This window comes from Streptomyces sp. NPDC127117, assembly GCF_042677325.1.
Lineage (GTDB): Bacteria > Actinomycetota > Actinomycetes > Streptomycetales > Streptomycetaceae > Streptomyces.
In genome coordinates this window covers 31486-87728 of the sequence record NZ_JBHXTM010000023.1, presented here as the reverse complement: position 1 = coordinate 87728, position 56243 = coordinate 31486, and the positions used below count along the sequence as shown (strand labels likewise).

Here is a 56243-nt window from a genome sequence, read left to right as displayed (position 1 = left end):
GCAGCGTGACTCCTGGCACGCGGTTCCAGCGGTGGCCGACGGGCACAACGTCGATCTTGCGCGGCGTCAGCCGGCCGTCGGCATTCGCCACCGGAGACTTCGGGCTCGCGTCCCAGCCGTCGAACCGGGCGAGCACGCCGGCCCTGCTCCTGTCGGCGTCGGCGAAGTCGATGGTGCCGAGCCAGTCCTCGGCGGCCGTGAGCGCCGTGTACACGTGCAGGCTTCCGTCAATCTCGCGGTGAGCGAGGAACCCCTTGCCCTCGGCGAGTGCGAACAGCATTCCGTTGCCGACGAGAGCGGCCTCGGACCGATCCCCCGGTCCAGGGCCTGACCGACGGATCCGTAGGGTGGGCCCACCCAGTGGCCGGCGCAGGTTGCTCGCTCAGGCCTGATGGCCGGCTGTGTCCGGGTCGGGGCCGATGCGGCCGCCGTTGTCGAGGGCGGTGATGTCGCGCAACTCCTGCGGGCTGAGGTCGAAGTCGAAGACCCTGAAGTTCTCCTCTATCCGGGTGGGAGCCATGGACCTGGGAATCACCACGTTGCCGAGTTGGAGATGCCAGCGGATGACGACCTGGGCCGGGGTCTTCCCGTGCGTCTCGGCGATACGCGCCAGCGTACGTTCGGCGAGCAGTGCGCCGCCCTGGGCAAGCGGGCTCCATGCCCCCGTGGTGATGGACCGCTCCGCGCAGATCCCGCGCATCCGGCCTTGCGGGAAGTACGGGTGAAGCTCGATCTGGTTGAGGGCCGGCACGATGTCGGTGTTCGCCAGCAGGCGGTCCAGAGCAGCAGCGCCGAAGTTGGATACGCCGATCGCCCTGGCGCGTCCCTCGGTGTGGATCCTTTCCAGAGCCTTGTACGACTCGACGTACAGATCCTGTTCCGGTACGGGCCAGTGGATCAGGTAGAGGTCGACGTAGTCCGTACCCAGGCGATGGAGGCTTGCGTCGAAAGCACGCAGCACGGCCTCGTAGCCCTGGTCCGCGTTCCACAGTTTGGTGGTGAGGAAGACTTCCTGACGGCGGATCCCGGCATCACGGACCGCACGGCCGACGCCCACCTCATTGTTGTAGACGCGTGCGGTGTCGATGTGCCGGTAGCCGGTGACCAGGGCGTGGGAGACGGCCGTGTAGGCCTGTTCGTCCGTCAGCGGCCAGACACCGAGGCCGATCTGCGGAACGGCCACGCCGTTGTTGAGGGTGAGGCACCGCATGTGTGAACCTTCCGGGTGCATGTGCAGGGCCACAGCCTGTTTGGACACGCGCGCAGGCCGTCGAGAATCTTGAGGACGCGACCGCAGCGTCGACGGTACGGCCCCCGGATCCTGAACCAGTAGCCGCGGTCCGGCGCAGCCCGCTGCACCGCTCGTGAGGAGCCGGGTGGGTGGTGGTGAGGGTACGTGCGGGTACCGGATGCCGACGAGCCCCGAAGGCTTGGGGCACTCCCCCGCTCACCAGGTCACGGGCAGGCTGCGGGGGGCCCTGGTCTTCAGCCCGGCCTTCCATACCGGCGGTGCCGCGGCCCGCAGCCCTGGGAAGCGGTGCAGGAGTCCGGTCAGGGCCTCCTGGAGTTGAACGCGTGCGACCTGCGCCCCGACACAGTGATGGGCGCCGTGCCCGAACCCCAGATGGGGGTTGCGGTCACGGTCGAGGTCGAGCAGGTCAGGGGTGTCGAAGACGGTCTCGTCGTGGTTGGCCGACGAGTTCACCGCCATCACGGCTTCGCCCTCGGCGATCGTGACACCGCTGAGCCGAACCTCCTCGGTGGCGACACGAAGGTTGGCCTGGACATTCGTCTGGGCATAACGCAGCAGTTCCTCGACGGCCTTGGGGACCATCTCGGGTTCGTCCCGGAGCCGCTGGTAGAGCCGGGGTTCGTCCAGCAGGAGGTGCACCATGCCGGCGAGCCGGTCGGCGGTGGTGCCGTAGCCTCCGGCGAGCAGCACCAGGCAGAAGGAGATCAGTTCGTCCTGGCTGAGCCGGTCGCCCTCGTCGCGCGCGGCGATCAGGGTGCTCAGGACATCATTGCCCGGATGGCGGCGCTTGGTGGCGACGAGCTCGGTGAGGTATCCGGTCATCTCACCGACGGCGGTGGTGACCTCGGTGTCGGCGATGGCGGTGAGGTTGCGCAGCGTGTCGCACCAGGCGTCGAGCAGGTCGCCGTCCCGTCGCGGCACACCGAGGAGATCGCAGATGACTGCCAGCGGCAGCGGCCGGGCGAACAGCGCGACCAAGTCGGCCGGGCGGTCGTGTGCGGCGAGTTCGTCGAGGAGTCCCGCCACGAGCTGGGCCACGTTCGCCCGCATGGCCTCGGCACGACGGGCGGTGAAGGCCGGGGCGACCAGCTTGCGCAGCCGGGTGTGTTCCGGGGGATCCGCGGCAAGGATGGAGTCCGGCAGGGTGGGAACCCGCGCCATGCGCGGTCCCGCTCCCCGGGTGGCGCGCGTGCGGCTGAAGCGCGGATCGGCCAGCACGGTGCGCACGTCTGCGTACCGGGTCACCAGCCATGCCGGGTCGCCGCTGGGCAGTACGATCCGGGCACACGGCGCGTCGCGACGCAGGGCGGCCAGTTCCGGCAGGGGTCCGAGCCCGTCGTGGTGCGGGAGGGGAAAGTCCGCGATGGGGACCGGGCAACCGGATTCTTCGTCTGTCACGACTGCTCCGAGAGGTTTTTCGGCGGTGCGGCCGTCAGGAGTTGACGGCCACGTGGGGCAACGAGCGTTGCGTACCTGCGTCAGCCGCGTTCGTAGACGGAGACGTGATAGGTGCTGTCACGGGTGAACGGCAGGCCGGCCCACGAGCCCTGGCGCCGGCGAAGCCGTAGTCCGGCCCGCTCCGCCATGAGGTCCAGTTCGCCCGGCGACGCGTAGTGGAAGCGCACCCGCAGGTGGCGGGTCCGGTCCGCCTCGTGGATGAGGTAGTGGGACTGGTACGTCTGGGTGGACGGGTCGATCCCGCGATGGCAGAGGATCAGATGTTCGTCGGTCTCGGAGACGACCTCGGGCACGCCCGACGCCGCTGCGACAGCGAGGGCTTCGGGCACGTGCGCGTCGAGGACGAATACGCCGGTCGGCGCGAGGTGGGCGGCTACGGCGGTCAGGCAGCGCTGCAGGTCTTCGCGGGACTTGAGCTCGAAGAATGTGCCTCCGACGGCGTGGATGAGGGGGAACGTGCCATCGACAGGTACCTCGGCGAAATCGCCGGGAGTGATTCGAATCCTCTCGCCGCCGGGTTTCGACCGGAGCCGTGCCGCCATCGCGTCCGACGCTTCGACGCCATGGACGTCGAAGCCGCGTGCGGCGAGCGGCAGGGCGACTCTGCCGGTGCCTATGCCGAGTTCGAGCACGGGGCCGTCGCCGGCGAGGCCCGCGAGGGCTTCGACGGTTGCGCCGGTGATGCCCGGTTTGGCGAACCACCGGTCGTAGTCGGCGGCGTGGATATCGGCGTACCCGGAGCCGCCCGCTGCGGTGGCGGTGTGGTTGCCCCCGCTGTCCGAGGTGTCTTCGAGCTCGGCTCCCATTGTGGGTTTCGGATGGTCGTAGGACGTGGACATGCCGGTCTCCTCGGCCTGCGGACGGTCCGGTCGTCGCGGAGCGGACCGGGCCGGGCGGACATGGGCGTCGGGCGGATCCTGCGGGTACCCGCAGGCTCATCCGAAGGGGTGCGGGCCGGGGGTGGCGGACAGGCCGCGTTCACCGTCCGGGCCGGTGGGCAGGGCACGGGCGCCCGGGGCCACGACCCGCATCACTGTCGATCCCAAGGTGCGTGCCGGTCCGCAGGTGGTGTCCACGAGGACGAGGTCCCGGCCGGTGTGGGCGGACAGCGCGGCGGTGCCGGACCGCTGGGGTCCGGCCGGAGGCGGTGTCGGCCGGGAACGGCGCTCCGGGGGCCGTGACGTCCACAGCCGGAGGCTGTCCTGCCGGTGAAAGGTCCACAGTGCGTGCTTGACGGCCGAGTCCGGCGCCGTGGAGCCCTGCCAGTGCGCCCATGTTCCTTCTGCCACCGGTGTGTCCATGCTCCAGCGCACCATGAGTGCCTCGTAGGCAGCCTTCTCGATCAGCGGGTCGATGTTGCCGTCGTCCGGGCCACAGCGCGCTCCGAAGGTCTGGCAGGTCCGGTCCGGGGCGTGGAGCGACACCGCGACGCAGCGGGAGCCGGTGGGCGCCGGGACGTCGAGCGCGGTGGCGATCACTTCCGTTCCTTTCAGAAGCTCCGTAAGCGGATCGGGCAGACCGGCCGCCGGAATCACCTCGGGGGCGGAGGACAGTCCGTACCAGCTCCTGCGGACGAGATCGCGTTCCAGGATCTCCCAGGCGGCGTGCTGGGTGGCCGCATCCGGATCCGGATGCGCGGCAACACCGGTGGAGCCGACTACGGGGCCTGGGTCGCAGCCTGTCGGCGCCCGGTGGTGCAGGAAGACCGCCCCGGCGGGTACATGGATGTCGGCTCCGGAGTGCAGGGAACGTCCGAGTACCCAGAGTCGGCGGGTGTCACGTGAATCGTGAAGGGCGGCCGGGGCGCCTTCCGGCAAGAGCTCGGCGGGATCCACGGCGGGTATCCCCTTGCGGCGCAGTTCGCTGTGGGTTGCCACGACCGCGGCGTCCGACTCTGCCGCACGGCCCGCGAGGATGTTGCCCACGCGTTCGAGGAGTTCGCCGCGCGCGCTCGCCACGACGCGATCCGTGTTGTGCCCGGCAGCACTGCCCACGACGACAGGGCGGTCTCCGGCGGCACAGACGGCATCGAACTGCGGCGAACGGGCCGCGACGCGCGCGAAGACGACCTGCGGCCAGGGCGCGTAGGGAGCGAAGACCTGAGGTGCCCAGGGAGACACACTCATCGGACACGCGCCTGTCCCACCTCGGCGGCATCCTCCAGGACCGTTCTCCCGTGGTCGGTGAGCATTTCACGGTGTTCCGTCATGGTGCGCACCGCGTCGGCTGCGGAGAGGGCCAGTTGATCGTGGCGTGCCTGCACGGCCGCAGCCGCGCCGCTGTCGGCCGTGTCCCCCGCGAGCAGATGCCGGTACAGCAGAACGCTTCGGGCCAGGACGACCATCTGCTGGAACAGCCCGGTGAGCGGCCGGGGGTCGAGCCTGAGGGGTGTGGAGACCATCGGGCCGTCGTCTTCCACAGGTCGCAGGAAGGGGCGTGCCGCCACGGACGCGGCATTGCACCGGGTGTGCGCGCCCTCGTGTACGAGCGCTTCGGCGAACCGGACGGCCCCCGGTAACCCGTCCGAGTCCGGTGTGAGACGGCTGCGCCGGATGAAGACGGCACCGTGGACGGTGAAGTCGGTGAAGCCGTCGATAGCAGGCCCGTCCAGAAGAGCTACCTGGAAGAGGATCTGCCTCAACTCATCGTGAACGGCAGGCCAGTTGGCGGCCAGGAGGGCGATCGTCCCGTGGATGTCCGCTTCATCGTGTTCACGCCATCCGACCACGGCGGAGCCGTGCGTTGTGCCGGGTTCTCCGCCCGGGTCCGGAATGGACTTCAGTGCGCGGACGACGCTGCGCTCCAGATGAGGTCCGGGTGACGCGAGTCGGGCGGACCATGGCAGTCCGGACGCAGGTGATGCCGTGATGTCCGACCGGGCCCGGTCGACCATACCGCTGAGGCGGGCGAGGCGCTCCGGGGCGGGCGGGCCGGTCCGCAGGACGTACTGTGCGATGTGTGCCGCTTCGATGACCGCGGGGTGCGTGGCTTCCTCCGGGGAGACCGTCAGTCCGGCCCGTTCCAGGGCCGACCTGGTCATGCGCGCCAGGGCGGAGCATTCCTCGGCGCTCTGGTGTGCGTCGGGTTCCACTCGCACCGTGAGTACCTCCATGAAGCCGGATGGGGACGGGCGACGGGCCGGATCGACCCGTCGCCCGGAATGACGCCGCGTCAGCTGGGTACGTCGATCATCAGCGCCAGGTCGGGAAGTTCCTCTTCGGGAATCTGCTCGATCTCCTCGTGCATATCGATCTCCCTTCGGTGACCGGCTCCTCCGACATTGACGGGGAGTCACGGCGCTGCCACGGTACGCACGGTTACGAAGTGATCACAAGATGCGCCGTGGCTGCCCCCGCGGGTTCGCGGCGGCGCATGCCGGCCAGGTTCCACATGGTCGTACCTGAATCTTCGCCGCTCGCCGTGGCCCCCGGCTACGACGACCGCTCGACCCTCCCGACCTGCTGATTCCTGCCCGGCCGAGAGGAGCGGACACTCGTGCGAGACCCGCTGCTCGTCCGATCGGGCCGGGGCGCCGCCCAACATCCCTGCCTACGTGGCAACCCTCCGCGTCTCGGTCACTTTTCTGTCCGGAAGCTGCTGGGAAGACCTGCCGTGCGGAGTGCCGGACCGGGGCACCGAGGTGCCCGCCGTACGCGTGGACACCCCGCGAAGCACGCCCCCTCGACTCCGCCTTCCCGGCCATCGGGGGCGGCCGCAGCGCTCCCCCGCCGAGGACACATCGCAATGCGCCCGCACGCCTTCCGCCCCGTCCGCGCCCTCGGCATCTGCCGGAACGAGGCAACGCAACGGAAATCCGGCCTCGGGAAAGGCCGAAATGCCACTCTTGGAAAGTGCACCACCGCCCACGATGATGATGCGTCATCTGCCGCGTACGGCAGAGCCATGTGAGCCGCCCGTTCCCGCGCGTGGTTCATCTCCGACCAGCAGTCCCTCTGCCCCATGCCACTCGCAGGGCCCGGCGACCGGGCCACTGCCGCAGCACTCGCGTGACACTGCCACATCGCCGCGGCCCATCACGAGGAGACGCCCGTGGATCCGACGGACACAACGCCTCACCGGTCCCCTGCCACCGTCAGCCACTCGCTGCCCGCGAACGAACCCGCACGGGCGTAGGCCGGCATGCGCATCGCGTACATGCACGGCGGCAGCATCCCCTCCTGCTTCGCCAACGGTGTTCATGTCATGCGCATGTGCGACGCGTTCACCGCGGCCGGACATGAAGTCACCCTCTACTCCATGCCCGGCTCGGACGAGGACCCGTACGCCTATTACGGCGTCCGCCACCGCTTCCCGATCCGCCTCGTCCCCTGCCCCGGCTCCGACTACACGCCGACCGGCTACTGGCAGCGTGCGGAGGCGGTCCGGGCACTGGTGACGAACGGCCCTGTACCGGACCTCATCTACGGACGCGACCCCTACGCCCTGGCCACCCTCTCCGATCTGGCACCCCTCGTGTACGAGGTCCACCAGCTGCGCGAAGACCTGTCCCCGGCCGGGACCGAGGAGACGCTCCTCGGCATGCCCGGACTGACCCGCGTGGTCGCGATCACCCACGCCCTCGCACGCGATATGCAGCGGAAGTACGAGAAACTGGGCACCCTGCCCATCGTTGTCGCGCCCGACTGCGCGGATCCGCCCTCTCCAGCCGGGACAAGAGGGACCACGCGGCTGCCGGGTCGCTCGAACGTACCGCGCGTCGGCTATGTCGGGCACCTCTACGACGGGCGCGGCATCGGCCTCGTCCTGGAGCTCGCGGACCGGTTTCCCGGCCTGGACTTCCATCTGGTCGGCGGCACCGACGAGGACCGCGCCCGCTGGGAACAAGCCTGCCGGTCCCCTCACGTGTACTTCCACGGGCACCAGCCGCCGTCCGCGCTCCCGGACTACTACGCCCTCTTCGACGTCGTCCTCGCCCCCTACGAACAGAAGGTGTACACCTGGGGCCGGCTCGGCGAGACCGGTCGCTGGGCCTCTCCCATGAAGGTGTTCGAGTACATGTCCCACGGCTGCCCCATGATCGCTTCCGATCTGCCGGTTCTGCACGAAGTCCTTCAGGACCGGGTCAACTGCCTGCTGCGGCCCCCCGAGGACCCGGCCGCCTGGGCGGAAGCTCTGGGCGAACTGATCACCGACGACGTACTGCGCCGAGAGCTCGGCGCCGAGGCCCGGCGGCAGGTCCTTGAGCTCTACACCTGGCGCCGCCGAGCCGATGTCGTCCTCGCCGGCCTCGACCGGCCGGAGTCCGGGAGAACCAGGCCGCTTTCATGAGGGCGCCGGCAGGAGAGGACGCCGTGCAGGGGACCGGCTCCACGAACGGAACGCCGGCACGTCCCGAGAGCGGCGCGGACCGCACCGGCGGCCCCGGGAACCGCACCTCCGGAAGCCGCCGGCCCCGTGTGCGGAGCAGCGCCGAAGAGCCCTCCGCCGGGGTGGTCGTGGACGGATATCCCGGCCGACCGAGTGTCCGGGCCGGAGAGACTCTGCGGTTGCACGTCTCGACCCGTGCGGAATGGTTCCGGGCCGACTTCTACCGCTGCGGCGCCCACCCACGTCTCATGGGCAGTTCTGAAGGTCCGGGCCGGTACGCGAGCCCGGGCAGCCACGACGAGGACTGGAACTGGCCCTGCCACAACGTCACGATCCCCGAGGAGTGGCCCTCGGGCGTCTACATCGCGGTGCTCAGCCCCGGTACCGCACAACCGGCCGTCCCGCCTCCGGCCGATGCCGAAGCCCTGGATGCCCGGCACTCCCGGATGCTCTTCGTGGTGACGCCCCGCAAACCCGCCCGGACCACCCGCATCCTGTACAAGGTGCCTGTCTTCACCTACCACGCCTACAACAGAAGCGGTGGAGCGAGTCTGTACGGGGCCCTCCCGCACGACGAGGCGCACCGCACCGTCACTCTGCGGCGCCCCGGCGGCGGGGTCGGCGGCCCGGTGAAAGGCAGGCCCGACACCCATGACCCGCGAACGCCCCGCCAGACCTTTGCGCATTGGGACGCGCCCTTCATCTCGTGGCTGGAGACCTCGGGCTTCACAGCCGACTACTGCACCGACCTCGACCTCGACGAAACCCCCCATCTCGCCGACGGCTACCGGCTGCTGCTGTCCGCGGGACACGACGAGTACTGGAGCTCGCGCACCCGTCGGCACGTCACCGCCTTCCGTGACCAGGGTGGCAACATCGCAGTTTTCGGGGCCAACACCTGCTGGTGGCGGGTCACGCCGAACGACGACGGCACCGCCATCAGCTGCGCCAAGTATCCTCCGGGAGTCCCCCAGGGAGCCGACGCCGACCGGATGCGAGGCGCCCCCGACCACTGGTGGGAGACCGAACCCGAGAACCTGCTCATCGGCGTCAGCTATCGCAACGGCGGCGGCCACTGGGACGGTCCGCGCGAACAACTGGGCTTCACCGTTCAGCACACAGGGCACCCGGTCTTCACCGGCACCGGATTGTGTGAAGGCGACATCCTCGGAGCGGAACACTCCCTCGTGGGCTACGAATGCGACGGCGCCGCATACCGGCGCGACATCCACGGGCTGGCGGTCCCTACCGGAAGCGACGGCACACCCGACGGCTTCACCATCCTGGGCGTCGCGGATCTTCCCACCGCCCCGGACTCCGGGTGGAATACCACCGCTCGCGAGAACACCGACCCGAGGAGGGCCGCGACCTTCGGGCTCTACACCCGGGGCGGGACGGTCTTCAACGCGGCCACCACCGACTGGCCACGGCTTCTGCGCCTGGATCCCCGTATACACGCCATCACCCGCAATGTGATCAACCTGCTCACCTGACGGCCGGACACCGCCGCACCGGACCGCGCCCGCAGCGCTCGGCCGGGTACCGAAGGCGGAGCACCGCACGCGCGCTCCGGGTGCGGTGCTCCGGGCAGGACCGAAGTGCGCCGGTGGTACCGGCGCAGCGGTCGTTGCGGGCAGGTCCACTGTCCCGCGCCACTTCACGGGGCGAACTGCCCGGAGGGGAGTACCCATGCCAGTACGGCCAGACCTCCACGGTCGGAACGGCCCCGCAGGAATCGCGCGGCAGAGCCGCCGCTACGTGAAATCCCGTCCCCGGGACCGTGCGACCGGGGAGGAAGGGTGAATCATTCCGCATCTGAAGGTGCAGGCCGCGTGGTCGTCGTCGGGCAGGGCTATGTGGGGCTGTCGCTGGCGGTCCGGGCCGCGGAATCCGGGTACGAGGTCGTCGGATACGACGTGGACAAGGAGCGGGTCGACCGCCTCGTGGCCGGAGACTCGTACATCGAAGACGTCTCCTCCGCGCGGCTGGCCGCGTTGCTGGCCTCCGAGGCCTTCCGGGCCAGCCGGGATCCGACCGACTGCGAGGGCTTCGACATCGCGCTCATCACCGTGCCGACGCCCCTGTGCGACGGGCTGCCCGACCTGTCGCACATCGTCGAATCGGCCCGGATGCTGAGTGGGTTCCTCCAGGTGGGAGCCACCGTCGTACTGGAGTCGACCACCTACCCCGGGACGACCGAGGACCTTGTCGCGCCTCTCCTGGAAGCGGCTTCCGGCCTGGTCGCGGGCCGGGACTTCCATCTCGGGTACAGCCCGGAGCGCATAGATCCCGGCAACACCCGCTGGCGCCTGGAAAACACTCCCAAGGTGGTCTCCGGCGTGAACACGGCCTCACTGGAGTCCATCGGGAACTTCTACGGGTCCATCGTGGACACGACGGTGCCGGTCAGCAGCTGCCGGACCGCCGAGATGGCCAAGCTGCTGGAGAACACCTTCCGCCACGTGAACATAGCCCTGGTCAACGAACTCGCCACGTTCGCCCACGATCTCGGCGTCGACGTGTGGGAGGCGATCGACGCAGCCGCTACGAAACCCCACGGCTTCCTGCGCTTCCTTCCCGGACCGGGCGTCGGAGGACACTGTCTGCCGATCGATCCGTCCTATCTGTCCTGGTGGGCCGAGCGCACGGTCGGTCGTACCCTCCGCTTCGTCGAACTCGCCAATGACGTCAACAGCCACATGCCCGACTACGTGGTGGGGCGGCTCGCAGAAGCGCTCAAGCGGCGCGGAAGAACGGTCGGGGGCTCCCGTGTGCTGCTGCTGGGACTCGCATACAAGGCAAACACCAGCGACGCCCGCGAAACCCCCGCTGCGCGCATCGCCGAACTCCTCCTCGCCATGGGGGCGGACATCGCGGCGGCAGACCCGCATGTCGCCCGGTCCGTGCCCCCGGCTTCCGGGGTACTGGACGGAGTCCCCAGGGTGAGGGCCGACGCCGACGAGCTGTCGGCCGCCGACGCGGTGATCCTGCTCGCCGATCACGACGCGTTCGACTACGACCTCATTGCGAGATGCTCCGCCTACGTACTGGACTGCCGCCGACGGCTCGGCGGCGACAACATCGACGTCCTCTGACTCTGATCAGGAGTGGTCAGCTTGAAGATCGTGATCACCGGAGGTGCCGGCTTCATCGGCAGCAATCTCGCACACAGCCTCACGCGGCGCAGCGAGGTGTCCGAAGTGCGGGTCGTCGACGACCTGTCCACCGGTTTCAAGGACAACCTCGCCGGACTCGATGTGCACTTCACCGAGGGCAGCGTCCTCGACGGCCCACTCCTCGACCGGGTTTTCCGGGGTATGGACACGATTGTGCATCTCGCCGCACTTCCTTCCGTACCCCGGTCGGTGGCGAATCCCCTCGCCAGCCACCATGCCAACGCCACGGGCACGCTCACTGTCCTGGAGGCCGCCCGGCGCGCGGACGCGGCGCAGGTGATCGCGGCTTCCTCGTCCTCCGTCTACGGCGCCAATCCCGGTATCCCCAAGCACGAGGACCTGCGTCCTGTCCCCCTCAGCCCCTACGCGGTGAGCAAACTGGCCTCCGAGGCGTATCTGGCCGCCTTCCACCACTGCTACGGCCTGCCGGTCCTGCCGTTCCGCTTCTTCAACGTCTACGGGCCCCGTCAGCCCGCCGGACACGCCTACGCGGCAGTGGTGCCCGCCTGGATCAGCGCGCTGACCACCGGTGACCCGGTCGTCGTGCACGGCGACGGCCGCCAGAGCCGCGACTTCACCTATGTGGAGACCGTCTGCCGGATACTCACCCAGGCAGCGCTGCGCAAGGTCGTCTCCTCCGACCCGGTGAACCTCGCCTACGGCACACGCACTTCGCTCAGAGAACTGGTCACGGAGCTGGAAGCAGTCCTCGGAACTCTCCTGAATCCGCAGTACGTACCCCCACGCCCGGGGGACGTGCGGCACTCCCACGCGGAGAACTCCCGGTTGCTCCGCCTCTTCCCCGAGATCGAACCCGTCCCCCTGCGCGACGGCCTGGAACGGACCGTCGAGTGGTTCCGGAGCCGCTCCCGGTAGCCCCCTCACAGCGAGCCAGGCCCACCGTCCACCGCGCACAACATCGGAAACATCCGTGACATCAACCCGCTCGGCACCGCAGCAGCCGTCGGCCGACGGCGAACGGCCTCACCACTGCCGCAGTGAGCGTCGAGGTATGGGACGGGGCTCCACCGCCTCAGGATCCCTGGCCGGGGCGCGCGGGCTGAGACCGATCTTGAGTCCACCGGCGGGCAGTTGGTGGACTGGGGTCCATGCGCACAGGGCGGATCGGCGACGTCATCGTGATGCCGGACCGGGCGCGGACCGCTCTGCCGTCTCACCTCGTACGTCACCATCGAACGATCCTCTTCCGTCGGCTGCGGTCCTGCCCCTGTCGAGCCGGCCTCAGGTCAGAACACGGCCGCACTTGCGGAACAGCCCTCGGGCGGACCGGGAGCAGCTGTGCGCGGTGGGGAAGGGTCGCCACTCTGAGCCCGCCCCGGCGACGGCCCCGGCCTGACGAGCAGGGTCAGGAAGTCCCAGGTGCCGCGCCCCCGGCTGTTCAGGAAGGCGGCGAGGCGCGGCGTTGTTCTTCCTAGCAGGCGATCTGCCGGGAGAGGGGCGCGGGCGCAGCGCTACACGCCGGCCGGGTTTTCGCGGTCGCGGTCCATGTGCTGTTGGAGGAGTGTTTCGTCCAGGGCGGCCGCTGCGTTGTGGGGCGTGCTGCGGGGCGCGTCGGCGCATCTGGGAACGCCCGGTCTTCGCCGGGTCGGCTGCGGGGCGTGTCGGGCTGGTTCGCCGCTGGCGCCAGGAGCTCCTGCCGCCTTTGGTCCTGGGGGCGGGCGGGACCAGAAGCGGCAGGTGTCCTGTCAGACGGTGGTGGCCACCCAGCCGACGGTTTCGGTCACGTGGTGGCCGTCGCTGCGGACGTTGGCGTTGACGTTGACCTCGTTGAAGCGGATGAGGAATCCGCTGGGGGTGACGTCGTGGAGGCGGATACCAGGTGTCTCCGTGCCGTTGAACGTCTGGGTCTGGGCCAGCACGATCACCTGGGATCCGCTGGGGAACGGGGTGGGGAAGTTGACGCGGGTGAAGGTCGAGGTGTTCCCTCCGCGTGTCTCGATGGGCTGGTTCGACGACAGGTCGAGCTTTCCGGTCTGGACCATGGACATGTGTGACTCCTTGCGTCCTTGCGGCTTCGGATTGCCAACGTCATGTACGGCGGCCGCAGGGGTCCTTCCCGGTGGGGTATTCACCCATTCGCCCATCACTCCATCGGATGGTCGCCAATCAGTCAATGCGAGTGCAATTGACCCAAACACGTACTGACGCCTGCAGGCCCGCCTCGACGGCCCGCCGTTCTCACGGCGATTCCAGATGCCGTCCCGCGAAGTCACGCCGGGGCGGAGGCTCTCAAGTGGTGACGGGCCATGGCCCTGGCGCGGGCGGCGCCGCTGCGCAGCCAGGCGTGGGTGGGGTGGGCTCGACAGACACGAGGAGAACACGCCCGCCGGCGAGGACCTGGCCCGCAGGGCATGGCCGCTGACCACCTGGCAGGGCCGGCAGCACTTCGCCACCATGCCTCCCGCGTACCACCCGGGCCGGTGAACCGGCGTGCAGCGCCGAGGGACGCCTCGCCCACCACTGCGCGTTCGTCACCGTGCGCACCCCGGCGATCGATACCCTCACCACCGGCGTGCGGACGCTGATGCTCCGGAGGACCATCAGCCCGCACCTCGCTGATCGTCCCGCCACAAGGACTTGACGGTCAGCTGCTGCCGAGAGTCGGCCGGCCGCTCACTCAAGCGGCACGCGGATCAGTGCGGGAGACAGCGAGTTCCACCGGTGGCCTCCTCGGCACGCCCGGCTGATGAACTGGGACCTCGACGCGGTCGACGAACTGGACGGTGTCACCGTCCCGCGGCGCCGCTTCTTTCGCGTGTGGGCGTCGATCGCGCCGGCCGACGGGCTCACCCCCGCGCGGACCGGGCGGCTCGCCCGCGGGCTCGCCGTCACCCCGGACGAGGTGACCGCCGCGTACGCGCCGGCCTTCGGATGGGTGTGGTGCAACTTCACGCCGTGCCCACCGGGTACCTGGAGCCACCGTCGCTCGTTCAGGAGGCGTTGGGGCCACGTCGACCGTACGGCTGGGTGCTGGTGAAGGCCGGCGGCCGCGGTCCCGGCCGGGGCGGCGTCGTGCACGCCGTCGACTGCGACGTGGCGCCGGTCGGTGCGCCGGTGCTGCCTCTGACCCGGGCGCTGAACGCGGCCGAGCAGCCCGGTATCCGGCTGTGCTCGCTGTGCGACGCGGCCGCCGAGCTGGATCCCGTCCTCAAGTTCTTCGACCGCGACTTCGGCGAGCCGTAACCGCTAAGGCCGGAAGCGTCAACATCACTATCGGCGGTCGGCGTCGTGCCGCCGGGCCCCCTGTTGTGCGTCATCAGTCATGCAGGCTGTCCCCAGGAGTGGCCTGCGGACAGCGGCCGGCTGTCTTTTCGCGCGGCAGCCCTGCGCGGGGTTCTGAAAGAATCCGGGGCATGCTCATCAACCAGGCCCCGGCGGCCGGCCTCGACGACAACACACCCTGGGACGCCCTGTACGAGCAGGCCGCCGACCAATGCAACGACTTCGTCTCGCAGGTGCGCACCGTAACCGCGCACGACCCCGAGGACTCGGTGGATTTAGTCTGTGCGGCCGCGGAGACCACCGGGGCCTCTGTCCAGGCCCTGTCGGGCCCCTGGTCCCTCTACACCCCGCAGGATGCCGCGACGGTCGCCTCGGCGCTCTTCGTGCAGCTCCAGTACAGCGCCGACGCCCTCCAGGAACTCGCGTGCGCGGTCGGCCGGATCGTCGAGCGCGGCGAGGCCGAACTGCCCGCCCAGGCCGGCGCCGGGCAGCCGACGAACCTCAGCGACGCCTTGGAGACCCTGCGGTCGGTGTCCGACACGATCCACGGCCTGGCCGCCCAGCACGCCTCCACCACCGTGCGAGCCCTGCACGCCGCCCCCAGCTCCGCTCCAATGCCCGCCGACGCCCACCAGACCGTGGAGGCCGTGGCTGCCCTGCTCACCCAGCAGCACGACGGAGCAGTTACGCTGAACACCCGTCACGAGGACGGCGCGTACCAGGACGACCCCGACGACAACTACGGGTGCGGCTGCGACGTCACGATCGTCAGCGGCGACGAAGAGTACAACTTCCACCGCGGTGACTCGGAATGGTCGGTCACCAGAGAGTCGGACGGCCGGAAGCGGTCCGACGGCGCCACGGTCTACAACGCCTGGGAGACCCTGGGCACGACTTCGAGGACCGCCCACCCCCAGCAGCTCACCGACGACATTCTGCGCGTCATGGCGGCCGACCGCACCTGACCGCCGTCGGCAGCGTGCGGTCGGCGGCAGACGGCGGTGGGCAGCGGGCCGCTACGCCGGCCCTGTCCTGGTCCCCGGCAGCTCAATGCCGAAGGAGGGTGGGCCTCCACTCGGCTCCGGAGCATCAGGGGTCGCCGACCAATTGCCCGACCCCTCGCCAAACGGCACCGCGCTGTCTCCCTATGCTCCGGGCATGAAATTCTTCCGGTCGCGCGCCAGGCGTACGAAGTCGTCCCCTGTGTCCCGGGCCAGGGCTCTGTATCTGTCCGGGCGTTATGCCGAGGCGGAGGCCGGGGCGAGCGCCGTGGTCCGGTCGCGACCGCGTGACGATATGGATGTACCACTGGCGCTGACCATTGCCGCGCTTTCGATCGGCGCCCAGGGCCGCCATGCCGAGGCTCTCGCCGCATACGACGAGGCCCTGCCGGTCTTCGGCAGGATCTTTGGGTCCGATCACTGGCAGACCCTGAAGTTGCGCTCCGACCGCGCCCAGCAGCTGGCTGCGCTCGGTCGGCACGCGGAGTGTGAGGCGGAGGGGGCGGCCGTTGTCCGGGCTGCGGCCTGCGGCACAGGTCCGGAGATGCGGCTCGTGGCAGCGGCCGCCAGTAACGGGGTGGTTTTCGCCCTCAATGCGCAAGGGCGCCACGTGGAGGCTGAGGCGCTTGCCCGTGAGGCCCTGGCCGCACTTGACGAACCGGACCGGCTGTGCCTGGTGCTGCGGCTCGGCCTGGCCCGCAGCCTCAACGGGCAGGCCCGATATGAGGAGGCTCTCGCTGAGGCTGCGGGCGCCGACGAGCTGCACCGCGGTCTGCCCCCGGAGGAACGCGGCCAGGAGGCCGGCGCCGTGGAGCTTGTCATGGCTACCTCCCTCCTGGAGCTGGGCCGCGATGCTGAAGCCCGTGTCCGGGCCGCAACCGCTCACGACGCCTGCCTGGCCTCCTTCGGTCCGGAGCATCGCCGCACCAGAGAGGCTCGGGCACTGCTCGACCGTTTCGACGGTGCCTGAACCGGGCCGGTGCCGTGGACGGCGCACGTGCCACACGAAATGACGCACGGAGTTGCACCGGTCCCGTCACCATCTCGTCGAGTTTCTGACCGGTACGAGCACCTCCGCGGGGCCAGATCCCCAGACCGAGCCCCATCGGCTCGCCCACCTGCCGTCCGGGTCGTCTCGGTTGGCGACGACACATTCCATCGCCAACTCCCACCGCCCCAATCACACCGTGCCGCTAGGAGCCGGCAGCCTTTGCCGGCACGCGGGCGAGTTCGCGGGGGCGGGTGGCCAGTGGCCCGAGTCGAGGTCCACATACTCAAGGTGAGTGGCGCGGGCGAGCTCTGGGCTCTCACCGGATGCGGCCCACTCCTCGGCCTGGACGGGGGTGAACTCGGGGCGGACAACCACAACGGGGACGTCGAAGCGGCGCTCGTCGGTCAGGCGCACGACTCCCCTGGCGACCGCCTCGGGGACAGGAACGGCGGCGGACGCGAAGCGGTCCCGGGCCTGTTGGTCCAGGTCAGCGACGTCCACACCCTCGAAAGAACCCCAGCCAGGGAAGGGCATGGCGCCACCCTCGATCGTGAAGTGATCGGCGTAGGCCCGCCCATCGGCGGCGGGGAAGCCGCCGATCAAGGCGGCCTTGGCTGCGCCGGCCGCGATCGCTGTCTCGGCTTTCCCGGGATCGACATCCGCCATGACCAACGGAAATCAGGGAGGCCCGGACCACTGGTGTGTGATCACCCGCAACACGATCGGTTCTCCCGTGGCCGCCTTGAGGAACGGCCCGTTCGGCTCGTTCGGCTCGTTCGGCTCAACCGGCCACTCCGCGAAGCCACCCTACGGAACGGGCAGCCTCGGCATCGAGGTGGCGGACAGCTCCACCTCCCTCGCCCCGCCCAGTGAGAAGGTCGACTTCGGCAATGAGGTCGACTTCTACGTCGACCCGGTCCTGGGACTGAACCAAGTCGGGTTCCACGTCTTCCAGACCGGCGAGAACGTCACCCACGGCGGCCGGGGAACATGCCGAACATCAGGTTCGAGATCAACCCGAACCTCACTGCGGCCCCCGCCACCACCTACTCCACGACGGTGTGAGTGCCGCCCCTCCCCGGTGACGGACCAGTGGAGTCCCTGCCTCGACGCCACCGCCACCGGCACCGGCACCGGCACCGGCACCGGCAAATGGTTCCTCACGGGCAACGCCGGAACTATGACCGGCTGCAACCAGACCACCCTGTGCACGTTCCCGCAGCTGAAGACCGCTCTCAACGATGGCGGCCCGGCCCCGACCATCTACACCGCCGCAGTCGGCAAGGGCCGCGACAAGGTGTGGATCGGCGCCGTCGACGGCCGGCGGATCAACCGAACCATCTACGACTTCGAAGCCGACGGAGTCAGAACCCGCCGCGCCAACTGAGCGGTGCAGCGACGTGCGGCGCCCCTGGAGGGAGCGCCGCCCGTTCGGCTTGCGTGGGACCGAGCCCACCGGGGTGACTTCGGTTGGCCTGCTCGCAGCAGGTGGTCCGTGGGTTTCGGTGTTTGCCCAGCTCAGAGTTCGAACGGCAGGGTTTCAGTGGTGAGGTGGGCTGGCCGATGGTTGACGGGCCGGTCTCACTGTTGCGGGTTGCGCTGATGGAGCCGTCGTGGTGGTGCGACAATTGGGCCGGATCGAGGCCCGGTGACCTCGTGGTGGGGCTGTTGAATGTCAGTGCCGAGACGACCGGTCGCGATGGACCTCGCGGGAGGCCCACTGTCCGCTCCGGCAGGAGTTTCGGCGGGTGAAGCGCAGGGGCATGAGGCTGATCGCGGCCCAGGTGATGTGCGATTCCGAGTGCTGGATGAGTCGTTCGTAGTCGCGCGCGTCTCGGGGGGCGTACATGGCCCAGGAGTGTGAGCGTTCGACGACCCAACAGCGGGGCAGGACGACGAAGCCGGGGGGTGTTCTTCGGACGGCTGACGGTCTTGATCGTCAGATTGAGGTAGGTCATTGCCCAGGTCACGAGCTGTTCGGCGTAGGCGGAGTCGGCCCAGACGATGGTGCGCGTGATGTGCCGAAGCGCGAAAGCTGTCACCAAGGTCGTTACTGACCTGGGGTTTCGCTTGACCGAAGCACGGGAGTGGTCACCAAGCCAGCACGCTGCTTGTCACCTGCCCACGACAGCACGCCTGTTGTCACGTGAGGTCCGGCTGACAGTGAGGATTGAGCTACCCGCCGTCACGAGGAACAGCGCCCGGAGTCGCGGGCAACCCGCACGCCAAAGCCTTGCGGGCGGCAAGGTAGCCCGCAATTCTGAACGCCGGTTCGTGAGAGCCGAACGTATCGGCGCGGGCACGCCGCAGCACCACCCGAGTGGCGATCACAACTCCGTGCTCGGGCAAGCTCAGCTGCTCCTCGATCCCCACAGCGGCAGCGGCGAAGAAGCGTGGCAGGTTTTCGGCAGGTTCGTACTCCACCGTCACCTCTTCGGCTACCTCGAAGGCAAAGCCCTCGGCTGCGGGCTCGAAATCCACCTCTATCTCCGCGAAATGTGGCGCGCAGTTCTGCTTCTGATGCAGGACACACACGCCACGGATCGGATACGGCGGGAACCGAGGCAGCGCTGACGTCATGCCGGAACGCTACCCCCTGCCCGGTACCCCGTCTCCGGCGTCGACCTTGGTGACAGAAAACCTGCCTCACCGGCAGAGCCGGATGACGTGGTGAATGGGGCCGGTCGAAGCAGTCCGACTGCCACCGGCGAGGCACACTATTTGTCACAAATACCCATTCGGCAACCCTGTTCCGGTATTTCTCGCTCCGGGTGAAAAGCCGGACGAAATGCTGACCTCGGACGCCTCATGACGGACATGTGGTGGGCGACCACATCATGCAACTCGCGAGCGATGCGGGCGCGTTCCTCCAGAACGGTGCGGTGCGCCTGCTCCTGTGCAAGGGCCGACTACTGCTCCGCCAGCCGGGTACGGACCTCCCCGGTCCTGCGCACGCCGATCGCGTCGGCCTCGACAAGAGCGAACATCACCAGCACGATCGCGATGAAGTGCCGGGGGCCGATCGCGTCGCCCGACAGCTGCGGCCCAAGCAGCAGCGCGGTGCTCAGCAGCACGGTCTCGCCCAGCACCCGCGGCCGGTTGCGCAGCGCGATCAGGAACAGGAGTCCGGCGTGCACAGCCCATGCCCATCCCACGTACGGCCCGAAGGGCGGGTGGAGCGAGAACACCGGCAACATCACCATCGACGGCCACCAGGCCGGCACCGGCCAGCTCAGCCCCAGCACGAGCAACGCCTCGCGGGCCATCCCAACGGGTCTCATCGAGATGTCCTCGGTACCCGGGTTCGCTGCGAACACCGCCACCGCGGCAACCGCGAGATACGGCAGCCACCGCAGCAGCCTCGGCCCGCCCGTGGGCGGCATCGGCTGCGGGGCCGGCGTGAACAGACCCTCCGTACGAATGTTCAGCGCTCCGCGCACTGTCCCCTTCTCGGTCCTGTCCATGCGATCAGTATCGTCCGGTTTGTTCATGGGTCGGCTCCCTGCCGCGGCCTGGCCGGCATGGATCCAAGCCGAGCCGCCACGGCGGCTCGGCTTGGGGCCTGACGGCGGATCTGCGCTTGGAGCGAGCGGGCGGCTCCGCCGATTCCGGAGAATGGGCCGTCGAACGTGTCCAGGGTGGTGTCCGAACCAGGCACCAGGACCGATATCCGGGGGCTCAGCAGCAGCCGCCAGACCCGGACCGCACAGCGCGGCAGTGATCATCGCGACCAGCACAGCTCGCCGCAGCCGGCTACCTCGAATTCGGACGCTCACGGCACTTCCCCTCCAGGCGTTCGTCCGGATACGAAGTTATGGAGCGAACCTGCTGGCCAGCCTCACACCGCGGAGCCGTCTTCCCGTCTGGCTCTCAGGTATGACGGCGTCGCAGAGCAAACCGTCGCAGCGGGGAGGCCGAGGTAGTGCTGCCCCTGGCCATCTCGGACGGCAGCCCTCAGCGGGGTGGAAATCCACGCCGGGCGTCGCAAGTAGATGCTGAGGACGAGGTCGGTCTGCTGCAAACGGTCCACGAATGGGGCCATGCGGATAGGGGCCGCGGCCGAGTCTGTGGCGTCGAGAAGGTGGGCTACGGCATGGAGGGCGGCACCCCTCGTGAACGAGTGGATGGGCCGGACGCTGGGGGGCGGGAGCTCTGGCGTTTGCCCGCCGTGGTCGCCATGGGGGCAGGGCCTGGGCGTGCCGACGGTCGTATTCGCGGTCGAGGGCGGCGGCGAGCTGCGGTGTGTCGGCGTGTTCACGGGCGACGGGCCAGGTGAGGACTGGGGTGGGGTCGGCGGGTATCCGCTCGGGCAGTGGATCGCCGAGCAGCGCCGCGCCTACACGGCCGGAACGCTGGCAGCCGGGCGGGTCGCCGAGCCGGAGAAGCTCGGAATGGTGTGGTCCGAGCAGGACGCGGCCTGGGCGGACGGGGTCGCCGTCGCCAAGGTGTACGTCGCGGTGCACGGGCACTTCCTCCCGCCGACCAGTGCGGTGTGGGAGGGGCATCCGATCGGGGTGTGGCGAAGAACGCGAGTGCGGCGGCGCGCAGGGCTCGGGAGAACGAGGAGCTGCGTGCGGCCAGCCGTCCCGTCCCGTCGGCGGCCGGGGCGATGACCGAGGAGCGCCGGGACGAGCTGGACGCGATCGATCCGGGGTGGTGCCCGGTCTGGGACACCGGGTGGCAGCAGTGCTACCGGCTCGTTCAGATCCACTTCCAGGCCGGCGGGACGCTCCCCGTGCAGGACGAGGACCTCGGACGCTGGGTAAGGCGCGGCGGTTCGGGTGGGAGCGGCGCCTGCCCGTACAGCGGTGGATCCCGGAGAACACCTTCAAGATCACACCGGCCGAGGAGAACGAGCGGCCGTGGATGTGCCGGCCTCGACAGGGCGCAGCGCCCCGGTGGTGGGCCGGGACGCCGTCGTCGTGTGTGGGGTGATCGCTGGCGGGGGTCTCGGACCGGTCGGGGGTGAAGTCGTCGCCGTCTCCGTTGGCGGGTACCACGAGGGCGAAAGGACACCGCGTCGATGCAGATCTCGCGGGGTGGGTGTTCCTCTCGGCCGACGCGGACCGGCGCATCCGAGAATTCGGTCAGGGCCGTTCGGTTGACGTTCCTGTTCCCGTCTTCGCGTCGCAGGCTTCGTGGAATCGTTCCAGGATGAGCCCGACGATTTCGGGCGCGTCGCCCAGCGGCTCGGAGATGCCGACCGCGCCTGCCGCGGTCGACAAGTCGGCGGCCCGTCGAAACAGCCTCCCGGGCGCCAGGCAATATGACGCGACTGCGACCCGGCGTGCTCCCGCGAGGCGCAGTTGCTCGATCGCCTCCGCGGGTGTCGGTGACACGGTCGACGCGAATCCGGGCAGGCACGGCAGCCCGAGGTCCGCACCCAACGCGGACGCCATGGCACTCACCGACCGGCACGCGTCGCTGTCGCTGCTGCCCGCAGCCGCCACCACCACGGCGTCGAACTCGACATCCAGCTCGGCGAGACGGCGCCGCAGCGCTGCGACCAGGCGCGCGTCGGACACGTCCGAGAAACTGCCCAGCACGGGCGTCACGACCGGCACCGGGGCCACAGAACCGGACAGCGCCATGGGCAGGTCGACCCGGGCGTGAAAGGCGGAGGTGAGCAGCAACGGCACCACGACCACACGGCCGTGTCCGGTCCCGGCGAGGGTGTGCAGCACCTGACACGCCGTGGGACGGGCGTGCCGGAGGTACGCGACCTCGACCCGGCGTGCCCGGGGCAGCCCGACCGCGCGGGCGAGCGCGCGAGTGGTCTCCTGTGCCTGGGGGTCGATGCTGCCGTGCGCCAGCAGGAGCAGCGTGCTCGCGTCGGCCCCGGGGGCCTGTTGGCGCGGCGGCTCAATCACGTCGGTCACTGTCGAACCACTCTCTTCACACGGGAAGGACACAATCCAGTGACGGTGACATTACTCTCCGCAAAGGATCGGCAAGGCCGGGCGACTCCGGGCCGACCACAGGCCCATGACGGGCGGGATCCCGCGCCATGCGTTCCGCGAGCCGCTGCGGGGTGGTGTTCCACACCCCCGATCGGCCGAACGCACCCCTCCGGGTAGGTCAGGGAACTGTGCTGGATCGATGCCGAACGAACGGAGCCCGACGCCCGCACCTGCGCGACCTGCCCCGCCCGGCCTGTGCCACCAACCACGCCGCGCTCGCTGCCGCGAAGCCGTAGTGGTGCTGCGGGACGAACCGCAGAGACGCGCCGCGCCGCCTGTGTCCTGTCCGACGAAGGAGTAGAGCCGCAGTAACTGCTCGCGCCGACAGCCTCCGCTCTACGACGCCCAGGCGGAGGCCCTCAAATGGTGAACCGGCACGCCTCGGACACAGCCGGCAGCGTCGTCGCCAGCACGGCGGGCGTGAGTGGACGGGGCGAATGCGCCTCCGACGGCAGCCTCACCGCCGTCGCACTCCCCCTCGAAGCCGACCTCCAACGCATGGCCCTCATGAAGCGGCACGTGGACCTAGAAATCGAGTTCTACGAGCGCATCCGCACCGAGACCCAGCAGACGCCAGAGACGGAGAAGCGACTGCGGCAAACCGTCACCCGCCTCAAGTGCGGCTATCTCCAACCAGCGAGACGAGATCTCAGAACTCAGCCAGTTGGTGACCAAGCAGACCCTGGCCGGCGCGCTTCTCATCCAGCGGGGAGAGTCGGCCGCCGACAGTATCGTTCCGTTCCGTCCAACCCTCACCTGACGTCAGCCGAACAAGCACCTGGGCACTTTCGGAAGGCAGCCTGAAACATTTGGATCACTGAACCAATTTGGTACGACGCTCCAAGTGTGTCACGTTGGGGGCGTGTCAACGAGAACCCGCCGGCCTCAGCGGCGTAACCAAGTGCTCTCCCAGGAGCAGATCATCAAGGCTGCGATCGAGCTGCTCGATGCGAGTGGCGAGAGCGCGCTGACCACTCGAGCGCTGACCGAGCGCCTGTCCACCGGGTCCGGGGCGATCTACTATCGGGTGGGCAGCCGTGACGAGCTGCTGGACATGGCAACGGAAACGGTCGTCACCGCTGCGCTGGCAGCCAAGCCCTCCGCGGCCACGCCCGAGGACAAGATCCGCAGCGTCGCGCTGGCACTGTTCGACGCGATCGCCGAGCACCAGTGGCTCGCGACACGGCTGACTCTGCAGATCGTCCGGAAGCCATTCGGCCCGGTGACGGTGGGAATCTTCGAGGAGATCGGCCGTCAGGTGGGCGCGCTGGGTGTGCCACAGGCTTCCTGGCTCGACGCCACCTCGACGCTTGTGCACTACATCCTCGGGGCCGTCAGCCAGAACGCCCGCATCGACGGTGACACCTCGACGGTCCAGCCCGACCGTACCGATTTCCTCGGAGCGACGGCGACGGCCTGGCAGGACCTCGCTCCCGAGGACTACCCGTTCATGCACGCCATCGTCGGTCAGATGAGGGAGCACGACGATCGCGAGCAGTTCCTCACCGGCATCGCCGTCATCCTCGGTGGCCTGACCCGGCTCGGTTGACCCGGCTCATCCGGCCCGGATCCCCAGCGTGCGTTTTCAGGAAGGTATTTCCATGCGTGACGTAGTGATTGCAGGCGGCGGCCCGGTCGGTTTGTTCCTGGCCACCGAGCTCGCCCTGGGCGGCTGTTCCGTCCTGGCCCTGGAGCGGGACGAGGAGGTCACCTCGCCCTACAAGGCGCTCCCGCTCGGATTACGCGGCCTGAGCGCAGGATCGGCCGAGATGTTCTATAGCCGCGGCCTGCTCGAAGCGGTGATTGACGCTTCCGGCGCCGATGCGAAGAGGGTTGGCGCGGCCCCCGACGCGATAGAGGCGCCGACTCCCCGGGACGTGAGCCATTTCGCGGGCATGAGCCTGGACGCGGCCGACATCGACGTGTCCGCCTTCCCGTTCCGGCTGCCCAGCCCGGCGATGGAAGGTTTCATGACCAGCCTCGAAGCGGTCAGCAAGGTCCTGGCCGAGCGTGCCATTGCGCTCGGCGTGGACATCGTCCGCGGCGCTCCCGTCACGGCTGTGACGCAGGACGACCAGTCCGTCGCCGTCACGGCAGCCGGACAGGAGTACCGGGCGCGCTACCTGGTGGGATGCGACGGCGGCCGCAGCACGGTGCGCGGCCTCGCCCGCTTCGACTTCGTCGGCACGGATCCGCTCTTCACCGGCTACGTCGCGCGCGTCACCTTCGCTGACCCGCAGCAGCTGCCACTGGGCTTCAACCTGACGCCGAACGGCATGTACTTGCGTACGCCCTTCGAGGGGCACCTGGGCATGATGGACTTCGACGGCGGCAGGTTCGACCGTTCCCGGCCGCTGACCCGTGAGCACCTCCAGGAGGTCCTGCGCCGCATCACCGATACCGACCTGACGCTGACCGATGTTCATCTGGCATCGAGCTTCACGGACCGTGCGATGCAGGTGACGACCTACCGCAAGGGCCGCGTTCTGCTCGCCGGCGACGCCGCGCACATCCAATCCCCCCTCGGCGGCCAGGGGCTCAACCTCGGCATCGGTGACGCCGCCAACCTCGGCTGGAAGCTCGCCGCGACCGTGCACGGCACCGCGCCCGAAGGGCTGCTCGACACTTACACCAGTGAGCGCCACCCCGTCGGCGCCGCCATCCTGGACTGGTCACGCGCCCAGGTCGCCACCATGAAGCCCGGCCCCAATGCTCCCGCGCTGCGGCAGCTGGTCCACGAGCTGCTGAGCACCCCGGACGGAACGACCCTCGCCTACCGGAAGACAACCGGGCTGTTCGACCGCTACGACCTGGGCAGCGCGCAGCCGCTCGTCGGCAGCACCGCCCCCGACTTCCACTTCGAGGACGGCCCTCGCCTCGGTGACCTGTTGCGCCAAGGCCGGGGCGTGGTCCTCGACTTCACCGGCGACCACGCGCTGCAGTGTGCGGCCAGAAGCTGGCAGGGCCGGATCCAGTACGCGACCGGCACGGCACACAACGACCTCGGATTCAACGCTCTGCTCGTCCGCCCGGACGGCGTTGTGGCCTGGGCAGACGATCAAGATCTCGACCTTAAGGCGTTCCGGCAGGCCGCGACCCGCTGGTTCGGCAGCCCGCAGAACTAGGGCCTGTCTCCTTGAAGGCTATGGGCGCCATTTCTGGCGATAGGCGGGGTGTTCGGCGTATGACTGGGCAAGGACTCGCAGCGCGTATGTCAGGCCGGCCGAACGGGAGTCCGAGGGGTCCATGGCCTTGTAGTCGTGCGCCAGTTGCTCGGTCAGGTCGAGCATGGGGAGATGGCTGTCGAGAAGAGCCTCGCCGCCCAGGGTGTCGGACACGTAGGCATAGGCGTGGTTGTCTTCCATGATGCGTGCGACGAGGAACTGCACGAGATCGTCCATGCGGCCATCTTCACGGGCAAGGCGCTTTGGCGGTCAAGCAGCTGTCCAGATGAGGATGGCGGCGAGGTGCAGTGCGGCCTGGTAGGCGATGGCGAGCTTGTCCGTTCGCATGGCCAGGCCGCGCCACTGCTTGAGTCGGTTGATGCACCCTTCGACGGCGTTGCGCTGCTTGTACGCCTCGGCGTCGAAAGCCGGGGGGCGACCGCCGGCGCGGCCTCGCCGCAGACGGTGGCCGACCTGGTCGGACGGCTGAGGGATGACAGCGCCGATTCCGCGTCGGCGGAGGTGATTCCGGATCGCGCGGGATGAGTACGCGCGGTCCGCCAAGACGGCCTCCGGTCGAGTCCTCGGTCGTCCGGGTCCGCTTCGCGGAACACGGATTGCGGCCATGACGAGGTCGAAGGCCGGGGCGTCGCCCGCCTGGCCTGCGGTGACGCGAAGGGCCAGGGGCCGTGCACGACTGTCGCTGGCAAGGTGGACTTTCGTGCTCAGGCCACCTCGGGAGCGCCCGAGGGCGTGGTCGTCGGGTTCGGCCCGGCCTGGCGCCCCTTTTTTTCCTGGCTCCGGCGGCGTGCTGGTGGGCTCGGCAGACGGTGGAGTCCACCGAGATGGTCCAGCCGATGTCGGTATCAGCGTCGGCCGCTGCCAGAACTGCGGCGAGGATGCGTTCCCAGGTGCCGTCCACGGCCCACCTGATCAGGCGTTTGTGAGCGGTCTGGAACGAGCCGAGCTCGTCCGGCAGGTCCCGCCAGGGCGAGCAGGTGCGGTACTTCCACGCGATGGCCTCCAAGGCTCGGCGGTGATCGGCCCACCGCCGACCGCGGACCGGATCGGCAGGCATCAACGGCTCGCGCCGGTCCCACATAGCATCAGTGATCACTAATCGGACGGACACATCCGATCAACTGACCAGCCGGTCAAAGAGACACGCTCTAGCCGGCGTCGCCGGACTCGCACCGGTCCCGCGGGACTCCGGCCGGATCAGCGGCAACATGCGCCGGCCGCACCGCTACCACCGTCGGCTCCTGCGGGTTTTCTACCTCTCCGCGCAGATCGCCGCCCGTTTCTGCCCCACCTCGAAGGCCTTCTACGACCGTAAGCGGAGCGAGGGCAAGAGCCACAAGCAGGCGATCCTCGCACTCGCCCGCCGCCGCCTCGACGTCCTATGGGCTCTCATCCGCGACCAACGCCAGTACACCGTTCAACCACCCCAACGAGAACCGGTGGCTGCGTGAGCACCTACTTCAGCGCGGGACTTCCGGAGGTTCTAGCGATGGCCGATTCGCCAACTCTCAGGCCGGTCTGACGCCTAGCCTGAGTCGAGGCTCTCATCGGGCTGAGGCGATCTGAACCAGGGGGGCCACGGAATGCCAGTAGAAATACTCCCCGACCGAGCCGGGCGGGAAGTCGGCTTCGAACCGCTGTTGGACGAGCTCCTTGCGATCTTCTGCCCGGACTGGGAGTTGCCCGCGATCATGGAAGGCGCGCACCAGTACCACCGCAACGAGGTGAAGCGATACCAGCTGGGCGAGGCCACGGCCCAGGATCCCGCGGTGACACGGCAGCACGTCGGCCTCCTCACTCAGGCTGCAGTGCACGATCAATGCCGAAGCGGCATACGGCAACTCATCCAACCCCTGGTGACGGCTTGCGGCCACCGCCAGATCCAGGCAGCGATCATCGACTACATGCGGACCGGTTCCAACCGCGAAAAGGTCGGTGCCAGCATGGCCTGGTACTTCGCTCGCCCGGGACTTCAGTACGCCTCCATGGGGGACTTGCGCCGGGGAGTACCGGCGGAGGAGAGCAAAGCGGCACTGGAGGCGCTGACGGATCTCCGCAACGACTACCGATCGGCTTGCCTCTCCGCGTTCCTGGCCTGCGAAGACCCACAGACACGCCAGGACCTCTCGCTGGAACTCAGCCTCGCCCCGGCGGACTACCCCGCCGAACTCCGGAACAGTCATGAGAAGGCCAGGCTCATCATCGAGGCAGACCCTGAGCGGTATCACCGGCTTCTGGAACGCTGCACGCACACGTCGCCGCCGACATAGGACGAACAAGATCGATCGGCGTGCCGCTCGCTTGACAACGGTCATTGGGAATCAGTAACGGGCAAGCGGCCGGTAAGCAGTGATCGATGGGATTGGTCGTGGCCATCCCGTTGGCACCTGAGAGGCTGTGGCGGGGTCCTGCGCTGCCGGTGTTCGGCTGGCCAGGGCGGCGAGCCCGGCGGTTCCGGCATGTCGGAAGATCTTGCGGAGGTTGTGGCAGGCGGCCAGCAGTTGCCACTTGCCGCGGGCTCCGCCCTCGCCGAACAGGAGGATTTGGCGGCCTTGCCGGGCTGGGTCCGCAGCTTGCGGACAATTTGCTCCGTGAGGCCACCGATTGCGCATGGCCGACGGCGTCGAAGCCGGTGGCCAGGCCGACGGTCTTGGCGTGAAGCCGGTCTGGCTGGGGCAGAGTACCGCGGACGCTAAGTCTCAGCAGGTCGCTGAACCAGAGTGCTTCACAAATGCAGGAGAGCGGGACCGAAAGTGCGATTCTGATGTTCCGGGCCTTCGGTTGGACCACTTCTTCTTGTCTCCCCGGCCCAGCTTCCGCGGAGGTTTCGTTTGGAGGGGGCGACGATCTGGCTCCACGCGCAAAGTTGGCGCGGTGGACCACAGCAGAGAACTCCTGACGACACGTCAAGCTGCATTCACTCAGGCGTGTTGCGGTGAACGAGCAGGGGCCACACTGTACGCGGACCGCTGCATCGCTTTGTGGGAAAAGGTCCGGCCGACACCAGTATGGCTCAGTGATACCCGCCCGACGGAGTCGACCGCACCCTGGGCCCGCAGTCAGCGACCCAGCCGCTCGATCTCCACCGAGATCGCTTCGCTCGTCAGCTCGCGGGCGTGAGCCAGGGGCAGGGCGCCGCTCAGCCAGCGCGTGCTGAGCCCTTCCAGGAGAGCGGTAAGCCGCTCTGCGGACGCCGTGAGATCCGGTGCGGGAGCTGTCGGCCGGATGCGGCCCAGGAGGTCCGCCACATCGTGAATCCAAGCCAGTGATGCTCTGGCCAGGTCTCCGCGCAGCTCGGGTTCAAAGATCGCGCTGGCGCGTAGCTCGCCCCACGCCGTGCTGTTCTCGCGGACTTCGGGGAGGTCCTGGAATTCCAGCAGGAGGGACTGCTCCAGCTCCTCGTGGGCGCCGTACGGCCTGGCGGCGCCGTCCACATTGGACGTGTACCGTTCGGCCCGATCGCTGATGAACTCCAAGGTTTGGCGCAGCGTGCCGGCCCGGTCCTTGAAGTGGTAATAGATCAGCGCGGTGGACACCCCGGCTTCGGCCGCCAATTCTTCCATGCGTAGCCCGCGGACCCCCCGCCGGGCTATGACTCGGGCGGCACCTTCCAAGATGGTCCTTCGGCGGTCCGTTGACACGCAATTTCCTCCTAGTGGCCTGAAACAACAATGTCGCATATTGATTGAATTTTCAGTTAGATCGCGCGAAGTCGCGACAGGTGTCAAGTCAGCCGGAGGTGGTCCGCTTGAGCCGGTCGCTGTCACGTCTGGGGTCAAGGCCGGGCCTCGGCAGGCTCTTGCGCCGACTGTGCAGGAACCACGCGCCGATGAGTACGGCGAGGGCAAGCCGCACATGGTGGCCATCATGAACACGGTGCAGGCGAGGACCCTGGCGAAGCGGGCGAGGCTAACGTCGAGCCGTCCGCTTCGGACGCATCGAAGGGGGCCGCGAACCGTGCGTCGTTGTTGGGCAGCGTCATGCGGATGGTCAGGGCTTCTTCGCCCTGCACTGCGCCGAACTCAAGATCCGCGTCGTAGGCGTCGTAAGGACGGTCTGCGATTGACCCCACCGTCAGAGTGACGGGCACGCGACGGTCGCGATGCGACCGTGGGCCGGGAAGGCGGGGTCGCCGCACACCGAGGACGAGGTCTGCAGTGAAAGGGTCTGCGCCGGGTAGATAGATGCTGCCGCCTCCGTCTGACGGGCAGCGGGGGATTCGCATCGTGACCACAGCTGCTCCGTCGGGCAGGTCGGACTCAGTCAACCGGCTCGCCGGGCTCGTCGTGCGTCGAGCAGTGGATGCCGCCGCCACCGGAGGCGATGGTGTCGATCTGGACCTGCACGATGTCACGCTTGGGGAAGTGCTCCTGCAGGATGCTCCGGGCGCGCTTGTCGGCTTTCCGGTCCCCGAACCTGGGCAGGAATACGGAGTCGTTGGCAACGTAGAAGTTGGCGTATGTCGAGACGAAGTCGTCGCCTTCGCCAGTGATCTCGTACAGGTCGGGCTGCGGCAGATCGACGATCTCGAAGGACCGGCCCTTGGCGTCGGTCGCCTTGCTGAGGACGGCCTTCGCCTGGTCGGCCGCGCGTGACCAGGAATCGACGGGTGTGTCGGGGTGCGCCTTGTCCAGGAGCACCACACCGGGCTCGGTGAACCGTACGAGGCTGTCCACGTGTGCATCGGTGATGTCCTGGCCACGTACGCCGGCCAGCCAGATCACCTTTTTGATGCCCAGGGTCCGCTTGAGCTCGGCCTCGATCTGGTCCCGGCTCTTCCCGCGGTTGCGGTTGTCGTTGACGATCGAGCTCTCGGTGAGGAGAAGAGTGCCCTCGCCGTCGGTCTCGAAGGAGCCGCCCTCGGCGACCAGGGAAGCCGCCCTGCGGGGGATGCCGTACTTCGCGAGGAGGTTGCGGCCCACCCGGGCATCGTTGGTGTGTACCTGCTTGTTGCCCCACCCGTTGAAATTGAAGTCGACACCGACGACGTCGCCGTCCTGCTCCACGAAAACCGGCACGGTGTCGCGGGCCCACAGGTCGTCGACGGCCAGCGGGATGACCTCGACATCGCGCCCGCACGCCTTCTGGGCGGCCTTCTGCTGGTCGGGCCTGGCCATCATCACGACGTATTCGTACTCCGCGACGGCGCGGGCGACGCGTGCGATGTCCTCGCGTACGTAGCGGAGGTCCTCGTCCCACACCGAATCCAGGGCGGGCCACGACATGAACGTGCGCGCGTGGCTCTCCCACTCGGCACCCATGCGCAGCCCCTTGGCCGCCGTGTCCTGGTCACCGGCGGTGCTCGCGGAACCCGTCGGTTCATCACCGGGTCCGCAGGCCGAGGCGCCGAGGACGACGGCGCCGATTCCGGCGAATGTGCGCAGAGCTGAGCGACGGGAAGGGAGGAGGGAAGACACGGTGAGCTCCGATCATCGTGAGGGGGCAAGTATCTGTCGGCATGGCGTGGCGCTCGACGAGCGGCGACGCACCCGTGGGGGGCGACGATGCGATGCGGACGGAGCCGATCGCTACCCCGACTCTGACACGGACTGAAAAGTCAGTCAAAAAGTGCGCACCTCGGGTGCGGCTGTGGTGGCCCCGCGCTTGAGGTCGCGGGCATGGGTCGCTGCAGTCGCGGTCCGCGGCTGCGGCTGCGGCTGCGGCTGAAGGGTTTCGGTGAGTTCGGCGGTCCGGATCGGGTGGGCTCCGGCCAGTGCGGCCGAAGGTCGCGGTGGCGTGCAAGCCGTGTCGGCCCGCGTCGCTCCCCTCGCGCAACGACTGAGCGGCGCCCCAGGTCATGTTGACTGAAACTTTAGTTAGCGGCACGATCATCTTCCGAGGCGGCCCACGGCCGTCGCGCCACCGTGTGCCGGTGCCCGTGCGGCAATCAGCCTGTCCGGCGCCTTGGCCTCCCTCGCCGAAAGAGTCACCGCATGTCTACTCAACTTACCGGGGTGCAGTTCGCCCACGCTCCGCTGTTGGTCGACGATCCCCGCGAGATAGGTGGCTACCGCCTGCACGCCCGGCTCGGCGCCGGCGGGATGGGGGTCGTGTATCTGGCCCACACCCCGGGCGGGCGGCCCATCGCCCTCAAGGCGGTGCGGGACGAATTCGCCGCCGATCCGGAGTTCCGCCGGCGCTTCGCCGACGAAGTGACCAGTGCCCGGAGTGTCCACGGCCTGTTCACCGCTCAGGTGGTGGACTCTGGCGTGGACGCCCCCACGCCGTGGCTGGCCACCGCATACGTCCCCGGTCCGTCCCTGCAACAGGTGGTCGAGAGCCACGGCCCTCTGCCGGTGCGCACGGTTCTGCTGCTCGTGGCAGGCATCGCCGAAGCGCTTCAGGCCATCCACCGGGCGGGCATCGTGCACCGGGACCTCAAGCCGGCGAACGTACTGATCGCCGAGGACGGCCCCCGCGTCATCGACTTCGGCATCGCCCGCGCGGCCGACGCCACCGGCCTGACCGGCACCGGGCTGCGGATCGGCACCGCCGCCTACATGGCGCCGGAGCAGGCGACGGGCCTGACGGTGACCCCTGCGACCGACGTCTTCGCACTCGGTGCGCTCGCCGCTTACGTGGCCGGGGGAGCACTCCCCTTCGGGAGCGGGCCCGAGTCCGCCGTGCTCTACCGGGTGGTCCACGAGGAGCCGGACCTGTCCAGGGTGCCTCCGGACCTGCGCGGCCTGCTGGGACGCTGTCTCGCCAAGCACCCCGGGAACCGGCCCGCTCCGCACGAGCTGATCGACGCCGTACGCGCCCATCCTGCCGTGGGAGCGCATCCGGGGTTCACCGACGGCTGGCTCCCGCGCGGCGTCAGCAGCGAGATCGGGGCACAGGGCGATCTGCCGGGACACATCCACACCCAGCCGACGCTCGCCGCAGCCACCCCCACCGCCCCGGCTCGTGCGCAACAAGCCCCCGACAGCGGTGACCGGACCGATCCCGCCCCGCATCGTGCCCGCCGGAGCCGACTGCGGCGGCCCGCGGCCGTACTCGCGGCCGCGTTTCTCCTGGCCCTCGGAGGAACGGCCTACTACATCCTGGACCACCCCAAGGGCACGGCAGACGACTCCTCCGACTCGTCCGGCCGACCCCACACCCCCTCGCCCCGCCCGTTCTCCCCTTCCCCTTCACCTTCGTCCGAGCCCGCGTACGTGCCGGACTACTCGGACGCCGAACTCACTGCCCCCGACCCCGGCTACGAATTCGATCTCGCGGCCGGGAAGGTCGTCCCCACCGAGACCGCCGAGTGGTATCTGGAGGTGGCCGACGGCGAGTTCGTCCTTCCCGAGGACAGTGGTGCCTTCGTCGCCTCCGGATATGTGCTGAGCCCCACCGACTGCGTACGGGGCATGGAGACGGAACCGGTGACCTCGCTTCCGTTCGACGAACTGGCCGACGAGCGTCCCTTCTGTCTCCGGAGCCCGGACGAGAAGAGCATCGTCATCGTGCGGTTGGTCGAGGCTGCTCCGGATGAAGGCCCCGTCACGGTGGTCATGAGCCGCCGCCGCGAAAGTGGCTGACACCGGGCCCAGGCGACGGAACGCGTCGGCAGAGCGCGTCGGATCGCGAAGGACGCGCTCACCGAAAACCGCCGGGTCATCGCCGCGCTACGCAGTACGGCGAGCGCCCGGTCTGGGTCACGATCGTCTCCCGCGGCCCTTCCAGAGCGCAGGACACGGCTGCGGATGCGGCCGCGCCGCCTACCGTGGAAGGTGTGGCCGGCAGCTACGGGCCGGCCGCGATGCGCGGGTGGTGCTTCTCGTCGACGGGGCCGACTGCCAGCCCCTCTGGCAAGGGAATGGAAGCATGCGGTGACGCGGGCCGGCACAAGCCTTCACGAACACCGGCACCTTCTTGTGCCCCCGATGGGCGCCGCCCGCCCCGTCTCCGCCACCCACGCCCGCTCCAGGCCAGAGGCTGGCAGTCGGCCAAGATCGCGTGCAACAGGCCCGACCCCCCATCTAGTCGGTCAGGGCCGTGATTACGCAGGCAGGAGTGGCCCGGTAGGGTTCGGACCATGGCGTCTCGCAGCACTCAGATCCTCGAAGCTGCCGCCCGGGTGATTGCCCGGCGCGGAGTCCGTGGCCTGCGCGTGGAGGAACTGGCCGCTGAGGCAGGCGTGTCCACCGCGCTGATCTACTACCACTTCAAGGACCGCACCGGGATCCTGCGCCAGACGCTTGAGTTCATCAGCGACCGTGCCGAGCGCTACACGACCTGCCGGGATCCGGACGCCGAACCCCTCAGCCCGCGCGAGGAATTGGACCGGACGCTCCTGCTGGAACTCCAGGACACGACCGAGGTCAGGGAGAACAGCAGCGCCTGGGGCGAGCTGCGGGCCAGCGCCGTCTTCGACGGAGCCCTGCGTGAGGAACTGGCGAGGGCCACCCTGGTCTGGGTCCAGGAGGTTGCGGGCCTGCTGGGACGGGTTCATCCGATGGCCCCGGCAGTGGCCCTCGCGGCGGCCGCCGAGCGGCTCACCGCCCTCCTGGAGGGTCTGAGCATGCGCTGGCTCAGCGGCACGCTCCAGATCGCCCACGCCCGGACCCTCATGAGCGACGCCATCGACGCCGAGGTCGAACGACTGAGCCGCTGACGACTCGCGTCGGCGCCCCCGGCCCGCTACTCGCACCCTTTTCCCGGGGGCCCGGATGGGTTCCGACGAGGCAGGTGGACCCGCACCGCCAGTCCGCCTCCGGGGCGGGGGGTTGCGGTGACCTTCCCATGGTGGGTGAGGGTGATCGCGCGCACCACGGCGAGTCCCAGCCCCAAGCCCTTGCTCCCGTGCTTCGCGCCGCGCTGGAACGGCTCGAAAAGGGTCGGGATCTCTCCGGGGTCCAGGACGGGGCCGGTGTTGACGACCTCGATGAAGGCGAGCTTCTCGTGGACGCCGGTCGCCACCGTCGCCGTGCCGCCCGGGTGGTTGTGGCGCACAGCGTTGGCCAGCAGGTTCAGCGCGATGTGCCGGAGCAGAGAGGGGTCGCCCGCGACCGGTGCAGGTGCGAGGTGTGTGGTGATACGGACGTCCACGGTCCGGGCCTCTTCGGTGAGATCCTCCACGGCATCCCCTGCGACGTCCGCGAGATCGACCGGGTCCGGCGTCAGGGTCTCGCTCTCGCCCCGGGCCAGCGTCAGCAGTGCGTCGATCAGACGCTCGGTGCGGGCGTTGGCGTCCAGCGCGCGCTGGAGGGCGGGCTTCAGGTCCGAGGGGACGCGGCCCTGCGCCAGAGGGATCTCCAGCGCGGTGCGCTGCAGCGTGAGTGGAGTACGCAGTTCGTGCGAGGCGTGGGCGGTGAACTGACGCTGAGCGGTAAAGCTGCGGTCGAGCCGGTCGAGCATGGCGTCGAAGGTGTCGCCGAGCTCGCGGACCTCGTCGTGCGGTCCGCTCAGACCGAGCCGCTCGTCGAGGTTGCTGCCGGCACTGATCCGGCGGGCGGCCCCTGTGACCTGGGTGAGCCGGTGAAGTGAACGCCGGCCGGCCCACCAGGCGAGCAGTGCGGCGAGGGCGGTGAAGAGGACGAGCAGGAGCAGGGACCGGACGAGCAGGTCGTTGAGAACGCTGTGCTGGAAGTCTTCGAAGGCTTCGGCGGGAGTGGTGGGCACGGGCTTGGAGATGCCCGGCGGCAGGGGGACAGGACTCCGAGCGGGATCGAGGGAACCGGTGTTCGGGACGCCGGGCGGCTCGGCCGCCGGAATGAGATCGGCCGGCGGGACGACGAGGTAGCGGTTGTCTTCGATGAGCTGCCGGGAGCTCAGCCAGTTCAGCAGAAGCAGTCCGGCGCCGAGGACCACGAAGACCGAGGTCGTCACCAGGGCCAGCCGACCGCGAAGGGGCAGCCGGTACGGTGCGGGGCGGCGATCGGTACGGCCCCGGTGCCGGCCGTTCACAGCCGGTACCCGAAGCCGTGTTCGTGGTTGATCAGCGGCGGTTGGCCCAACTTGCGGCGCAGCGAGTGCACGGTGACCCGGACGGCGGTGGTGGCCGGATCCAGTGCCGCGTCCCACAGCCGGTCCCTCAGCTCCTCGGTGGTGACGGGGGCGCCGTCCGCTGCGAGCAGCAGCTCCAGCACGCCGAGTTCTCTGGGTGTCAGCTTGAGCGGCCGGCCGTCGCGCTCGGCGACTCTGCGGACGGTGTCCAGGCTGATGCCGTGACGGCTCAGCACGGTGGCGGTGCTGCCGGTGGAGGCACGCCGGCCGAGCGCACGCAGCCGGGCGATCAGCTCAAGGTAGGAGAACGGCTTTGCCATGTAGTCGTCGGCGCCCTGACCGAGGCCATCGACCAGGTCGGACAGGGCGCCGGCGGCGGTGAGCATCAGAATCCTGGCCGGATAGCCAGCCGTGTTCAGTGCCCGGCAGACGGCGTCCCCGCCCAGCAGCGGCAGGTCCCGGTCCAGGACCAGGACGTCGTATTCGGCGGCGGCCGTCATCTCAAGCGCGCGAGCACCGTCATGGGCGACCTTGCAGACCATGCCCTCTGCACGCAGGCCCTCGGCGAGCATCGCGGCCAGCTCCACCTCGTCCTCGACGATGAGCACGCGCATTCCATCCCATTCCACTCACCCGCGCCCTGCGCGGTCCTGTCTGCGAAGACCTCTCCTCAAGGATGCCCGCGCGCACGTTAGCCAGCGGTTAGGAGCATGCTCACCCGTGGCTAACCCGGCGCTCCGTAGAACTGCTGTACGTCATCGTCGAGATCCACAAGGAGCAGATCATGCGCAGTCGAACCGGGCGGTCCCTCATGGCGGCAGCCGCCGTGACCGCGGCACTGGCGATGAGCGGTTGTTCCTCACAGGACTCCGCTCCCAAGGTCGCCGGAGACAACGGGTCGGGCTCAAGCAAGCCGCAGGACGACAACGCGATCCGCCGGGCATGGGTGAACTGCATGCACAAGGAGGGACAGAACCAGGTCCAGCAGGACAAGGACGGCAACATCGTCATCCCTGCCACCGGGACCGGCGACAGCGGTTCCGTCGCCACGTACGAAGCGGCGGTCAAGGTCTGCGACGCGAAGAATCCCGGCATCCAGCAGACCACCGAGAAGACCAACCAGAAATTCGTCGAGCAGGCGCGTGCCTGGGTCGCGTGCGGGCGGAAGAACGGCTACCCCGACCTGCCCGACCCCGACCCGAGGACCGGCATCCTCAACATTCCGCGGGAGTCGTTCGACGCGGCCAAGTGGGACGCGATCCAGCCGGCCTGCAGCAAGCTTCCCGCTCCCAGCTACCAGATCGGCCAGTGACAATGCCTCAGACCGCTGAGCCTTCCGTCCACGCCGACCTCGCGTCCGGCACCGCACCCAGGAAGCGCCGCAGGATCGTCGCTCCGCTCGTCCTCATCGCCGCGGTGGGAGGATCCGCCGCCCTGGGCGCGACGCGCCCGTGGGAGCACCAGAGCTCCGTCGCCGAGCAGCCGCCCCTCAGCCACGACACCGTGGTGGTGGAGAAGGGATCGCTGTCCAGCAGCATTCAGGTCGCCGGGGCGCTCAGCTACGACGCGCCCACCCCCATCGTCGCCTCCGGCCATGGAACGTTCACCGCACTGCCCGCCGTGGGCTCCGTCGTCAAGTCGGGCGGCCGGCTCTACGAGGTCGATGGTCGCCCCGTCGTCCTCATGACCGGGAACCGGCCCCTGTGGCGAGACCTGGGCCCTGGCGCCGGTGACGGCCCCGATGTCGAGCAGCTCAAGCGCAACCTGATCAAGCTCGGCCACGCCGATGGTCTCGGCATCGCCGTCGACGAGAAATTCACCAGGGGCACTGCCACCGCCGTCAAGCGCTGGCAGAAGGCCCTGGGTGTGAAACAGACCGGAACGGTCGAGCTCGGCAGCATCGTCATGCTGCCGCAGTCCGAGGTGCGGGTGCACAAGGTCGCTGCGCAGCTCGGATCGCCCCTGGGGGCAGACGCGGTCCTGACCGTGAGCAGCACCGACCTGGTCGCGATCGTACAGCCCGCCGAGAATCAGCTGTCCCGGTTCAAACCCAACGGCAAGGCAGTGGTGAAGCTCGCCGAGGGCGGCAGCGTCAAGGGACGCATCCGTTCCCTGATCCGTAAGGGCGACGGCGACGCAGGGGACGGCGGATCGGGTGGCTCCGGTGACAGCTCGCCGAAGACCACCGTGACGATCGTGCTGGACGACCAGCGCCGGGCCAAGAGGGCCGGGCCCTCCTCCGCGACGGTCAGCGTCGTCGGTGACACCGCCGCCGACGCCCTCATCGTTCCTGTCACCGCCCTGCTAGCCCTGGACGGCGGTGGCTACGGCGTCCAGGTGGTAGCCGGCACCACCAACCGGCTGGTCAAGGTGCAACTGGGACTGGTCGCCGATGCCAAGGCCCAGATCACCGGCGACGTGAAGAGCGGCGACCAGGTGGTGATCCCCAAGTGACACCACCACTGACACAGGGCCGAGCACCCGTGCTGGAGCTCACCGGCATCACCAAGGAGTACCCGGGAGCGCCCCCACTGCGCATTCTGCACGGCATCGACCTCACCATCGGCGCCGGTGAACTCCTTGCCGTCGTTGGCCCCTCAGGCTCGGGCAAGTCCACCCTCCTCGCCATCCTCGGCCTGCTCGACCGGCCCACCGCCGGGCAGTTGCGCTTCGAAGGACGAGACCTGTCCGGCCTCTCCGACCCCGAACTGGCTGCTGTGCGCGCGCACCGGATCGGCTTCGTCTTCCAGCAGTTCTTCCTGCTCCCCGGGCTCACGACGGCGGAGAACGTCGCCACCGGCCTCCTCTACAGCGGCGTCCCCCACGCGCAGCGGCGCGACGCGGCCGTCGAGGCCCTGCGCCAGGTGGGCCTCGGGCATCGTCTCCGCCACCGTCCCGACCAGCTCTCCGGCGGCGAGAAGCAGCGCGTCGCGATCGCCCGCGCCCTCGTCGGCCGGCCCGCACTGCTGCTCGCCGACGAACCCACCGGTGCGCTGGACAGCGCTTCCGGCAAGGCAGTCGTCGACCTGCTGTGCGCGCTGAATGACAGCGGCACCACCGTCGTCGTCATTACTCACGACCGTGACCTGGCCGCCTTTCTTCCCAGGCGCATCGGCATCCATGACGGGCGCATCGACTTCGATGAAGACCGTCCGCATCCCGCAGGAGCCACCCGATGACATCCCTCCCGCGCCACATCCGGCTGCGCCCGACGGACCTGCTGCGCCTCGGCCTGATCGGGCCGCGTACACGCAAGATGCGCTCCGCGCTGTCGGCCCTCGGTATCTGTCTGGGCATCGCCGCCGTCATCGCCGTGACCGGGATCTCCTCGTCCAACCAGGCACACCTGCTGGCCCGTCTGGACCGGCTCGGCTCCAACCTGATCACCGTCGCCCCGGGGAAGGACCCCAACCAGCAACCCGTTCCGCTGCCGCCCACCGCCGAGAAGATGCTCGCCAACATCGCCCCGGTACAGGAGGTCACCGCGACCGGGGCCACCAAGGCCGAGGTCTACCGCAACGACCTGGTACCGAAGGAGCAGACCGGCAGCATCAGCGTGCTGGCCGCCCGTCTGAACCTGCTTGACGTCCTGCACGCCACCCTGCGGAGCGGGACGTGGCTGGACAAGGCCAGTGAGAACCTGCCCGTGACTGTGCTCGGCGACCAGGCCGCACAGCGCCTCGGCGTGACCGCGCCGGGCGAGCGGGTCTGGCTGGGCGGACAGTCGTACATTGTCAAGGGGATTCTGGCGCCCAACGACCTGGCTCGCGAGCTCGGCACGGCCGCCCTGGTCGGCTGGCCCCAGGCAACGGCACACCTGGGCGCAGACGGCACCGCGGCCACCGTCTACCTGCGGTCCCATTCAGAGCGCGTCCCGGGCGTGCAGGCCGTGGCCGGGGCCACGGCGAACCCGGCCAACCCGAACCTGGTCGCCGTCAGCCGGCCCTCCGACCTCCTCACGGCACGCGGCGAGGCAAAGGGTGCGCTCACCGGGCTGGTCCTATCTCTCGCCGGGGTCGCCCTTCTCGTCGGTGGCGTCGGGATCGCCAACACCATGGTGGTGGGCGTGATGGAACGCCGCGGCGAGATCGGACTGCGACGCGCGCTGGGGGCCAGGGGCGGGCAGATCACCGTTCAGTTCCTGCTGGAGGCCGTACTCATGGGCTTCATCGGCGGAATAGGCGGGCTGGTCGTGGGAGGCGTCGCCGTCTATGGCTACGCCCTGGCCCAAGGCTGGCCCACTTCCGTCCCCCTCTACACGATCGTTGCCGGTCCCGCGGTCTCCGTTCTGGTGGCCGCCGTCGCCGGCATCTATCCAGCGCTGCGAGCGGCCCGGGCGTCGCCGACGGATGCCCTGCGCTCGGCCTGAGCCCGGACCGAGGGGCTCCCAAGGTTCGCCCCTCGGTATCAGCGAAGGCGGCGGCACAACCGAGATCTTGACTGATATTTCAGTCAGTGTCACAGTGATCGCACGCTTCACGTCTGAACATTCCGCAGAGAGGAAGGAACACGATGCGTGTGACCAGGCCCGCGAGTCAGGGGGCGACATGCTTCTGACCCCCACTGAGCGGGACCGGCTGCTGCTCTTCACGGCTGCCGAGCTCGCGCGGACGCGTCTGGGGCGCGGGCTGCGTCTCAATGTGCCGGAGGCGACCGCGCTGATCGCCGATACGGTGTGCGAGGCCGCACGCGACGGCCTCCATCTGGCCGAGGCACTGGATCGAGGGCGCGGCGTGCTCGGCCCGGACAACGTACTCCCCGGCGTCACCGATGTCGTGACGGAGATCCAGGTCGAGGCGGTGTTCGACGACGGAACCCGCCTGGCCGTCATCAGCGCACCGTTTGGCGACGTGGAGCACGACGACGGCGCACCCGGCGCCGTCCTTCCCCACGCGATCGCCCTGCCGGAGCCGGAACCGGTGATCACCCTGCGCGTCCGCAACTCGGCCCCGGTCCCGGTGAGCGTGACGTCGCACTTCCACTTCTTCGAGGCGAATCCCCGTCTGGACTTCGACCGTGCCGCCGCGTACGGCATGCGGCTCGCGGCCCCGGCCGGGTCGTCCACACGGTTCGATCCCGGGGCTGTTGTCGAGGTCGGGCTCGTTGCGATGGGCGGAGAGCGGATCGTTATCGGTTTCGCGGGCCTGGTCGACGGGCCGCTGGACGCGCCCGGTGCGAAGGCCGAGGCCCTGGAGCGCGCTGCCGCCTGCGGCTACCTGGGAGCGGAAGGAGCAGAGCGATGAGCAGGCCCACCAGGCACAGCGCCTACTGTGTGCCCGGCAGCAGTCGGCACATCGACCCGCACGAGTACGCCACCGTGCACGGCCCCCGTGCGGGGGACCGGGTCCGGCTCGGCGACTCCGGGCTCGTCGTCCGGGTGGAATCGGACTCACAGGCCCTCGGCGACGAGTTCCTGGCCGGTTTCGGCAAGACGGCCCGGGACGGAATGCATCTGAGGGCCGCGGCCGTCCGTGACACCTGCGATGTCGTGATCACCAATGTCCTGGTGATCGACGCCGTGCTCGGCATCCGCAAGGTGTCCATCGGCATCCGTGAGGGACGGATCCACGCCATCGGGCGGGCCGGCAACCCCGACACCCTCGACGACGTCGATGTGGTGGTGGGAACGGGCACCACGATGATCCCGGGCGAGGGCCTGATCGCCACCGCCGGTGCGATCGACACCCATGTCCACCTGCTCTCCCCGCGGATCATGGAGGCGTCACTGGCCTCCGGCGTCACCACGGTCATCGGCCAGGAGATCGGGCCGAGCTGGGGCGTCGGAGTGAACTCCGCATGGGCGCTGAAGCTCGGGTTCAGTGCCTTCGACGCCTGGCCCGTCAACATCGGCTTCCTGGCCAGGGGATCCGCCTCCCATGAAGCGCCCCTGGTCGAGGCCTTGGCCGAGGGAGGTGCCTGCGGATTCAAGGTGCACGAAGACATGGGCGCGCACACCCGTGCCCTGGACACCGCGCTGCGGGTCGCCGAGGAGCACGACGTGCAGGTCGCCCTCCACTCGGACGGCCTGAACGAGTGCCTGTCGGTGGAGGACACCCTGCGCGTCCTGGAAGGCCGGACGATCCACGCTTTCCACATCGAGGGCTGCGGCGGCGGACACGTCCCCAACGTCCTCAAGATGGCAGGCGTGCCGAACGTCATCGGCTCCTCCACCAACCCGACCCTGCCCTTCGGTCGGGACGCCATCGCGGAGCACTACGGGATGATCGTCTCCGTCCACGCCCTCAAGACGGACCTGCCGGGCGATGCCGCCATGGCCCGGGACCGGATCCGGGCCGGGACGATGGGCGCGGAGGACGTCCTGCACGATCTCGGTGCCATCGGCATCACTTCCTCCGACGCCCAGGGCATGGGCCGGGCCGGAGAGACCATCCGGCGCACGTTCGCCATGGCCGGAAAGATGAAGACCGAGCTCGGGCCCCTGGAGGGCGACGGCGAGGGCGACGACAACGCCCGTGTCCTGCGCTACATCGCCAAGCTCACCATCAACCCCGCCATCGCCCACGGCCTCGCCCACGAAGTCGGCTCCATCGAGATCGGCAAAATGGCCGACATCGTGCTCTGGCGCCCGCCGTTCTTCGGGGCCAAACCACAGATGGTCCTCAAGTCCGGGTTCCCCGCCTACGGCGTCACGGGCGACCCGAACGCCGCCACCGACACCTGTGAGCCCTTGGTCCTGGGCCCGCTGTTCGGCGCCCACGGAGCCGCTCCGGCCGAGCTCTCCGTCGCCTTCGTCAGCCGCGCCGCCGCCGAATCCGGCTCCTTCGGCAGGCCGCACGGCATGATGGCCACCCGGCGCAGGCGTGTGGCTGTGGAGGGAACCCGTGGTATCGGCCCCGCCGACATGCTGCACAACGCCCGGCTGGGGCAGGTGGACGTCGACCCGCGCAGCGGCCTCGTGACCCTCGACGGAGATCCGATGCGCTCGGAGCCGGTGCAACAGGTCTCTCTGAGCCGGCTGTATTTTCTGTGACCCTTGCTGGCTGACTGAACTTTCAAATCTGTACCCAGGGCCATCTTTCCTCGATCGCGTGTCCGAGGAGGGAGGTTCGTCGGTGGCATGAATCGGTGCAATCAGCCTCGACCGGACGCCTTTTCGGTTGAGGAGGATCCACACCAACCCTGCTCTTGACTGAATTTTCAGTCGAAGAGAAGATGCTGTTCACACCGCGTACCCATCCTGTGCTGCTGCCAGGCCGAGCCGGCCGCCGCCGACGGGGGTACTTCTGGCGAAACGAAGAGAGATCCGTGATGACTGCATTCCGTATGCCTGCCGAGTGGTCCGAGCACGAGGGGTGCCTGATGGCCTGGCCCGTCCGTGAGGACCTGTGGGGCGGCGTGCTGGACGACGTCAAGGAGGAGTACGCGAACGTCGCCCGCGCGATCGCCGGGTTCGAGCCGGTGACGATGGTCGCGTCGCCCGGCCATGGAGAGGAGGCCCGGACGAGGTGCGGCGCTGAGGCCACCGTCGTGGAGATGGCGCTGGACGACTCGTGGTTCCGCGACTCCGCCCCGCTCTTCGTGCTCGACGGCGACGGCAATCGCGCCGGGGTGGACTTCCGCTTCAACGCCTGGGGCCGCAAGCACCACCCGTACGACTCCGACGACCGGGTGAGCGCCCTGCTGCTCAAGCACCTCGGCGTCGAGCGCATCGCCTCCGACATGATCCTGGAAGGCGGGGCGATCACCGTCGACGGCGAGGGCACGCTGATCACCACGGAACAGTGCCTGCTCCACCCCAACCGGAACCCGGGGCTGAACCGGGACGAGATCGAGACCGAGCTGAAGTCCCGGCTCGGCGTCGACAAGGTCGTCTGGCTTCCGTACGGCGGTCTGCTGGACACGGAGACCGACGGCCACGTAGACGGCGTCTGCGCCTTCGCCGCTCCCGGCAAGGTCGTCGTCTCCCTGCCCGACGACCCCGACCACCCCGACTATGCCCGGATGCGCGCCAACCGCGCGGTTCTTGAGGCCACCACGGACGCCCACGGCCGGGCGTTCGAGATCACCGACATCCCGCAGACCGCGTTCGTCGACATGGCCGAGGGGGAGGTCGAGGTGTCCTACCTGAACTACTACGTGGCCAACGGAGGCGTCGTCGTCCCAGTGGCCGGTGTCCCCCAGGACGGCGACGCCCTCGCGGTCATTGCCGCCGCGTATCCAGGGCGCAAGGTCGTCGGAGTGCGGGCGCCCGCGATCGCTTTCGGTGGCGGTGGTGTCCACTGCATCACTCAGCAGATCCCCGCCGTCACCAGCGCCTGAATCGAGTACGGACTGCTCCTGGCGGACCGCTCCGGCGGTCCGCCGGCCCTCGCCCCCGGAATGAGAGCGCGACGATGACCACACCCCAACTCCCCGGCAGGAGACGTCCCCCCGCGAGGCGCGGACGGATGGCCGCGACGACGGCCGCCCTGACCTTCCTCGCGACCCTCGCCGCCTGCTCCGGCCCGCCCAAGGACTCCGGCACCGGCACCGAGTTCAAGCTCTCGGCCTCCACGCCGGAGGCCCGCGACGAGATCGACTCGTTCACCTGGGCCGTCTACGCGGAACCGCCCACGCTCGACTACACGGCGGCGTTCGACTACCCGCAGAACACAGTCCTGTCCAACGTGTGCGAGAGCCTGATGCGCTGGACACCAGGGCTCACCATGGAGCCGGGCCTGGCGAAGAAGGCGTCCAACCCCGACCCCAGGACCTGGGTCTACGATCTGCGCGCGGGTGTGCGGTTCCACAACGGCAAGGAGATGACGGCAGACGACGTCGTCTACAGCCTCGGCCGCCAGATGGATCCGAAGAACGCCGCGGCCTGGGCCCAGATCTTCCAGAACGTCGCCTCCGTACGGAAGACCGGACCGCTGCAGGTCACCGTCGAGCTGAAGAGGCCCGACTCCCAGTTTCCGCAGTACATGGCGACTGCCGCGGGCGTGGTGGCCTCCAAGGCCGGCGTAGAGGCGGCGGGCAAGGACTACGGCACCACCGGGGGACTCGCCTGCACCGGGCCGTTCGAGCTCGGTGCCTGGGACAAGGGGCAGTCGATCGAACTCGACCGCTTCGACGGTTACTGGGGGAAGCCGGCCAAGTCCAAGAAGGCCGTGATCCGGATCCTGACCGACCCCTCCGCACGCGTCAACGCCATGCTCAGCGGGGAGGCCGACGGCGGCTACCTGATCCCCACCGAGAGCTACGGCCGCCTGCGCGACAGCGGTGTGGGCTCCCTGTACTTCGGCGAGGGCCTGACCACGGTCAACGTCGACGTCACCGACATGCGGGGCCCGCTCGGCGACGTCCGGGTACGTCGCGCGCTGTCCCTGGCCCTGGACCGGTCCGGATTCGTCAAGGCCGGGCTCGGCGGCGCGGGCACCAGCACCAGCTCGATCACCCCCCGGGCCGTCTGGGCAGCGGCCTCGAAGCCGACCCGGAAGGCCGCGCTCGGTGCGTTGCCGCCGCCGAAGCAGGACATCGAGAAGGCCAGAGCGTTGGTCAAGGAGGCCGGTGCCACCGGTAAAACGCTCACCGTGGCCACCAGCCCCATCGGCCAGGACGTCTCTCTCCTCGCCACCGCGGTCCAGGCAGCCGGCACCCAGATCGGTCTGAACATCCGCCTCAAGACCATCGCTCCGAACGCCTTCACCGCCCTGTTCACCGATCCCGAGGCGCGCGAGGGCATCGATCTGTTCCCGTACACCTCGTACTACAACATCAGCGACCCGTTGGACCTGCTGGCGAACTTCCGGACAGGCGCCTACCTGAACTTCGCCGGATACAGCGACAAGGGCTACGACAGGCTCGTCGACCGGGCCACCGCCGCCTACCGGCGAGGACAGCGGATGGAGATCGAGGCCGAGCTGCAGAAGCAGGCCGCCGACCAGGTGCTGTGGATACCGGTCGCCGAGTGGCCCACCTCGGTCTTCCTCAACAAGAGGATCACCGGCGCCCCCACCACCATCTCGTACATGTACTACCCGTGGGCCGCCGATGTGGGGGCCGCGAAGTGAGCTTCCTGAGATTCGCCGTACGCCGGCTGGCGGAGATGGCGGCCACCCTGCTCGGTGCGTCGTTCGTGGTGTTCGGCGCCATGTACCTGGCGCCGGGAGACCCGGCCGGCTTCCTGCTCTCGGGCCGTTCGGCCTCGCCGGAGGCCCTCGCCGCGGTCAAGGCCCAATATCACCTGGACGATCCGTTCTTCGTCCGGTATCTGCGCTGGCTCGGCGACATCGTGCAGGGGGACTTCGGGCGTTCCATCACCTACCGCACCGACGTCTCACGGTTGTTGGCCGACCGCCTCCCGACCACGTTGCTGCTCGTCGTCATGGCGCTGGCCGTGGTCGTGGTGATCGGCCTGGTCCTGGGACGGATCGCCGCCGTGCGCGGGGGCGGCATCGATTCCACCATCCTGGTCGGCACCGCACTCGCCGTCGGAACCCCGTCCTTCGTCGCTGCCGTACTGCTTCAGGGCCTGTTCGCCGTGAAGCTTGCATGGTTCCCCAGCAGCGGTGCCGGCGACGGCCTCGGCGACAAGCTCTGGCACCTGACGCTCCCCGCGATCGCCCTCGCGCTCTACCTGATCGGCATGCTCGCCCGGGTCACCCGCTCCACCATGCTGGAAGCACTCGACAGCGAGCACGTCACCGTAGCCCGCAGCCGCGGCGTCCCCGAACGGCTGGTCATCCGCCGCCACGTCGTCCGCAACTCCCTGGGGACCGTCCTCACCACCGGCGGGCTGATCGTCTCCACCCTCCTGATCTGCACGATCCTCGTGGAGACCGCCTTCAGTGTCGGAGGCGTCGGCCAGCTCCTGGAACTCTCCACCACGACCAAGGACTTCCCGACCGTCCAGGCCGTCTCCCTGATCATCGTCGCTCTCTTCATGACCGTGAACCTGATCGTCGACCTGCTGCTGCCCCTGGTCGACCCGCGGATCGCCCTCGGAACGAGGAGTACCTCGGTATGACCGCCGTCCTGACCCGCCGACCCGGACTCTCCAGGATCCGCACCGCCCGGTCCCCGCTGTATCCGGTCTGCCTCGCCCTCGTCACCCTGGTCACGGCTGCCGCGCTCCTCGCCTCGTGGGTGGCGCCCTACGACCCCAATGCGGTCGACCTCGGAAACGCGATGGCTGCTCCCTCCTCCGAACACTGGCTCGGCGTCGACGCCGCCGGGCGTGACACCCTCTCCCGGCTCCTTCTCGGCGCCCGCACCTCGCTGTTGGGACCGCTCGGGGTCGTGGTCTTCTCCACGCTCGCCGGCGTTGTGGTCGGTATGGCAGCGGGCTGGCGGGGCGGCTGGCTCGACTCGGTTCTCTCGCGCAGCACCGAACTGGTCTTCGCGTTTCCCGGGATGCTCCTCGCGATCCTGATCATCTCGGTCCACGGAGAAGGGCTGCTCGCGCCCGTCGTCGCCCTCTCCGTCGCCTATCTGCCCTACGTCAGCCGGCTCACCCGCTCCCTCGTCCTGGCCGAACGCAAACGCCCCTACGTCAGCGCCTACCAGGTCCAAGGCCATTCGGCGCTCCAGATCTGCCTGCGCCACATCCTGCCCAACATCGCCCCCGTCGTCCTCGCCCAGTCCACCATCAACTTCGGATACGCCCTCATGGACCTCGCCGGCCTGTCCTTCCTCGGCCTCGGGATCCCCGCGCTCACCCCGGACTGGGGCCGCATGGTCTTCGACGGCCAGACCGCCATCCAGTACGGCTACCCGCTGTCGGCGATCCTGCCCTGCGTGTTCATCGTGCTGACGGTCGTCGCCTTCAACGTGGTGGGCGAACGCTGGGCCGACCGCGTCGCCAGGAGGACCCCATGAATTCGGTGGACCCGACCACATCCGCGTACACACTCGACATCCAGGGGCTGCGGATCAGCCTGCCCGGCACCGCCCGCCCGGTCCTGGACGGCGTCGACCTCCACATCGGCACCGGGGAGACCGTCGCCCTCGTCGGCGAGTCCGGATCCGGGAAGACGCTCACCTCGCGCAGCGCCCTGAACCTGCTGCCGCCCGGCGCCACCGTCGAGGGCGCCGTCCGCGTAGGAGGCCAGGACGTACTCACCATGAGCGCCGACCAGCTGCGCGCCCTGCGCACCGACACGGTGGCCATGATCTTCCAGGACCCCCGTGCCGCCCTCAACCCGCTGCGCCGCATCGGCGACTTCCTCATCGAGAGTGTGACCCTGACCAGGAGCATGAGCCGGCCGGACGCCACCGTCCGGGCCACCGAACTCCTCCGGGCGGTCGGCCTGGACGGCTCCGCGCTCCACATGTACCCCGGTCAGGTCTCCGGAGGCATGCTGCAACGAGTCATGATCGCGGCAGCGCTGATGGGAGACCCGGCCCTCCTGCTCGCCGACGAACCGACGACCGCGCTCGACGTCACCACCCAGGCCGAGGTCATCGCCCTGCTGACCGAACTCCGTGAACGCTTCGGCACCGGCCTGCTCTTCGTCACCCACGACCTCGACCTCGCTGCCGCCATCAGCGACCGCGTCTACGTCATGTACGCCGGACGGATCGCGGAGAGCGGCCCCGCGCAAGCCCTCTTCGCGCAGCCGCGACACCCGTACACAGCAGCGTTGCTCGCCTCCACCCCGCGCCTGGAGGCCCCTGCGGGGCGACTTGCCGCCATCGACGGCCGGCCCCCCGACCTGCGACAGGAGTTGCACGGCTGTGCGTTCGCCGCCCGCTGCCCCTTGGCCACGGAAGTCTGCGACCGGCAGGCCCCCGAGCCGCTTCGGGCACCGGGCCTGCCGAACCACCAGGCCGCCTGCCACCACACCGACCGTCTCGAAGGGAGCACCGTCGATGTCTGAGCACGTACTGGAGGCCGTCGGCCTCCACCGCGCCTACGGGACGGTCCGCGCCGTCGATGACGTGTCCTTCTCCCTCCCCGAGGGCGGCTCCCTGGGCATCGTCGGAGAATCCGGGTCCGGCAAGACCACCACCGCCCGGATCGTCGTCGGTCTGGAACGGGCCGACGACGGGGAGGTCCTGGTACGCGGCCAGGTCCGCAGCTCGCGAAGCAGCGGCCGCCCCCAGCGCCTGGCACGGGCCCGCGAGGTCCAGATGGTCTTCCAGGACCCGTACCTCTCCCTCGACCCCCGGACCAGCGTCGAAGACGTCCTGCGCGAGACCCTGCGCCTGCACTTCCCCAGCACCGACCACGACCGGCGCATCCGCGAGCTCCTCGACCAGGTCGGCCTGGGCACCCGCGCCGCCGACGCCCGGCCGCGGCAGCTCTCCGGCGGCCAGCGCCAGCGCGTCGCCATTGCCAGGGCCCTCGCCGTCGAACCAGCAGTCCTCGTCCTCGACGAGGCGGTCGCCGCGCTCGACGTCTCCGTCCAGGCCCAGATCCTCAACCTGCTCGCCGACATCCGTGAGGAGACCCGGATCGGCTACCTGTTCATCACCCACGACCTCGGCGTGGTCCGGTGCGTCACCGACGAGATCCTCGTCATGCGCCGTGGCCGCGTCATCGAGGCCGGGCCCACGGCCGAGGTGCTCTCTACGCCACAAAACCCCTATACCCGACTCCTGTTGGAGTCCGTCCCCCGACCCGGCTGGAACCCCGAGGCCATCACCGCCGCCCGCCGGGCACTCTGACGGCCCCTGGGGCGACCTCGTGCCCCTGGGGTGAGCGGGCCCTGCCCACAAGGCGCGCACCACTGCGAACGGGCGTCACGCCGTGCCTGTCGCCCTTTGGTCGCGACGCACGGCCGACTCGGACACTCGCACGGCGCCTGCCAACGAACCCACTGCGCAACCCAGTTGAAACAGGAGGTCCATCATGAACGATCACATTGCCGGCCGCCACGCACGTCGGGGCCTGAACCGGCGCGGATTCCTCGCGGCGGCCGGGCTGACCGCCACCGTCGCCGCAGTCGCGACGACCACCCAGGGCTGGGCCGGTTCAGCCAAGGCCGCGGGCACCTTCAAGGCCCCGGCCGAGGACGTGCGGCACACCCGTACGTGGATGGCCTGGCCGGACCGCACCGCGATCTGGGGCAGCGACCTGAGCGGTGTCCAGGCCAACATCGCTCTGATCGCCCGCACGATCGCGAAGTACGAACCGGTCGTCATGTGCGCCAACTCCGTCAGCGCCTCCAAGGCCCGCTCGATGTGCGGCTCCACGGTCACCGTCATCAGCTCCATCCCCGTCGACGACTGCTGGATGCGCGACACCGGACCCGTCTTCCGCACCGACGGCTCCGGCGGACTGGACGCCGTGGGCCTCGGCTTCAACGGCTGGGGCAACAAGCAGACCCACGCCAAGGACGCCCTCGTCGCCGAGCGGATCGCCGCCTACGCGGGCGCACCGTTCACTTACGCCGACCTCGTCGGTGAGGGCGGCGCAATCGAACAGGACGGCAACGGCACCCTGATAGCCACCCGCAGCAGCCTCGTGAACAGAAACCGCAACCCCGGGATGTCGCAGAGCGCACTGGAGACGGCGATGTGCGATGCGTACGGCGCCACCGAGGTCATCTGGTTCGACGGTGTCAAAGGCCAGGACATCACCGACGACCACGTGGACGCCACGTCCCGCTTCCTCGCCGCCGGCAAGGCACTCGTCCAGATGCCCATCGCATCGGACAACGACGCGTTCGCGAAGGACGCACGCCAGCAGTACCAGATCCTGTCCACATCCAAGACGGCCAACGGCACCGCGATGAACGTGGCAAAGCTCCAAGGCCCCGACTACGACAAGATCCGCTCCACCAACCAGAATTTCCTCGCCTCCTACGCCAACTACTACCTCTGCAACGGCGCCGTCATCTCCGCTCACTTCGGCGACACGACGGCGGACCAGGCAGCGAAGGCGACCCTCGCCCGCCTCTACCCGGACCGCGCCATCGAACAGCTCAACATCGACAGCCTCGGCACCGGCGGCGGCGGAATCCACTGCGTCACCCAGCAGCAGCCCGCCGCCTGACAGCGGCCAGTGACTGGCCGGCGCCCCGACAGCAACCCTCGCGGCGCCGGCCGGGCCCCCGGAGGCGCCCCGAATAGGGTGTACAACATCAGGACCTTAGGGGGGGTTGTGCGGCGGGTGGTCGGCGTAGAGGTTGGCCGGGCAGATGGCCCGTTCGCAGAGCGGGCGTACAGCTCGGCGCGCAGGTCCTTGGACCAGTTCGTCCATGCGGCGCTGGTGCGCTGGCGGCGGAGGGCGGGCAGGTAAATGGTGGCAGCGACGAACGAGGCGACGCCGCCGTGGTCCAGGTGGTCAACACGGGGCGGCAGCCCAAGGGCTGCGGATCACGACGCCCCAGGCTGGGGCTCCTCGCCGTCGTAGGCCGCCAGCGCAGCCTGGCGGCATTCCAGCAGGTCGCCAAGGTCCTCGTGGGTCACGTGCTCCTGGGTCAGTGCCACCATGGCCCTGGCCTCGACCGAGGCCCATGCGTGCCGGGCGCGTTTGTTGGCGCGGCACCTGGCGTCGCTGCGCAGGAAGCCCGCTCCCGCCGCGAACCCGGCAGAGGCCAGAGCGGCGAGGGCGGCGGGAACTCGCACGTCCGCCGAGGCCAGCCCTGCCGCTCCCGCCGTGCCCGCGAGCAGGGCCGCGGGGAAACCCAGGGCAATGTCCGTCTTGGCCCAAAACTCGGCCCGGCGGTAGGCGAGTTTCCTCTGGCGCGTCGCCTCGTCTCTCAACCGCTCGATCTCGGCACGCAGGCGGTGCGCGAACTCGTCCGGGCTCAGGCGCGTGGTTCCGTCAGCGAGAGTATCCATAGAGTCATTCCAACACGCCTGCACCAGAAGGTACTTGGCAAGCCCGGACAGCATTCGGGCACGGCGGACGTGAGCTTCCCACAGTGGTGTGTCGCCAAGTCGTGTAGCCGATCTTGTCGGTGCGGTGGCAGGCAATCACTGAACGCGGTACCCCTATCCATCACCGCACCTACGACCACGATCTGCTGGGCCCTTACCGGGGCCAGGAATCCGAATTGGCAGCCCGGGCAGGAAAATGGGACATCCACACCAACCCGCACGACGTTCGCCCGATCTGGGTACGCCCTCCTTGGCCGAGCACGGCCACACCATCCCACCCTCGACAACCAGGTTCCGCACGCCCGCCGACGTCACCGCGTTCCTCACGAACAGCAGCTCGACAGAGATCGAATCAGCATGTTGATTCTCTTCGAGCCCTAACGACTCGGTACGCGATGGCCAGGGCCGTCAGAGCGATTCAACGGGCCCTGGCGATACTGCGAGACTGGCTGACATGACTGGCATGATCGTGGTCGACGACTACGACCTCCGATGGCCCGAGCGGTTTGAGGACCTGCGGCAGCGGCTTGCACCTCACATCGCGGACCTGGCTGTATCCATCGAGCATGTCGGAAGCACAGCCGTGCCCGGATGTGCCGCCAAGCCGATCATCGACCTCGACATTGTGGTGGCCGAGGACGCCACCATGCCCGAGCTGATCTCCCGGCTTGCCGAGCAGGGCTACCGGCACGAAGGCGATCTGGGGATTCCGGGGCGGGAGGCCTTTCAAGCCCCTCCTGCGGCTCCCGAACATCACCTGTATAGCGTGGTCACAGGCTCCAGACCACACCTTGATCACGTCTTGCTCCGTGACTGCCTACGTCAGCGGCCCGATGAAGTCCGGCGCTACAGCGCGTTGAAGGTGGCCCTCGCACAGCGGTTCCGTGCCGACAGTCAGGGTAGACGGGACTACTCGAGGGCGAAGAGCTCTCTGGTGGAGGAACTGGTCGCGAAGTCCTACGTCGCTCGGGCCGCCGGAGAACGGTGACGTGACGGTGGCCACACGGGTTGGTGATGTTGTGACGCATTACCGAGCCCGTGCGGCCTTTTCCCATCCTGCCTTCTGCGGCCTTGAGCGTGCACATCTCGGCGTTCTGATAAAGGAGTTGGCCGACCCCTGGCTGGGGCGGTGCGAGTCCGAGTTGCGTGAGCTTCGTGGCGGAGAGTGCAAGCGGGTCGCCGGAGCCGGGCCGGATCACAAGCTGGTCTTCACCGACAGGGTCCTGGCCACCGTGGTCCACCTGCGTCTGCAGTTGCCGCACGCGGCACTGGCCGAGCTCCACGGCGTCTCCCGCCCAACCGTCACCCGCGCCATCCACGAGATCCGCCCGCTGCCGGCTGTCCGCGGCTTCGCTGTCCCCGACCGGCCCGCATCCGTCCGCGCATCCTGACCGATGTCTTTGCCTACGCCGAGGCCGAGGGTGTCGGGCTGCGCGTCGACGGCACCGAGACCCAGGTCCGCCGCCCCCGGGCCGGCCGCCCCGGCCGCAAGGCGTTCGTATCCGGCAAGAAGAAGCAGAACACCGCCAAGACCACCACCATCAGCGACGGCTCGGGACGCCTGCTGTGGTCCGGGGCCGACCGGCCCAGAAGAATGCACGACCGGACGGCGATGCGCACCGAAGGCAATGTCGAGCGGCTGTGTCTGTATCCGCAGGTCAAGGCGAACGTAGCAGTACGGCAAGCGTGACGGGACGGCCCGTATGCAGCCGGGGAGATCCAGGAGACGAGGGCCGGCGGACTTCGCCGGGGTCCAGGCCGCTACTCCTTCCGGCTTCCCGACCTGCCCGGCGGACTGCGGCCCCTGCGCGGCAAGGACGCCGCCGACGGCGAATCAGTGGCCGATGGCGGACACCGGCCCCAGTGCGGGCTATGGCAGTTCGGGTCGATACAGCCGTGGTGGCCGGCGCCGGCGTGCGGTCTGGCCCGGGTCGTCCCGGCGAAGGTCACCGTGGCTGTGGCCGCCCTGCTGCGGGCCGCTGGTTGCGGGCCGAATCGTTCGCCGTGTCAGGGCACGGTGATGACGATCTTGCCGCGCGCGTGGCCGGTGGCGCTGACGTCATGAGCTGTGGCGGCCTCCTTCAGCGGGAACACGGCGTGCAGCGGGACGGTGAGGCGGCCCTGGTCGGCGAGGTCGGCCGCCAGCGGCAGTCCTGCCCAGCCCGGCGACTCTCCGGCTTCGGAGCGGGAGAACCGCACTCCGTGCCGACCGGCGTCGAAGTCCGCGATGGTCACCACATGGTGCGGGTCGCCGGCGATGGCCACCAGTTCGGCAAGAGAGCCCTTACCAGCCGCGTCCAGAGCCACATCGACACCGAGCGGAGCCAGTGGGGCAAGGCGATCGGCCAGCCCCGCCCCGTAGGTGACCGGTACGACGCCGAGCTGGGCGAGGAAGCCGTGGTTGCCTTCGCTCGCGGTGCCGATCACGGTGAGGCCGCGGGCCTGGGCGAGTTGCGCGGCGATGGTGCCGACGCCTCCGGCGGCACCATCGATCAACAAGGTCATGCCTTCGGCGGCTTCCAGTGCGTCCAGTACACGTGTGGCCGAGTCGATATTGCCCGCAGCGCCACCCGCTTCCTCGAAAGACCACGACCGAGGCTTGGACGCCCACGCCTCCAGCACGGCGTACTGGGCTGCGGCGCCTCCCTGATCCAGGAAGGGGACGAGACCGAAGACCGCATCTCCCACGGCGGTGCCGGTCACCCCCTCTCCCACCTCGTCGACGATTCCCGCGGCATCCATGCCCGGTATATGGGGGAAGTCCACGGTGGCGATGTCCCGCAGCATCCCTGAGCGCAGGTACCAATCAGCTGGAGTGACGCCGGTGGCACGCACCGCGATGCGGACCTGACCGGGGCCGGCGTGTGGCTCTTCGACCTCCTCGACGCAAAGGACCTCGGAACCGCCATAGCGGTGGTATTGCACAGCAAACATGGAAAACCTCCGTACACGTGGCACATCGTTCAGCAGGTGAACTCGCAGCCGCTCACCTCTGCGGCAGAGAGCTGACCGCGGGGCACAGCGGCACCAGATCACGCTAACCCGCTAAACGGTCACCCCCTTCCGCTTGTGATTAAGTGGGAGACATGCCTGCCCAACTGCCTCGGAACCCGCCCCCCTCCGCCCCCGGCACCTCCGCCCCGGGGCAGAGAGCCGACGCCCGGCACAACCGCGCCCGGCTCCTCCAGGCCGCCCGCGAGGCGTACGCCCTCAACGGCACCGACGTAACTTCCAGCGCAATCGCCCGCAGAGCGGGTGTGGGTGCCGCCACCCTCTACCGGCACTTCCCGACACGCGGCTCGCTGATCGCCGCCGCGTTCTCCGAACAACTCAGCCAGTGCGTCACAGCCCTCGACGAGGCCCTTCAGGACGACAACCCCTGGCACGGACTTCGCAACGTCCTCACCAAGGTGTGCACGATGCAGGCCCAGGACCGCGGGTTCAGCGCCGCGTTCCTCTCCCAGTTTCCCGACGCGCCCGACGCCCATCGCGAGCGTGCCCGCGCCGAGGCATCCCTCGCCCAGCTGGTACAGCGCGCGAAGGACACCGGACAACTGCGCAAGGACTTCGACCCCAGCGACGTCACCCTCCTGCTGCTGGCCAACAACGGCGTCCTGCGAGACTCCCCGGCAGCCTCCATGGCCGCATCCCGCCGCCTGCTCGCCTACTTCCTCCAGTCCTGCCTGCCGACAGCCGGCACACCCCTGCCCCAGCCCGCGCCACTCCGCCTCGACGACCTCTACAAGCCACCGCATCGAACGGGGTGACCGTCGGCGTCCGCCCGGAGGCACGCGCCCCTGACGTGAATATTCCTCAGACCCCACCAACGCACCGCCGTCATTTCTTCTCGGCATTTCGGAGCCTCGTGATCACCGACCGCCTCCGAACAACGCCGACAAACGTTGTTCCTGCACCGGGACCGGCGCAACCCTGCCCGACGTCCAGTCCACAGCGCGGCGCAGGGCATACACCTGGGCGCAGCTGACCGCCGTACAGCAGAACCTGGTCTCGATCAGTCCAGGTCGGCACCGGCCAGGGTGACCGCGAGCGCGATGTGAGGGACGGCGCTCAGGCAGAGTTCAGCCGCCGTGCTCGGATCGGACGCGGTGCGCGCCTCCTGCCGCGCCGGCAGACCGGTCAGCGCCGCGGAGTCGACTGCCTCGTCGAGAACTTCATCCGCCGCGAGTTCGCCGCCGGCCACGAGCTCGCGCAGCCGGGCGTCCGCCTCCTGCGGATCGGTCCGCCACCGCAACGTGATCTCGTCGCCGGCGCTCATCAGGTCCATCGCGGCGAACTGGTACACCGTCAGCAGCGGCACACCCCGCTCACCCGGCGGGCCGGCCGGCTCCGTGAGCTCCTGGGCCTTCGCCACGGCGCACCGTGCGGGGTACGTCCACCGGGCCTCCTTCCGCGCCCACGTCACGGCGGCCTGCCACCGGGCGTCGTCCTCGGTGCGGGCCGGGCCCAGGTCCAGCAGGGTGGTGGCAACGAGGCTGACCTGTTTGCACGGCAGGAGGCTCACGTCCACGGCCTCCTGGCCGCGCGGGGCCGCGGCGATCGGCTCGTACACCGCGCCCGCCGCTTCGGCGCAGGCGCCGATCAGCGTGGTCGGGGCGGCGCTCAGCCGTGCATGGCGACGTCGGCGGGCGGGCAGATCCAGGCGGTCCGGTGTCACGGCCGCCCCCGCTCTGTGCCGCTCGGTACCGGCAGTCCCGGACCGAATGGCGCGGACGAGTGAACTCGGGGTCTTGCATACGGGGGCGCGGATCCGATGGGCCGCCGCAGAGGAGGGGCGGAGCGGGGGTCGGCTCCTCCTCTGCGGCGAGTCGGGATCGTCCGGTACTCCGGCGGGGGGAAACGGGGGGGGGGGCGGCGCCCCGGGGGCCCCCGGGGGGGGGGGGGGGGGCGACAGTCGATGGTGAGGGGGCGGGGGGGGGAGAACAAA

52 protein-coding genes and 3 pseudogenes (1 of these 55 running past the window's edge) are annotated in these 56243 nt (G+C 69.2%); 33 read left to right on the top strand and 22 right to left on the bottom strand.

Annotated elements, in window-relative coordinates; all coding sequences use genetic code 11:
- The 6 genes from ACFVH0_RS21410 to ACFVH0_RS21385 form a co-directional block, all read right to left on the bottom strand.
- Positions 1-280, bottom strand: the 5' portion of a protein-coding gene (locus ACFVH0_RS21410) for an FAD-dependent oxidoreductase (RefSeq protein ID WP_385822320.1). The gene continues 263 nt to the left of window position 1, outside the view; only the first 280 of its 543 coding nucleotides appear in the window; it begins with the start codon at positions 278-280; its stop codon lies beyond the left edge, outside the window.
- 102 nt (positions 281-382) lie between these two features.
- Positions 383-1210 carry an aldo/keto reductase gene (locus ACFVH0_RS21405; RefSeq protein ID WP_385822318.1) on the bottom strand — a complete coding sequence of 276 codons (828 nt, stop codon included), beginning with the start codon at positions 1208-1210 and terminating at the stop codon, positions 383-385.
- A 237-nt stretch (positions 1211-1447) separates the two neighbouring features.
- Positions 1448-2650: a cytochrome P450 gene (locus ACFVH0_RS21400; RefSeq protein ID WP_385822316.1), complete on the bottom strand. Its 1203-nt coding sequence runs from the start codon at positions 2648-2650 to the stop codon at positions 1448-1450.
- Between the two features lie 80 nt (positions 2651-2730).
- Positions 2731-3549, bottom strand: coding sequence for a class I SAM-dependent DNA methyltransferase (locus ACFVH0_RS21395; RefSeq protein ID WP_385822314.1), 819 nt, complete (start codon positions 3547-3549; stop codon positions 2731-2733).
- Between the two features lie 96 nt (positions 3550-3645).
- On the bottom strand, positions 3646-4836 hold the full coding sequence (locus ACFVH0_RS21390) for a YcaO-like family protein (protein ID WP_385822312.1): 1191 nt from the start codon (positions 4834-4836) through the stop codon (positions 3646-3648).
- Complete coding sequence (locus tag ACFVH0_RS21385) at positions 4833-5807, bottom strand: aKG-HExxH-type peptide beta-hydroxylase (protein ID WP_385822310.1); 975 nt, start codon at positions 5805-5807, stop codon at positions 4833-4835. Before ACFVH0_RS21385 ends, ACFVH0_RS21390 begins: the two co-directional genes overlap by 4 nt.
- Before the next feature lie 1043 nt (positions 5808-6850).
- Here ACFVH0_RS21385 and ACFVH0_RS21380 point away from each other — a divergent pair.
- From ACFVH0_RS21380 to ACFVH0_RS21365, 4 genes are all read left to right on the top strand, one after another.
- Positions 6851-7999 carry a glycosyltransferase family 4 protein gene (locus tag ACFVH0_RS21380; protein WP_385822308.1) on the top strand — a complete coding sequence of 383 codons (1149 nt, stop codon included), beginning with the start codon at positions 6851-6853 and terminating at the stop codon, positions 7997-7999.
- 128 nt (positions 8000-8127) lie between these two features.
- On the top strand, positions 8128-9531 hold the full coding sequence (locus ACFVH0_RS21375; protein ID WP_385822388.1) for a N,N-dimethylformamidase beta subunit family domain-containing protein: 1404 nt from the start codon (positions 8128-8130) through the stop codon (positions 9529-9531).
- A gap of 339 nt (positions 9532-9870) precedes the next feature.
- The gene (locus tag ACFVH0_RS21370; RefSeq protein ID WP_385822306.1) at positions 9871-11133 is read left to right on the top strand and encodes a nucleotide sugar dehydrogenase; all 1263 of its coding nucleotides are present in this window, start codon (positions 9871-9873) and stop codon (positions 11131-11133) included.
- A 30-nt stretch (positions 11134-11163) separates the two neighbouring features.
- Positions 11164-12090 carry an NAD-dependent epimerase/dehydratase family protein gene (locus ACFVH0_RS21365; RefSeq protein WP_385822385.1) on the top strand — a complete coding sequence of 309 codons (927 nt, stop codon included), beginning with the start codon at positions 11164-11166 and terminating at the stop codon, positions 12088-12090.
- Positions 12091-12920: 830 nt separating this feature from the next.
- Here ACFVH0_RS21365 and ACFVH0_RS21360 read toward each other — a convergent pair.
- Complete coding sequence (locus tag ACFVH0_RS21360; protein WP_317861907.1) at positions 12921-13223, bottom strand: hypothetical protein; 303 nt, start codon at positions 13221-13223, stop codon at positions 12921-12923.
- A gap of 698 nt (positions 13224-13921) precedes the next feature.
- On the opposite strand from ACFVH0_RS21360, the gene ACFVH0_RS21355 reads away from it, so the two are divergent.
- From ACFVH0_RS21355 to ACFVH0_RS21340, 4 genes are all read left to right on the top strand, one after another.
- The gene (locus ACFVH0_RS21355; RefSeq protein ID WP_385822304.1) at positions 13922-14212 is read left to right on the top strand and encodes a hypothetical protein; all 291 of its coding nucleotides are present in this window, start codon (positions 13922-13924) and stop codon (positions 14210-14212) included.
- A complete protein-coding gene (locus tag ACFVH0_RS21350) occupies positions 14203-14418 on the top strand; it encodes a DUF6233 domain-containing protein (protein WP_385822302.1) in 216 nt (71 codons plus the stop codon). The genes ACFVH0_RS21355 and ACFVH0_RS21350 overlap by 10 nt, the downstream gene beginning before the upstream one ends.
- Positions 14419-14588: 170 nt before the next feature.
- Positions 14589-15422: a hypothetical protein gene (locus ACFVH0_RS21345; protein ID WP_385822300.1), complete on the top strand. Its 834-nt coding sequence runs from the start codon at positions 14589-14591 to the stop codon at positions 15420-15422.
- A gap of 193 nt (positions 15423-15615) precedes the next feature.
- Entirely contained in the window at positions 15616-16428 is an 813-nt protein-coding gene (locus ACFVH0_RS21340) for a tetratricopeptide repeat protein (protein WP_385822298.1), read from the top strand.
- Between the two features lie 223 nt (positions 16429-16651).
- On the opposite strand, the pseudogene ACFVH0_RS21335 reads toward ACFVH0_RS21340, so the two are convergent.
- Positions 16652-17064, bottom strand: a pseudogene (locus ACFVH0_RS21335) (alpha/beta hydrolase); the annotation flags it as partial.
- A gap of 49 nt (positions 17065-17113) precedes the next feature.
- Between ACFVH0_RS21335 and ACFVH0_RS21330 the strand changes: the two are divergent.
- Positions 17114-17836: a hypothetical protein gene (locus tag ACFVH0_RS21330; RefSeq protein ID WP_385822296.1), complete on the top strand. Its 723-nt coding sequence runs from the start codon at positions 17114-17116 to the stop codon at positions 17834-17836.
- Between the two features lie 357 nt (positions 17837-18193).
- Here ACFVH0_RS21330 and ACFVH0_RS21325 read toward each other — a convergent pair.
- The 4 genes and pseudogenes from ACFVH0_RS21325 to ACFVH0_RS21310 form a co-directional block, all read right to left on the bottom strand.
- Positions 18194-18476, bottom strand: a pseudogene (locus tag ACFVH0_RS21325) (IS5/IS1182 family transposase); the annotation flags it as partial.
- 148 nt (positions 18477-18624) lie between these two features.
- Positions 18625-19029: a hypothetical protein gene (locus ACFVH0_RS21320; protein WP_385822294.1), complete on the bottom strand. Its 405-nt coding sequence runs from the start codon at positions 19027-19029 to the stop codon at positions 18625-18627.
- 137 nt (positions 19030-19166) lie between these two features.
- Positions 19167-19304: a histidine kinase gene (locus ACFVH0_RS21315; RefSeq protein WP_385822383.1), complete on the bottom strand. Its 138-nt coding sequence runs from the start codon at positions 19302-19304 to the stop codon at positions 19167-19169.
- A gap of 54 nt (positions 19305-19358) precedes the next feature.
- Positions 19359-19913, bottom strand: a complete 555-nt coding sequence (locus tag ACFVH0_RS21310) for a hypothetical protein (protein WP_385822292.1) — start codon at positions 19911-19913, stop codon at positions 19359-19361.
- Positions 19914-20645: 732 nt separating this feature from the next.
- On the opposite strand from ACFVH0_RS21310, the gene ACFVH0_RS21305 reads away from it, so the two are divergent.
- Positions 20646-21062, top strand: a complete 417-nt coding sequence (locus ACFVH0_RS21305) for a helicase associated domain-containing protein (protein ID WP_385822290.1) — start codon at positions 20646-20648, stop codon at positions 21060-21062.
- A 474-nt stretch (positions 21063-21536) separates the two neighbouring features.
- On the opposite strand, the gene ACFVH0_RS21300 is transcribed toward ACFVH0_RS21305, so the two are convergent.
- Positions 21537-22319, bottom strand: a complete 783-nt coding sequence (locus ACFVH0_RS21300) for a sirohydrochlorin chelatase (RefSeq protein WP_385822288.1) — start codon at positions 22317-22319, stop codon at positions 21537-21539.
- Positions 22320-23310: 991 nt separating this feature from the next.
- Between ACFVH0_RS21300 and ACFVH0_RS21295 the strand changes: the two genes are divergently transcribed.
- Both ACFVH0_RS21295 and ACFVH0_RS21290 read left to right on the top strand, forming a co-directional pair.
- Positions 23311-23958, top strand: coding sequence for a TetR/AcrR family transcriptional regulator (locus ACFVH0_RS21295; RefSeq protein WP_385822286.1), 648 nt, complete (start codon positions 23311-23313; stop codon positions 23956-23958).
- A gap of 52 nt (positions 23959-24010) precedes the next feature.
- Positions 24011-25534, top strand: coding sequence for an FAD-dependent oxidoreductase (locus ACFVH0_RS21290; RefSeq protein ID WP_385822284.1), 1524 nt, complete (start codon positions 24011-24013; stop codon positions 25532-25534).
- 18 nt (positions 25535-25552) lie between these two features.
- On the opposite strand, the gene ACFVH0_RS21285 is transcribed toward ACFVH0_RS21290, so the two are convergent.
- Together ACFVH0_RS21285 and ACFVH0_RS21280 are read right to left on the bottom strand one after the other, a co-directional pair.
- Positions 25553-25810 (bottom strand): DUF6221 family protein, encoded by a 258-nt coding sequence (locus ACFVH0_RS21285; RefSeq protein ID WP_385822282.1) that lies wholly within the window; start codon positions 25808-25810, stop codon positions 25553-25555.
- Positions 25811-25843: 33 nt separating this feature from the next.
- Positions 25844-26675, bottom strand: a protein-coding gene (locus ACFVH0_RS21280; RefSeq protein ID WP_385822280.1) for an IS5 family transposase whose coding sequence is annotated in 2 segments (ribosomal slippage) — positions 25844-26365 and positions 26367-26675 — 831 coding nt in all. Because the reading frame shifts where the segments join, the coding sequence is not laid out codon by codon here.
- 28 nt (positions 26676-26703) lie between these two features.
- Here ACFVH0_RS21280 and ACFVH0_RS21275 point away from each other — a divergent pair.
- Both ACFVH0_RS21275 and ACFVH0_RS21270 read left to right on the top strand, forming a co-directional pair.
- Positions 26704-27045 (top strand): annotated as a pseudogene (locus tag ACFVH0_RS21275) (transposase); the annotation flags it as partial.
- A 189-nt stretch (positions 27046-27234) separates the two neighbouring features.
- Positions 27235-27864 carry a hypothetical protein gene (locus ACFVH0_RS21270; RefSeq protein WP_385822278.1) on the top strand — a complete coding sequence of 210 codons (630 nt, stop codon included), beginning with the start codon at positions 27235-27237 and terminating at the stop codon, positions 27862-27864.
- A 789-nt stretch (positions 27865-28653) separates the two neighbouring features.
- Here the strand turns inward: ACFVH0_RS21270 and ACFVH0_RS21265 are convergent.
- Both ACFVH0_RS21265 and ACFVH0_RS21260 read right to left on the bottom strand, forming a co-directional pair.
- Positions 28654-29274 carry a TetR/AcrR family transcriptional regulator gene (locus tag ACFVH0_RS21265; RefSeq protein ID WP_385822381.1) on the bottom strand — a complete coding sequence of 207 codons (621 nt, stop codon included), beginning with the start codon at positions 29272-29274 and terminating at the stop codon, positions 28654-28656.
- A gap of 579 nt (positions 29275-29853) precedes the next feature.
- On the bottom strand, positions 29854-31011 hold the full coding sequence (locus tag ACFVH0_RS21260) for an agmatine deiminase family protein (protein ID WP_385822276.1): 1158 nt from the start codon (positions 31009-31011) through the stop codon (positions 29854-29856).
- 516 nt (positions 31012-31527) lie between these two features.
- Between ACFVH0_RS21260 and ACFVH0_RS21255 the strand changes: the two genes are divergently transcribed.
- A complete protein-coding gene (locus ACFVH0_RS21255; RefSeq protein ID WP_385822274.1) occupies positions 31528-33120 on the top strand; it encodes a serine/threonine-protein kinase in 1593 nt (530 codons plus the stop codon).
- Between the two features lie 497 nt (positions 33121-33617).
- Positions 33618-34196, top strand: a complete 579-nt coding sequence (locus ACFVH0_RS21250; RefSeq protein ID WP_385822272.1) for a TetR/AcrR family transcriptional regulator — start codon at positions 33618-33620, stop codon at positions 34194-34196.
- 26 nt (positions 34197-34222) lie between these two features.
- On the opposite strand, the gene ACFVH0_RS21245 is transcribed toward ACFVH0_RS21250, so the two are convergent.
- On the bottom strand, positions 34223-35410 hold the full coding sequence (locus ACFVH0_RS21245) for a sensor histidine kinase (protein WP_385822269.1): 1188 nt from the start codon (positions 35408-35410) through the stop codon (positions 34223-34225).
- A 74-nt stretch (positions 35411-35484) separates the two neighbouring features.
- Positions 35485-36141 (bottom strand): response regulator transcription factor, encoded by a 657-nt coding sequence (locus ACFVH0_RS21240; RefSeq protein WP_385822267.1) that lies wholly within the window; start codon positions 36139-36141, stop codon positions 35485-35487.
- A 170-nt stretch (positions 36142-36311) separates the two neighbouring features.
- On the opposite strand from ACFVH0_RS21240, the gene ACFVH0_RS21235 reads away from it, so the two are divergent.
- The 13 genes from ACFVH0_RS21235 to ACFVH0_RS21175 all read left to right on the top strand — a co-directional run bounded on the left by ACFVH0_RS21235 (position 36312) and on the right by ACFVH0_RS21175 (position 50468).
- Positions 36312-36839, top strand: a complete 528-nt coding sequence (locus ACFVH0_RS21235; RefSeq protein WP_385822265.1) for a hypothetical protein — start codon at positions 36312-36314, stop codon at positions 36837-36839.
- A 2-nt stretch (positions 36840-36841) separates the two neighbouring features.
- Positions 36842-37981, top strand: a complete 1140-nt coding sequence (locus ACFVH0_RS21230; RefSeq protein WP_385822263.1) for a peptidoglycan-binding protein — start codon at positions 36842-36844, stop codon at positions 37979-37981.
- Positions 37978-38706: an ABC transporter ATP-binding protein gene (locus tag ACFVH0_RS21225; RefSeq protein WP_385822261.1), complete on the top strand. Its 729-nt coding sequence runs from the start codon at positions 37978-37980 to the stop codon at positions 38704-38706. Before ACFVH0_RS21230 ends, ACFVH0_RS21225 begins: the two co-directional genes overlap by 4 nt.
- On the top strand, positions 38703-39896 hold the full coding sequence (locus ACFVH0_RS21220; protein ID WP_385822259.1) for an ABC transporter permease: 1194 nt from the start codon (positions 38703-38705) through the stop codon (positions 39894-39896). Before ACFVH0_RS21225 ends, ACFVH0_RS21220 begins: the two co-directional genes overlap by 4 nt.
- 178 nt (positions 39897-40074) lie before the next feature.
- Positions 40075-40770, top strand: a complete 696-nt coding sequence (gene ureA, locus ACFVH0_RS21215; protein WP_385822380.1) for an urease subunit gamma — start codon at positions 40075-40077, stop codon at positions 40768-40770.
- Positions 40767-42518 carry an urease subunit alpha gene (locus tag ACFVH0_RS21210; protein ID WP_385822257.1) on the top strand — a complete coding sequence of 584 codons (1752 nt, stop codon included), beginning with the start codon at positions 40767-40769 and terminating at the stop codon, positions 42516-42518. The genes ureA and ACFVH0_RS21210 overlap by 4 nt, the downstream gene beginning before the upstream one ends.
- Before the next feature lie 278 nt (positions 42519-42796).
- Entirely contained in the window at positions 42797-43807 is a 1011-nt protein-coding gene (locus tag ACFVH0_RS21205; RefSeq protein ID WP_385822255.1) for an agmatine/peptidylarginine deiminase, read from the top strand.
- Positions 43808-43935: 128 nt separating this feature from the next.
- Complete coding sequence (locus tag ACFVH0_RS21200) at positions 43936-45540, top strand: ABC transporter substrate-binding protein (protein WP_385822253.1); 1605 nt, start codon at positions 43936-43938, stop codon at positions 45538-45540.
- A complete protein-coding gene (locus tag ACFVH0_RS21195; RefSeq protein ID WP_385822251.1) occupies positions 45537-46496 on the top strand; it encodes an ABC transporter permease in 960 nt (319 codons plus the stop codon). The genes ACFVH0_RS21200 and ACFVH0_RS21195 overlap by 4 nt, the downstream gene beginning before the upstream one ends.
- The gene (locus ACFVH0_RS21190; RefSeq protein WP_385822250.1) at positions 46493-47347 is read left to right on the top strand and encodes an ABC transporter permease; all 855 of its coding nucleotides are present in this window, start codon (positions 46493-46495) and stop codon (positions 47345-47347) included. The genes ACFVH0_RS21195 and ACFVH0_RS21190 overlap by 4 nt, the downstream gene beginning before the upstream one ends.
- Positions 47344-48348 (top strand): ABC transporter ATP-binding protein, encoded by a 1005-nt coding sequence (locus ACFVH0_RS21185; protein WP_385822248.1) that lies wholly within the window; start codon positions 47344-47346, stop codon positions 48346-48348. The genes ACFVH0_RS21190 and ACFVH0_RS21185 overlap by 4 nt, the downstream gene beginning before the upstream one ends.
- Positions 48341-49138, top strand: coding sequence for an ABC transporter ATP-binding protein (locus ACFVH0_RS21180; RefSeq protein ID WP_385822246.1), 798 nt, complete (start codon positions 48341-48343; stop codon positions 49136-49138). The genes ACFVH0_RS21185 and ACFVH0_RS21180 overlap by 8 nt, the downstream gene beginning before the upstream one ends.
- 184 nt (positions 49139-49322) lie before the next feature.
- Positions 49323-50468: an agmatine/peptidylarginine deiminase gene (locus tag ACFVH0_RS21175; RefSeq protein WP_385822244.1), complete on the top strand. Its 1146-nt coding sequence runs from the start codon at positions 49323-49325 to the stop codon at positions 50466-50468.
- 323 nt (positions 50469-50791) lie between these two features.
- On the opposite strand, the gene ACFVH0_RS21170 is transcribed toward ACFVH0_RS21175, so the two are convergent.
- Positions 50792-51259, bottom strand: a complete 468-nt coding sequence (locus ACFVH0_RS21170; RefSeq protein WP_385822243.1) for a hypothetical protein — start codon at positions 51257-51259, stop codon at positions 50792-50794.
- A gap of 493 nt (positions 51260-51752) precedes the next feature.
- Between ACFVH0_RS21170 and ACFVH0_RS21165 the strand changes: the two genes are divergently transcribed.
- From ACFVH0_RS21165 to ACFVH0_RS21155, 3 genes are all read left to right on the top strand, one after another.
- A complete protein-coding gene (locus ACFVH0_RS21165; RefSeq protein ID WP_385822241.1) occupies positions 51753-52286 on the top strand; it encodes a GrpB family protein in 534 nt (177 codons plus the stop codon).
- 118 nt (positions 52287-52404) lie between these two features.
- Positions 52405-52689 carry a transposase family protein gene (locus ACFVH0_RS21160; RefSeq protein WP_385822379.1) on the top strand — a complete coding sequence of 95 codons (285 nt, stop codon included), beginning with the start codon at positions 52405-52407 and terminating at the stop codon, positions 52687-52689.
- Positions 52671-52988: a transposase family protein gene (locus ACFVH0_RS21155; protein ID WP_385822377.1), complete on the top strand. Its 318-nt coding sequence runs from the start codon at positions 52671-52673 to the stop codon at positions 52986-52988. The genes ACFVH0_RS21160 and ACFVH0_RS21155 overlap by 19 nt, the downstream gene beginning before the upstream one ends.
- Positions 52989-53305: 317 nt before the next feature.
- Here ACFVH0_RS21155 and ACFVH0_RS21150 read toward each other — a convergent pair whose 3' ends face one another.
- Complete coding sequence (locus ACFVH0_RS21150) at positions 53306-54232, bottom strand: NADP-dependent oxidoreductase (RefSeq protein ID WP_385822239.1); 927 nt, start codon at positions 54230-54232, stop codon at positions 53306-53308.
- Between the two features lie 152 nt (positions 54233-54384).
- Between ACFVH0_RS21150 and ACFVH0_RS21145 the strand changes: the two genes are divergently transcribed.
- Complete coding sequence (locus tag ACFVH0_RS21145; protein WP_385822237.1) at positions 54385-55065, top strand: TetR/AcrR family transcriptional regulator; 681 nt, start codon at positions 54385-54387, stop codon at positions 55063-55065.
- A gap of 245 nt (positions 55066-55310) precedes the next feature.
- Here the strand turns inward: ACFVH0_RS21145 and ACFVH0_RS21140 are convergent, their stop codons facing one another.
- A complete protein-coding gene (locus ACFVH0_RS21140) occupies positions 55311-55973 on the bottom strand; it encodes a hypothetical protein (RefSeq protein WP_385822236.1) in 663 nt (220 codons plus the stop codon).
- Positions 55974-56243: the final 270 nt, after the last annotated feature.

Excerpts from the sequence above, each read along its gene's own strand:
- ACFVH0_RS21210 (WP_385822257.1), top strand. The coding sequence starts at position 40,767 with ATGAGCAGGCCCACCAGGCACAGCGCCTACTGTGTGCCCGGCAGCAGT.
- ACFVH0_RS21285 (WP_385822282.1), bottom strand. The coding sequence starts at position 25,810 with ATGGACGATCTCGTGCAGTTCCTCGTCGCACGCATCATGGAAGACAAC.
- ACFVH0_RS21265 (WP_385822381.1), bottom strand. The coding sequence starts at position 29,274 with ATGCGACATTGTTGTTTCAGGCCACTAGGAGGAAATTGCGTGTCAACG.
- ACFVH0_RS21250 (WP_385822272.1), top strand. The coding sequence starts at position 33,618 with ATGGCGTCTCGCAGCACTCAGATCCTCGAAGCTGCCGCCCGGGTGATT.
- ACFVH0_RS21255 (WP_385822274.1), top strand. The coding sequence starts at position 31,528 with ATGTCTACTCAACTTACCGGGGTGCAGTTCGCCCACGCTCCGCTGTTG.
- ACFVH0_RS21310 (WP_385822292.1), bottom strand. The coding sequence starts at position 19,913 with ATGGACAGGACCGAGAAGGGGACAGTGCGCGGAGCGCTGAACATTCGT.
- ACFVH0_RS21330 (WP_385822296.1), top strand. The coding sequence starts at position 17,114 with ATGACCAACGGAAATCAGGGAGGCCCGGACCACTGGTGTGTGATCACC.
- ACFVH0_RS21220 (WP_385822259.1), top strand. The coding sequence starts at position 38,703 with ATGACATCCCTCCCGCGCCACATCCGGCTGCGCCCGACGGACCTGCTG.
- ACFVH0_RS21395 (WP_385822314.1), bottom strand. The coding sequence starts at position 3,549 with ATGTCCACGTCCTACGACCATCCGAAACCCACAATGGGAGCCGAGCTC.
- ACFVH0_RS21185 (WP_385822248.1), top strand. The coding sequence starts at position 47,344 with ATGAATTCGGTGGACCCGACCACATCCGCGTACACACTCGACATCCAG.
- ACFVH0_RS21290 (WP_385822284.1), top strand. The coding sequence starts at position 24,011 with ATGCGTGACGTAGTGATTGCAGGCGGCGGCCCGGTCGGTTTGTTCCTG.
- ACFVH0_RS21235 (WP_385822265.1), top strand. The coding sequence starts at position 36,312 with ATGCGCAGTCGAACCGGGCGGTCCCTCATGGCGGCAGCCGCCGTGACC.
- ACFVH0_RS21360 (WP_317861907.1), bottom strand. The coding sequence starts at position 13,223 with ATGTCCATGGTCCAGACCGGAAAGCTCGACCTGTCGTCGAACCAGCCC.
- ACFVH0_RS21200 (WP_385822253.1), top strand. The coding sequence starts at position 43,936 with ATGGCCGCGACGACGGCCGCCCTGACCTTCCTCGCGACCCTCGCCGCC.
- ACFVH0_RS21340 (WP_385822298.1), top strand. The coding sequence starts at position 15,616 with ATGAAATTCTTCCGGTCGCGCGCCAGGCGTACGAAGTCGTCCCCTGTG.
- ACFVH0_RS21165 (WP_385822241.1), top strand. The coding sequence starts at position 51,753 with ATGACTGGCATGATCGTGGTCGACGACTACGACCTCCGATGGCCCGAG.
- ACFVH0_RS21175 (WP_385822244.1), top strand. The coding sequence starts at position 49,323 with ATGAACGATCACATTGCCGGCCGCCACGCACGTCGGGGCCTGAACCGG.
- ACFVH0_RS21320 (WP_385822294.1), bottom strand. The coding sequence starts at position 19,029 with ATGACGTCAGCGCTGCCTCGGTTCCCGCCGTATCCGATCCGTGGCGTG.
- ACFVH0_RS21180 (WP_385822246.1), top strand. The coding sequence starts at position 48,341 with ATGTCTGAGCACGTACTGGAGGCCGTCGGCCTCCACCGCGCCTACGGG.
- ACFVH0_RS21170 (WP_385822243.1), bottom strand. The coding sequence starts at position 51,259 with ATGGATACTCTCGCTGACGGAACCACGCGCCTGAGCCCGGACGAGTTC.
- ACFVH0_RS21355 (WP_385822304.1), top strand. The coding sequence starts at position 13,922 with ATGAACTGGGACCTCGACGCGGTCGACGAACTGGACGGTGTCACCGTC.
- ACFVH0_RS21150 (WP_385822239.1), bottom strand. The coding sequence starts at position 54,232 with ATGTTTGCTGTGCAATACCACCGCTATGGCGGTTCCGAGGTCCTTTGC.
- ACFVH0_RS21390 (WP_385822312.1), bottom strand. The coding sequence starts at position 4,836 with ATGAGTGTGTCTCCCTGGGCACCTCAGGTCTTCGCTCCCTACGCGCCC.
- ACFVH0_RS21205 (WP_385822255.1), top strand. The coding sequence starts at position 42,797 with ATGACTGCATTCCGTATGCCTGCCGAGTGGTCCGAGCACGAGGGGTGC.
- ureA (WP_385822380.1), top strand. The coding sequence starts at position 40,075 with ATGCTTCTGACCCCCACTGAGCGGGACCGGCTGCTGCTCTTCACGGCT.
- ACFVH0_RS21240 (WP_385822267.1), bottom strand. The coding sequence starts at position 36,141 with ATGCGCGTGCTCATCGTCGAGGACGAGGTGGAGCTGGCCGCGATGCTC.
- ACFVH0_RS21380 (WP_385822308.1), top strand. The coding sequence starts at position 6,851 with ATGCGCATCGCGTACATGCACGGCGGCAGCATCCCCTCCTGCTTCGCC.
- ACFVH0_RS21230 (WP_385822263.1), top strand. The coding sequence starts at position 36,842 with ATGCCTCAGACCGCTGAGCCTTCCGTCCACGCCGACCTCGCGTCCGGC.
- ACFVH0_RS21405 (WP_385822318.1), bottom strand. The coding sequence starts at position 1,210 with ATGCGGTGCCTCACCCTCAACAACGGCGTGGCCGTTCCGCAGATCGGC.
- ACFVH0_RS21190 (WP_385822250.1), top strand. The coding sequence starts at position 46,493 with ATGACCGCCGTCCTGACCCGCCGACCCGGACTCTCCAGGATCCGCACC.
- ACFVH0_RS21345 (WP_385822300.1), top strand. The coding sequence starts at position 14,589 with ATGCTCATCAACCAGGCCCCGGCGGCCGGCCTCGACGACAACACACCC.
- ACFVH0_RS21145 (WP_385822237.1), top strand. The coding sequence starts at position 54,385 with ATGCCTGCCCAACTGCCTCGGAACCCGCCCCCCTCCGCCCCCGGCACC.